The sequence below is a fragment of the Amycolatopsis albispora genome (assembly GCF_003312875.1).
Taxonomy (GTDB): domain Bacteria; phylum Actinomycetota; class Actinomycetes; order Mycobacteriales; family Pseudonocardiaceae; genus Amycolatopsis; species Amycolatopsis albispora.
Genome location: NZ_CP015163.1, coordinates 4,573,655 through 4,629,520, shown reverse-complemented (window position 1 = coordinate 4,629,520; position 55,866 = coordinate 4,573,655). Strand labels below are relative to the sequence as shown.

The window sequence follows — 55,866 nt, the reverse complement described above, 5'->3', positions numbered from 1 at the left end:
ACGTGTGTTACGCGGACCTGCCGCCGGAAGCACAGGAGGCGCACCGGCTGCTCAGCCTGCACCCCGGCGCGCGGTTCGGGCTCCCGGCCGCGGCGGCGCTGTTCGGCCGTGACGAGGACACCTCGCTCCGCAGGCTGGAGTCGCTGGTGACGGCCAATCTGCTCACCCGCGTCGACGAAGGCCGGTACGAGCAGCACAGCCTGCTGCGGGACCACGCCAAGGGCCTCACCGCGGACGACCACGACACGGAGTGGCGGCAGGCGCTGGAGAACGTGGTCGGGTACTACCTGGAGTTCGCGGTGGCCCGCGCCCGTTCGCTGAGTGATCGGCTGCGGTTCGGCGAGTCCTTCGATCGGGTGGCCGCGGCTTACACGGGTCCCGGAGCGTGGCAAGCGGCGGTGGCCGATCTGGAGCTGGAGCAGGCCAATCTGCTTCGCGCGGTCGAGCTGGCCGAGGAGACCGAGCTCGACTCGCTGTGCTGGCAGCTGTGTGAGGCTTTGTCGACCTATCTCTACCAACTGGAACTGCACGGTAAGAGCCTGGAAGTCTGCGATGTCGGCCTGGGCGCCGCGGAGCGCGTCAAGGATGCGACCGGCGACGCGCGGCCGTTGCTGATGCTGCGGTTGCAGCGAGGCATGTCCTACTTCGGCTTGGTGGAAAACGAGCGGGCGGAGGCAGAGTTCGAGGCCGCCGCCGCGCTGGCCGCCGAGCTGCCCGGGGACGAAGTTGTGGTGTTCACCCGGGCCAAGGCGGTGCAGTGGCAGTCCTTTGTGGACCAACGGCTCGGCAGGAACGAGGCGGCGGTCACGCGGATTCTCCAGGCACGCGAACTGATTCTGGTCCCGGATTTCCCGGAAGCGCACCGCGCCAGGGAGCTGGCGCTGATCGGCCTCAACGGCGTGACGATGCTTGCGCGCGCCGGACGGCACGCCGAAGCGAGTGAGGTGGGCCGTCAGGCCATCGAGTTCTTCGCCGACGGGCCAGAGCTGCACAACCGGGTGAAGGCGACGGCCAACTTCGGCGAGGCGTTGACGCTGGCCGGTGAGGAACAGTTCGCGGAAGCGGAGCGGCTGCTGCGGGAATCCCTTGGCCAGGAACGGGAATTGGGGCTCAAGTCCTGGGAGGCGCACACCGCCCAGGTCCTCGCCGGTCTGCTGGAACGCACCGGCCGCGCGGAGGAGGCTCGGGGCCATCGGGCGCGGGCCAGGGAGCTGGCGTCAGGGCAGTCGGCGGACGACGACTGACTCCACCGGCACGGTCCTGGTACCGGTGGTGATCACGAACCGCGGCGGCAACGTGCCGAGGTCACCGCGGGTCGCGAGCCAGGTGTGCACGGCCGCGGCGGCCAGGGCCGGGGAATCGGTGTGCAGCGCCACTTGCCAGCTGTCGCGGACCAGGATCCGGCCGTCACCCGGCGCGGCGGTGGCCAGCACCGTTGCGGTGGGGTGGCGCCGGCGTGCCTCGGCGAGGTCGGTGCCTTCGATGAGCACCGCGGTCGCCTTGGTCACCAGGTCGGGTTGGGCGTGGTCCTCGTGCACCACCAGGCAAGCGGTGTCCAGCAGTGCTTCGGTCGCGCTGGTCCCGGTGATCTCGGCCGGGTAGCGGACGGCGTGGACGGTGTCGCCGATGGTGCACACCACGTGGTCCGCGGTGGCGTTCTGTCGCGATTGGACGGTGAGGGCGCCTGGTGGGATCGGTGGCACGAGGGCCGCGGACGTCGGCTCGTCCAGGTTGAGGTGGCGGTAGAACAAGGTCCTCAGGCGAGCGGCTGACTCGCCGGGGCAGGACGTCAGCGCCGAGCCGACGGGCTCCGCGTCGGCCGGAGGAGCCGCCAGTGCTCGGGTGATCTGCTGGTGCAGCGGGGAATGCCGGTGCAGGCGTCCGGCCGTGTCGCCGAGCACCCCGGCCGCGGAGCCGGGGACGACGTCGGCGTCCGGGAACGCGGCGAGCAGGACCTTGGTGCCGATCCCGGCGCCGTAGCAGGTGGTGGCGCCGTGGTCGCCCAGGACCAGGTCGGCGGCGATGAGCGTGGCCTGCCAGCCCTCGGTCGGCGGGACCACGATCAGGCCGGCCCGGATGCAGTCGGCCAGCCAGGTGTGGACCTGCCAGGGGCCGTGGCCGTGCCAGATGTTCGGGTGGAGAACGGCGCAGACCCGGTGGGTCTCGGCGTCCAGGCCGGCGAGGGTCTCGCGGAACAACGACGGCCAGGTGCCGAGCAGCGATCGGGTGGACCAGGTGCTGGTGATGGTGATCAGCTTCTGGCCGGGGCTGACGCCCAGCGCCGCGCGGTAGCTCTCACGCAGGTGCGCGCTGCGCAACATCCGGTCGAAGCACGGATCCCCGGCGACGACCGCGGTGGGCACGGCGGCGGGGGCGCTGGCCTGGAGCAGCGGCAACTGGTCTTCGTGGGAGAGGACCAGCGAATCCGCGATGGGACGGCCGTCGTAGAGCAGCCACTCGGGACCGAAGCCGAACGGGTTCCGGGTTCCGGGTTCCGGGTTCCGGGTTCCGGGTTCCGGGTTCCGGGTTCCGGGTTCCGGGTTCCGGGTTCCGGGTTCCGGGTTCCGGGTTCCGGGCTCCGGGCTCCGGGCTCCGGGCTCCGGGCTCCGGGCGAATATTTAGCATAGCCAGCGCCGTGCGGCAAGATCACGATCGGGGCATCCAGCTCGGTGAGCCCGCCGAAGTTGGCCGCGATCGCCAGGTCGAACCGGGTGTCGATGGCCTGGTGCCACGGGATCGTGACCACGCCCAGCTCGTCGAGGAACCGGTGCAGCCCGTGCCGGAAGGGGTCCGAGCCGTTCCAGCTGAACACCACCTGGATCCGGGGATCCGAGTCGAACACCGTCACGACGTCGAGCAGCCTCAGCAGCGAGGTGACGTGGTGCGCGACGACGAGGACCAGCCGCTGCGGCTCGACGGTGTTCCAGTGCCGCGCCTGCAGGCCGATCGGGACTTTGACCGGGGGCACGGTGGACACGGATCTCCCTGCTGGACGAGGTGGCGCGGTGGTGCCCAGCAACCGTAACCGACCATCGGGATCGGGTAGCTCGAGCCACGGGGCGACGTGGCTCACGAAACGGCGGACCGCGTCGACGTGGTCGTGCGCGTGCACCGCGCGGTGGAACCCACGCCGGCGCATCCGGGCCCGCTCCGCCGGGTCGAGAGCCAGCGCCCGGCGGAGTGCGTCGCCGAGCCGCGCGGGAGAGCTCGGCGGGCACAGGAACCCGGTGACGCCGTCGGTGACCTGCTCGGCCAGCCCGCCCGCGGTGGTGGTGATCACCGGCGCGGCACCGGCCGCGAACGCTTCCAGCGGGATCCGGCCGAACGGCTCCACCCGGGACGGCACGACCACGCCGCGCAGCCCCGGGTGCCCGAGCAGGTCGGCGACCTGCGGGCGGAACCTGGACAGCAGCGTCACCGGGAGGTCCAGCTCGCGCAACCGGGCGACGAGCGCCTGCTGGTAGCCGGTGGTCTCGGGGGACTCGTCGCTCGCCGCCAGCACCAGCGGCGGAACCGGGGAGCCGTCGGCGCGGAGCAGGGCGAGTGCGTCGAGCAGGTCGTCGAAACCCTTGTAGGGCTGGGCTCTTCCCATGGACAGCAGGAACTCCGGCGGCAAGCCCGGGAACGCCGATGGGCGCCGCTGGTACCGGGGCCACTCGCGGTGGGACAGGCCGTCCCGCAACGACACCATGGCGCTCCGGGGCACGCCGTAGTCGGCGCGCAGGTGAGCGTCCATGTAGCCGGAAATGGCGCCGATGCGCGTTCCGTCGGTTTGCAGCGCATTTCGTTCCCAGCGGATCCGGGCGTGGTCCCACGGGGTGTGCAGCAGCCCGCTCGACCGCGGCACGAGCACCGTGCGCTCCCGGACCGCGGGCGGCAGTTCGGCTGCCAGGCCGAGGAACGGGACGTCGAAGGCGATCACCAGCAACGAACCGGCCGAAGGCAGCTCGCGGATGCGCTGCGCGGTGTGCACGGCGAGCCGGCGGAAATTGGCCAGGCCACCCCAGCGGTCGCGGCCGCCGGTGCCGTTGTCGACGGGCAGCACCTTGGCGTTCACCCGGCTCAGCAACCGCCGCGCCGAGGCGTGCCACTCGGGGTGCCGCTCGTGGGATCGCTCGCTGAGCCAGACCGGGAGCACGACCAGCCGCACGCCCGGCGGCAGGAGCGTGATGAGCGCGTCCAGAAAGCCGCGATTGGCGTAACCGGCGCCGGTGCCGCAACCGTAGAACCCGTCGTGCACAGCCACCACGACGGTGGGCTGCCCGCTCTCGACCGGCCGGTTCGGCCGAAAGCCACGCCGATTCACGACCTTGCCACGGACAGGCGAAGTACTCGATGGCGGGCTCCCCGTTCCACTGAGCCCACTTCCGTCAGGTGGGAGTTTCGAGCGGCTCGTCTTCTTCCGGCGCCGTGCTCAGCTGGTCTCGGACGTAGGTCCAGATCACCGCGAACATCGCCGCGACCGGGACGGCCAGCAGGCTGCCGGTGATGCCCGCGAGGCTGCCGCCCAGCGTCACCGCCAGCAGCACCACCCCGGCGTGGAGGCCGAGCCCGCGGCTCTGCAGCATGGGCTGGAAGACGTTGCCCTCCAGCTGCTGCACCAGGATGATGATGCCCAGCACGATCAGCGCCTCGACCCAGCCGTTGAACACCAGCGCGATGAGCACCGCCACCGCACCGGCGAACAGCGCGCCGATGATCGGCACGAACGCCGCGACGAAGGTCAGCACCGCCAGCGGCAGCACCAGCGGCACCCCGACGATCCACAGGCCGAGCCCGATGAACACCGCGTCGAGCAGGCCGACGAAGGCCTGTGACCGCACGAACGAGCCGAGCGTGCCCCAGCACCGCTCCGCCACCACCGGCACGTCGGTGGCGAGGCGCCCCGGCAGCTGACGGCCCAGCCACGGCAGGAAACGCGGCCCGTCCTTGAGGAAGAAGAACATCAGGAACACCGACAGCACCGCGGTGACCAGGCCGTTGGCCACGGTGCCGACACCGGTGGCGGTCGCGGTGAGAATGCTGCCGACGCTGTCCTGGATCCGGGTGACCGCGGTGTCCAGCGCGCCGCTGATCTGGGCCTCGCCGATGTTCAGCGGCGGCCCGGCCGCCCACTGCCGCAGCTGCTGGATGCCGTCGACCACCCCGTCGGCCAGCGCGCCGGACTGGCTCGCCACCGGGAGCACGATGAGCAGCACGATCCCGGCGACGAGCAGCAGGAACAACACGGTCACCGCCGCCGCGGCCAGTGCGGCCGGCCAGCGGCGGCGGCGCAGGAACCGGGCGATCGGCCAGGTGAGCGTGGTGATCAGCAGCGCGATCACCACCGGCCAGACCACCGCCCACATCCGGCCGAGCAGCCACAGCACCACCCCGGTCAGCGCCAGCACCACCAGCACCTGCAGGGAGATCCGCGCCGACGTGCGCAGCGCGGCGCGGGTCTTCACGGCATCCAGCGACACACGCATGGGGCACACCCTAGACAACCGGGCCCGCCGCCGCTGGCCGTCAGCCTGTGGGCACCCGGTCCTGGACCGGTGGCGCGCTGGCTGCTTCCTCGATGCCGAACCGCCGGTGGATCCGCCGCAGCGCGGGCGGTGCCCACCAGTTGGCCCGCCCGGCCAGCCGCATCAGCGCGGGCAGCAGCACCCCCCGGATCAGCGTGGCGTCGACCAGCACCGCCACCGCCATGCCGAGGCCGATCATCTTGAGATAGACCACACCGCCGGTGGTGTAGACCGCGAAGGACGCCGCGAGCACCGCGGCCGCCGCGGTGACCAGCGGTGCGCTGCGCTGGAGCCCGATCGGGACGGCGGCCGTGCTGTCGCCGGTGCGCAGGAACTCCTCGCGGATGCGGGACACGATGAACACCTCGTAGTCCATGGACAGCCCGTAGACCACGCAGAACATCAGCATCGGCATGCTGGACTCCAGCGTTCCGGTGGCGGTGAAGCCGAGCGCACCGGCCAGGTTGCCGTCCTGGAACACCCAGACCAGCACACCGAACATCAGCCCGATGCTGAGCAGGTTCAGCACGGTCGCCTTCAGCGGCAGCAGCACGCTGCCGGTGAGCAGGAACAACACGGCGAAGGTGAGCAGCAGGATCACCGCCAGCACCAACGGGATCCGCTCGGTCATGCTCGACCGCCAGTCCGTCATCTCGGCGGGGCTGCCGCCGACGAGCACTTCGGCGGGTGCGGGCACCGCCCGTACGTCGGCGACCCAGGCGGGCACGTCCCCTTCGAGGGTGGACTGCGTCGGGATCGCGGTGAGGTAGGTGCCGCCGTCACGGGTGAAGCGCTCGTTCGCACCGCCCGGAATGGACTGTCCATTCTGGAATGATCCGGCGGCCGAATCGACCTGGGCGACGCCGGGCACCTCGGAAACCCGGCGGGCGTAGTCGGCGAACGCGCCCGGCTCGGCGGCCGGGGCGACCAGGTACAGCGCGTCCGACTCCTCCTGGCCGAAGTTCTGCCGCACCTGTTCCGCGGTGATCCGGCTCGACGCTTCCGCGGGCAGGATCCGCGCGTCAGGCAGGCCGAACCGCAGGCCGAGCACGGGGGCCGCGACCAGCACGACGAGCAGCAGGGCCGCCCCGCCGGTGAGCACGGGCCGCCGCATCACCGCGCTGGAGAGCCGGAACCAGAAGGTGCCGGTTTGCGCCGGCGTGCGCCGGGCCGCGCGGTGGCCGAGGGTGGCCAGCGCGGCGGGCAGGATGACCAGCGCGCCGATCAACGCGGTGAGCACCACGAACGCCCCGGCATAACCGAAGGAACGCAGGAACGACAAGGGGAACAGCAACAGAGCGAGCAGCGAGGCGGCCACGGTGATCCCGCTGAACAACACCGTCCGCCCGGCCGTGCGGACCGCGGTGACCACGGCGTCGCCCACCTCCGCGCCGCGGCCGAGTTCCTCGCGGAACCGCGCGATGACGAACAGGCAGTAGTCGACGCCGAGGGCCAGACCCATGACGAGCGCGATGTTCGCGGCGAAGGTGGACACGTCGGTGAAGGCCGCGACGCCGCGCAACAGGCTGAGCGTGCCGACGATGGCGAACACGCCGATGCCGAGGGTGAGGAAGGCGAGCGTGATCCGGCGGTACAGCAGCATCAGCAGCACGAGCACCAGCGGGATGACGATGATCTCGGCCCGCAGGAAGTCCGTGCGGGCCTGCGCGCCGATCTCGCGGAAGACCACGTCCTGGCCGCCCGCCTCGATGCGGAACCCGGCGGTCTCCCCGCTGAACTGGGCGGCGAGTTCGCCGACGCGGGCGCGCGCTTCGTTGACCTCGCCCGGCACCCGGGCGAGCACCAGCGCCTGCCGGGAGTCGTTGCCGCGCAACGCCGGGCTGTCGCCGCGGCTCCAGTAGGACCCGGCTTCGGCGACGCCGATCTGCGCGGCGAGCACGTCGGTGAACCGGGTGCCCTCGGCTCGTGCGGCGGGGTCGTCGACCGTGCCCTGCTTCGCGGTGAGCAGGAAGACGAGGTTGGGCGTACCGGTGTGGAACTGCTGGTCGAGGATCTCGGCGGCGCGGTCGGATTCGGAGCCTGGCGCGTCGATCCTGGACAGGGAGAGCGCGCTGAGCGCGCCGGCGCCGAGCACGGCGGTGACCACCGTGAGCAGGGCGGCGGCGAGGAGCACCCAGCGGCGCCGTCGGACGGCGAACCGGCCGAGGCGCTCGAGTGCGGGTTGTCGGGGCACGGCGGGACCTCCGGTGGAGGGAACGGGTTAGGGTAGAAACACGAGTGAGCGCTCGCCTTTGAAATTACGAGCGTTTGCTCGTGTTTGTCAACCGCGTCCGGTGAGGAGAGGTGTGCCCGCACAACAAGGCCCGCGCCGCCAGGCGCGTGGGCAACGACGGATGGAGCAGCTCACCGACGCCGCGGCCGAGGTGTTCGCCGAGACCGGCTACGCGAAGGCGACCACCAACGCCATCGCGGCGCGGGCCGGGGTGTCGCCGGGCACCCTGTACCAGTTCTTCGCGAACAAGGAGGCGCTGGCCGAGGCGCTCGCCGAGCGGTACCAGGAGCAACTGCGGTCCGCGCACGAAAAGGCCTTCGACCCGGCGGCGGCCGGACTGCCGCTGCCGGAACTGGTGGAGCGGATGACCGCGCCGATGATCGAGGTGAACCTGGCCAACCCCGGGTTCAAGGCGCTGTTCACCGGCGTCGACCTGCCCGAACGGCTCACCGCCCCGACGCGGGCACTGCACGAGGCGGTGGTCGGCCGGATCGCCGAGGTCATCCGGACGCGCCGGCCGGAACTACCGGCCGACCGCGTGCGGACGGTCGCCGTGGTGTCCACCCAGATCTTCGGCGCGCTGCTGGGGACCGTGGTCGGAGCCCCGGCGGCGGAACGCTCGCGATGGGTCACGGAGCTGAACCGGGCTTTGGTCGGATACCTGGCCCCGGTACTGGATTGACCGGCACGCGGCCCGGTGCGGCCGAGGCGTCACGAATGTGGCTTTGGCTCGCTCGGCTCCGGCGTAGACTTCGGGGTGCCGGAGCTGATCGGGTACTCGCCACCGGCAGGCAACCACGGGATGACGCTGATGGCCACCACCGATGCGATGCGAAGAACCGACCAACTGGCCGTCTGGAAAGATCTGGTCGAAGCGCTCGAAAAGGTCGATGCGGCGTGGGAAGCCACCCGGGCGGCCGGGGCGGGGACCGGCGCTTCCTCCTTGCTGCCCGGCGATGTGGCGGTGGCCATGGTCAAAGCGTGCCGCCGGGCGACCGTGGCGGTCGTGGGGGTGACCGACACGCTCGTCGAGCAGTACGACAGCGGTGAGACTTTCCAGGAAATCGCCTCGGTGTTGCGGCAGGCGGCAGCCAAATGGCCGGCGACTTGACCTACGCACGAAGCTTCGGCAACGGCGGTGTTTCCCGGATCGCGCTTTCCAGTGAATCGTAAACGGCCACGAATTCATCCCAGCCGGTGAGGTGAATCGACCGCAGGATCGCTTTTTTCCTGGCCACCAGTCGCAGTTGGCTGGGGGCGCCCCACTGCCGCCAGCCGGTCATCATGGCGGCGACGGCGGGCACTCCCAGGAAATCGGCCTCGGTCAGGTCGAGGATCAGCAGTGCCGGGCGCTGCCGCAGCTCACGTGCCATGAGTGCGACCAGGTGCGGGGCGGTGCGCAGGTCGAGGTCGCCGGTCACCGTGAGCACCGGAGCCCGGTGGCTCGACTTCACCGCCACTGCGAAGGTCTTCAGCTCGCCGACCCCGAAAGCTGACAGTTCGGCGGTGTTCGCGACAATCATGGCGGTCTGGCGGATTTTGCTGGTCACGTCGTCTCCCGGAGGCCGGTCCGCGTGGCGCCGGGGGCCGGGGCGATTGCCCACATCCTACTACCAGTCGGTCTTTTCGGCTGGGCGAAGGTTTGCCACCCTGGCTCAGGTGACGCGGTCTTGGGCTGGCGTGCTTTCTTCGTCGGGCAGGTGGACGTCGGTGACGCTGATGTTGACCTCGACGACCTGCAGGCCGGTCATCTGCTCGATGGCGGTGATCACGTTGGCGCGGACCGCGTTGGCCAGGTCGGCGATGGCGTACCCGTAGTGGACGAGCACCTGTAGGTCCACGGCGGCCTGGGTGTCGCCGACCTCGACCGAGACCCCTTGTCCGGCGCTGGCCGCGGCACCGGGAATGCGTTCGCGGATGGCACCGAGAGCACGGGCGGTGCCGCCGCCGAGGGAGAACACGCCGGGAACTTCGTGCGCGGCGAGCCCGGCGATCTTCCGGACCACGGTGTCGGCGATGGTGGTGGCACCCTGGGCGGAGGCGAGCGCGCTGGCCCGGGCGCCTCCGGCCTCGCCGGACGGAGCGTGCACCGTTGAGGCGCTTGTCATTTTTTCTCCTTGGCTGGTGGGTGGTGCCGGATCCGGTCGATGAGCTGGCCGGCTTCGGCCGGGGTGATCAGGCCGCGCTGGACGGCGTCCAGGATCGCGGTGAGGGTGTTGAAGTGGGTTTCGGCGACCTGAGAGAAATCAGAGAAATCGGCGTCGAGCCGAAGATCCCGGTGGGCCATCAGGACCGCCCTCCGCGCCCCGGCACTCGGGCCCGCGCGTAGCAGCCGGGGCAGACCAGCGCGTCGGCGGCGGTGGCGACCATCGCGGACTCCGCGTATTCGAGGCAGAAATCGCAGGTATAGCTGGAGATCTCGGTGAGGCTGTGCAACTGGAGCCCGCCCGACGGCGGATACGAGGAGAGCACGGTCAAGGGCGGAAGCAGCTGTCGCACGCGATTTACCGCGAGCCCTTGGTGAGCGCCTTGCGTTTGACGAACCCGATGGCGGCCGTTCCGGCGAAGAACGCGACGCCGATGACGAGGAGCCAGATGAGGCCCTCGACGAAGGCGCCGACGACGATCAGCACGACACTGAGCGCCAGGACGAGCAGGATGGTTCCCAACATGTGGCACCTCACGAACCCGGTTGCGGTAAGCACTCCGGCCGGATTCGGCAGGCGCGAGGCGGGTTCGGCTTCCCCGGCTACCGGTGGATCACAGTCGGTGTCGCCGGGGGCTGGGGCGATACCCTCAGCATACGCCGGTTGCCCGCCGTTCGCGGCACGAGCACGCCGTGGTGGCACGTGCCCGCCACGGACTTCGGCGGCTAATCCCGCGGAGTCGTACCGCCGGACTCCGGTGGCGTGGCGGCGAGGCGGGCGTGCAGCCGTTCCCGGATTTCGTCCGGGGTGCAGGCCCGCCGCCGTCGTTCCTGGCGGGCGATCACCACGCCGGTCGCGGTCACTCCGACGAGCCCGGCCAGTCCCACTGTCTTCCACCAGCGCATCGGCCTAGCTTGAGTTTTAACGCCTGAGTGGTCGGCGGTGACCCCTGTTGATCATGAGTGAAGCCCTTGGGGGATCCTTCTTCTTGCGACAGAGGAAGATCGAGACCAAGGGCTTCAGTTGATCAGTGTGCATCACGCCCGTGACGCCGGTGCGTCCGGGGAGCTGTCGGTGTTCCGGCAGGAGTTCTACCGGTGCCTGACCCGGCGGGCGGACGCGTTGTTCGAGTTGGCCGACGCGGTGTTGTGCGCTGACGGGCCGGTGCGGTCGGTCGCGGAGTTATCGCTGGCCGGTGAGCATCGCCGTGGTCATGGCAGTGGCTATGCCGCGCTGGCGCGGGGTCGTGTCGAGGTCAACCGGCTGCGGACCGCGCTGACCAGCGTGTCGCTGCCGCGTGCCGCGGACGGGCGGCTGGTGCTGGCGGTGGATGTGACCTGCTGGCTGCGCCCGGAGGCGCACACGTGTCCGCAGCGGGTCCTGTGTCACACCTACGGCCGCGGCAAGGACCAGCACATGATGGTGCCCGGCTGGCCTTACTCCGTCGTCGTCGCGCTGGAAGCGGGACGGAGTTCGTGGACCGCGCCGCTGGACGCGGTCCGGCTCGCGCCCGGGGGACAACGCCGCGAGCGTGACCGCCCGGCAGATCCGGGGCGTGGTGGACCGCTTGACCGCAGCCGGGCACTGGCGGCCGGGAGACCCGCACATCCTGCTGGTCGCCGACGCCGGCTACGACGGTCCCCGCCTGGCCCATGTGCTGGCCGATCTTCCGATCACCGTGCTGGTGCGGATGCGCACCGATCGGGTGCTGCATCGCCCGGTCCCGCCGCAGCCGCCCGGCACGATGGGCAGGCCCCGCCGCCACGGTGACGAGTTCGCTTTCGGCGACCCGAACACCTGGGGCGAGCCTGATGTCGTCACCGACACCACGACCCGGCTCTATGGTCCCGCGCTGATCCGGGCCTGGGATCGGCTGCATCCACGGCTGACCCACCGCATCGCCTGGGCCGGCCACAACGGCGCCCTGCCGATCATCGAGGGCACCGTGATCCGGTTGCAGGTCCAGCGTCTGCCCTCCGGGGCGATCCCGAAACCTGTGTGGCTCTGGCACTCGGGCACCGGCCTGGACCAGGCCGAGGTCGATCTGGCCTGGCAGGCGTTCCTGCGCCGCTTCGACATCGAGCACACCTTCCGCATGCTCAAGCAAACCCTCGGCTGGACCACCCCGAAACTCTGCTCACCCGAGGCCGCCGACCGCTGGACCTGGCTGCTGATCACCGCCTACACCCAACTCCGCCTCACCCGCGACCTCACCGCCGACCTGCGCCGCCCCTGGGAGAAACCCCGACCAGCCCAGCGGCTCACCCCGGCCAGAGTCCGCCGAGGGTTTCGGAACCTGCGCCCACAACTCACCTGTCCCGCCGGTGTCCCGAAACCCTCACGGCCCGGCCCCGGACGCTCCGCCGGAACACCCAATCACCGACCCGCACCACGCCACGACGTCCACACCGTCACCAGCACGAACACCCGAAAACCCAAGCACAGCAAGAACACCAAAACGAGCACACCTCGACCACGACGAACAGGTTAAAACTCAAGCTAGGCTACTGCCGTGCCGGGGACCGCGCTCGATCTCGACGAAGCCGTGGCCGTGACGCGCACGGGCGACCTGTGGTTGTTCCGGGGGCGCTCAGTTGCACGACCTTCGCCGGGCTGTGCTGGTCTGGGCCGAGAAGTACCACCAGCAGGTCTGGCTGCGCCAGCTCGACCACCCGGTCGACCGGGAGATGGAGGACGCCGTGCTGCGGACGATCGCGCGGCTGGACGGCACCCCGTTCCCGTCGACCGCGCGCCTGGCGTCGCGCTGGCTCGGCGGCAGGCTGCCGTCCCGGAAGCGGGAGACCACCGCGCTCGAGACGGGCTACTGCGCCGAGATCGTCGCGGTGACCTACGAGGCCATGGGACTGCTGCCCCGGGGCCGCCGGCCGAACTGGTACGACGCGGGCCGGTTCTGGAGTGGCGACCACCTCGAACTGGCGGGCGGCGCCGCACTGGGCGACGAGCTCGCCGTGCGCCTTCCGGACTGACCGGCGCCCGGTTTCAGCGGGGACCGCTCGCCGGGGCCGCGGCCAGCACGACCGTGGGGGCGAGGTGGCGATCGGCCAGTGCGCGGGCCACGTCGCTGAGCCGGAGGTTGTTCCGCCGGGCGTAGCCACGCAGTGCCGTGAAGGCCGCGTCCATGCTCAACCGCCCGCTCACCGCGAGCACACCCTTGGCCTGCTCGATGATCACCCGGCTGTTCAACGCGGTCTGCAGCTGCTCGGACAGGACCTCGCCCTGGCGGACGGCCCGTTCGTGGAGGATGCCGATGGTGGCGGTGTCGGCCAGTCCCTGCGCCAGCGCGACATCGTCCGCGGACAGCGCTCCCGGTGTGTGCCCGAACAGGTTGAGCGCGCCGATCGTCTGCTTGCGCAGCCGCAGGGGCACCGCGTGCACCGAGGCGAATCCGTCCTTGGCCGCTTCGGCCGCGAACCGCGGCCAGCGCGCCGACTGGGCGGCGATGTCGGCGACCAGCACCGGCGTGCTGGTGGTGAAGCATTCGACGCACGGGCCCTCGTCGATGTCGAGCTGGAACAACTCGAGCAGGCGTGCCTGCTCGGTGGAGGAGGCGAGCACCTGCAGGCCGCCTCGCTCGTCGGCCAGCGTCAGCCCGGCCGCCGCGACGTCGAGCAGTTCCACGCACTGCTGCACCAGCGTGTGCAGCAGGTCGGCGACGTCGTAGTCGTTGACCAGCGTGTCCGCCAGCGCGACGAACGCCCGGACAACCTGTCGTTCACGGCCGGCCATGCCCACCATCTCCTGGTTCGTCAACAGCAGCTTCCATGGTGATGTTCACCGGAACTCCTCGTCCAGTCGCAGCCGTCCGGCCACGATGTCGCCCGCGACCTCGAGCAGGGAACGTCCGTGCCCGAACGCGTAGGCCCGCAACCGGGCCAGCGCGGCCGAAGCGGGCAGGTCCAGGTGCGCGATCAGCATCCCGGTGGCCTGGTGCACCTCCCGGTGCCGCATCCCCGCGCCGTCCATCCACCGCCCGTCGCCGTCGAGCCAGCGTTCGCCCCCACCGCTCAGCCCCGACAGGGCGAGCGCGGCGATGTCGGCCACCTGCAGCGCCGTCGCCAGCTCAGCGGTACCGAGGGAGCCCGGTGTCGAGCGGTAGGTGTCCAGCGTCGCCACCCGCACCGCCCCGATCTGCACGGGGAAGGTGAACAACGCGGCCACCGGGTACGCGGCGGCTTCGGCGGCGAACACCGGCCACGCCGCGGGCGAACCCGCGGCCAACTCCGGCACCAGCACCGGCCCGCCGGCGGCGGACGCCTCGAAACACGGCCCCTCGCCCAGGGAAAACTGCAGCTCGGCCAGCGCGGTGCTCACCGGGTCGCTGGCGTAGACGATCTCGCGGCGCCCGGCGTCGGCCATCACCGACACCGCCGCGCCGTCCACCGGCAGCAAGCGCACACACCCCCGGCACACCCGGCCGACAACGTCGACCCCTTCGCCGCCGCCCTCGCCCAGCGCGGCCAGCACACTCGTACGCAGAACCTCGACCTCAGCCACCGCCAGCCCACCACCGGCAAGCTTCCCGCATCCGGTCACCTCCAGGTCGGTGTTCGTGATCGCCACACCAACTCGGACCTGACCAGGCCCGGATCAGCACCGCGGCCGCGGTTGCGTGCACCGAGCCTACTCGCCCGGCAGTGGGACGGACGGCACCCGGAAGCGTGTGTTCGGTTACCCCGATTGCCCGGTGGCCCGCGGCCCGCCTGTGGCGAACCCGCGTGGCGCGGGTGTGTAGCCGGGGTTGAGCTTGCGGGCCAGGCGGTCGGGCTTGGGCCAGCGGACTTGGGTGGCCCAGCCGAGCTTCTCGAACACCCAGATCAGCCGGGCGGACATGTCGAGCTGGCCGCGGCGGACGCCGTGGCGGGCGCCGGTGGGGTCGGCGTGGTGGGAGTTGTGCCAGGACTCGCCCATGGACGCGATGGCCAGCGGCCAGAAGTTCGCGGACTTGTCGCGGGCGGCGTAGGGCCGGTCCCCGATCAGGTGGCACAGCGAGTTGACCGACCAGGTGACGTGGTGCAGCACGGCCACCCGGACCAGGCTCGCCCAGAAGAACGCGGTCAGCGCACCCCACCAGGACATCGTCACCAGCCCGCCGATCACCGCGGGGGCGAGCAGGGTGGCCACGGTCAGCGCCGGGAACCAGCGGTCGATCCGGACGATGTCGCGGTCGGCGAGCAGGTCCGGGGCGAAGCGTTCCGCGTTGGTCTTCTCCCGGTCGAACAGCCAGCCCATGTGGGCGTGCCAGAAGCCCTTGGCCAGCGCCGCGGCGGAAGTGCCGTAGCGCCAAGGGGAATGCGGGTCACCTTCGCGGTCGGCGTAGGCGTGATGGCGGCGGTGGTCGGCGACCCAGCCGATCACCGGGCCCTGCATGGCCATGCTGCCCGCCACCGCGAGCGCGATCCGCAGGCCGCGATTGGCCTTGAACGCGCCATGGGTGAAGTAGCGGTGGAAACCGATCGTCACCCCGAGCCCGGTCAGGAAGTAGAAGCCGACCGCCAGCGCGACGTCGAGCCAGCCAAGGCCCCACCCCCACGCGAAGGGCACCGCCGCGGCCAGCGCCAGCAACGGCACCACCGCGAACAGCTTGACCAGGAAGGTTTCGGTACGGGATTTCTCACCGGCGAGTATCGGCGCCGCGGCCTTGGGGGGCCGGACCGGCGGCCGGTCCAACGTATGTGTCATCTCAATCGCTTCTTTCCTTGACGTACCTGTCCGCCAGGGTCTGGGGCGATCAAGTTCCGGGTAACCCGCCGGCGGCGGCCTAAACCCGAGGCTGATGAGGGCCGCGCACACCGTGCGGCGAGCCACTGTGCCCGGTACAACGACGGAACCGCCGCAATGATTCCCATCCGCCCTGCGCCAGCGACTTATCGTCCGTGTATTGAAAATTGCATACGTGGTGGCAACACCGCACGGCCTTGACTGCCTGGCATGAGCGAACCAGCACCAGCCGCGGGCCTGCCGAGGGTGGGGATCACGGTCTACGGCTGCGGACGCGACGAAGCCGCCCTGTTCCGGAAGGTGGCGCCTCACTTCGGGGTGGTGCCGACCATCACCGACGAGGTGGTTTCCGAGGCGAACGCCGGACTGGCGTCGGGGAATCGGTGTGTCAGCGTCGGCCACAAGAGCCGGATTTCGAACGCCGCGCTGCGCGCGCTCAGCCAGGTCGGCGTGGCCTACCTCTCCACCAGGAGCATCGGGTTCAACCACCTCGACGTGGACTACGCGAACAGCGTCGGCATCACCGTCGGCAACGTTTCCTACTCGCCCGACAGCGTGGCCGACTACACGCTGATGTTGATGCTGATGGCGATCCGGGGCGCGAAGTCCACCATCTGCCGCGCGGAAGCCCACGACTACCGGCTCAACGAGGTGCGCGGGAAAGAACTGCGCGACCTCGTCGTCGGGGTGGTCGGCACGGGACGCATCGGCGCCGCCGTGATCGACCGGCTGCGTGGCTTCGGCTGCCAGACACTGGCCCACGACGACCGCCCGCAGACCTCCGCCGACTACGTTCCCCTCGACGACCTCCTGGTGCAGAGCGACATCGTCACCCTCCACGTGCCGCTCACCACGGCCACGCACCACCTGCTGAACCGCGAGCGCATCGAGCGGATGAAGCTCGGCTCGTTCATCGTCAACACCGCGCGCGGCCCCCTCATCGACACCGAGGCACTGGTCGACGCACTGGAAAGCGGCCACCTGGGCGGCGCCGCGCTGGACGTACTCGAAGGCGAAGAAGGCGTATTCTACGCCGACCGCCGGGAAAAGCCCATCGACAGCAAGCTGCTGCTGCGGCTGCAGGAAATGCCGAACGTGATCATCACTCCGCACACGGCCTACTACACGGACCACGCCCTGCGTGACACCGTCGAGAACGGCCTGCTCAACTGCCTGGAATTCGAAAGCGGGAATCAGCATGGCTAGGCTTCAAGTCGGAATCCTCTTCGGCGGCGCTTCCGAGGAGCACCCCGTTTCCGTCAAATCCGCGCGGGAGGTGGCGAAACACCTCGACCTCGGCAAATACGAACCGTACTGGATCGGGATCACCAGGAGCGGCGCCTGGAAGCTTTGCGAGGGCCCGAGCGCGGACTGGGAGAACGGCGACACCCAGCCGGTCGTGCTGTCGCCGGACAGCGGTTTCCGCGGGCTGCTCGTGCTGGACCACGGCAAGTACGAGGCGATCGGCGTCGATCTCGTGCTGCCGGTGCTGCACGGCAAGCTCGGTGAGGACGGCGCGATCCAGGGGCTGCTGGAACTGTCCGGCATTCCCTACGCGGGTTGTGACGTGCCGAGTTCGGCTGTCTGCATGGACAAATCGCTGGCTTACGTGGTGGCCCGCGACGCGGGGATTCCCACGCCGAAGTTCTGGATCGTCACACCGGGGCAGGCCATTGATCCCGGCGAACTCAATTACCCGGTTTTTGTGAAACCGGCCCGTTCGGGTTCGTCCTTCGGGGTCACCAAGGTGGCCAGCCCCGAAGAACTGTCGAGCGCGGTGAAAACCGCGCGTGAATTCGATTCGAAGGTGCTGATCGAAGCGGCGGTCGAGGGCAGCGAGGTCGGTTGCGCCATCCTGGGTTACGGCCCGGACCTGACCGCGGGCGAAGTGGACCAGATCACCCTGTCCCACGGATTCTTCCAGATCCACCAGGAGAGCAATCCCGAAAGCGGCTCGGAGAACTCGACGATCGTGGTGCCCGCGGACATTCCGGCCGAGACCCGCGCCCGCGTCCAGGAAACCGCGAAGGCCATCTACCGCGCGCTCGGCTGTGGTGGGCTGGCGCGGGTGGACATGTTCCTCACCGAAGCGGGCGAGGTGATCCTCAACGAGGTCAACACCCTGCCCGGCTTGACCTCCTACAGCCGCTATCCGCGAATGATGGCCGCCGCCGGCCTGCCGATGGCCGCGCTGCTCGACCGGATCGTTTCGCTGACCCTGGCGGGAAACCGGTGATGAACCCCGATTTTGTGTTCGTGGACGAACTCGTCCCCGGAATTCGCTGGGACGCCAAGTACGCCACCTGGGACAACTTCACCGGAAAGCCGGTGGACGGCTACGACGCCAATCGCATCGTCGGCACCAGGGAACTGTGCGCGGCACTGGAAAAGGTGCGGGAAAGCGCCGCCGCGCTCGGGTTCGGCCTGCTGCTCTGGGACGGCTACCGCCCGCAGCGCGCGGTGGACAGCTTCCTGCGGTGGTCGAAGGAACCCGAGGACGGCCGGACCAAGCAGCGGCACTACCCCAACATCGACCGGTCCAGCATGTTCGAGCGCGGATATGTGGCCGCGAAGTCCGGCCACAGCCGGGGCAGCACGGTCGACCTGACCCTGTTCCACCTGGCCACCGGCGAACTCGTGGCGATGGGCGGTGACCACGACCTGATGGACCCGATCTCCCACCACCACGCGGACGGGGTCACGCTCACCGAAGCGAGGAACCGGCGGCAGCTGCGCACCCTCATGGAGGAAGCCGGTTTTGCCGGGTACGACACCGAATGGTGGCACTACACGCTGCGGCACGAGCCGTATCCGGACACCTATTTCGACTTCCCCATCAGCAGCGTGGAAACCCTGCTCGTCCATGGTTGAGATCCGTCCGGCACGGGCCGACGACGGCCCGCGGCTCACCGGGCTGCTGGCCCAGCTCGGCTATCCGAGCGAACTCGACGTGGTGACCAGCAGGCTGGCGCTCGTGCTGAACTCGGCCGCGCACGGCGTGCTGGTCGCGGCGGGCTCCCGCATCGACGGCTGCATCACCGTCGAACGGCGGCTGGCGCTGCTGGAGGACGAACGCGTGGAGATCACCGGCCTGGTGGTCGATTCGGCGAGCCGCCGGGTCGGCCTCGGCCGCGCGCTGGTGCGGGCGGCCGAGCAGTGGGCGGTGCGGCACGGCGTGCACACCATGGTGGTGCGCTCGAACGTCGTGCGGCCCGAAGCCCATCCGTTCTACGAAGACATCGGCTTCCGTCGGAAGGCGACTTCGCACGTGTACGGCAAGGAGGTCTAGCGCGTGTCGGCACCACGCGTGGTGGTCGCCGGTGGGCATTCGGCCGGGCACATCGAGCCGGCGATGAACTTCGCCGACGCGGTGCGCCGGCTGGAGCCCACGGCCGAGATCACCGCACTCGGCACCGTTCGCGGCCTGGACACCACGCTCGTCCCGGCCCGCGGTTACCCGCTCGAACTCATTCCGCCGGTGCCGCTGCCGCGCGAGCTGAACCGCGCGCTGCTCCGGACGCCGGTCCGGCTGCGCGAGTCGGTGCGCGCGGCCGGGGCGGTGCTCGACCGCGTGCGGGCCGACGTGGTGGTGGGTTTCGGCGGTTACGTGGCCGGGCCCGCCTATCTCGCCGCCCGGCGCCGGGGTGTGCCGATCGTCGTGCACGAGGCGAATGCCCTGCCCGGCGTGGCCAACCGGATGGCGGCCAGGATGACCCGGCACGTGTTCACCGCCGGTGCCAGGCTGCCGCACGCCACCGCCATCGGCATTCCGCTGCGCCGGGCGATCACCGGGCTCGACCGGGCCGGGCTGCGTGATGAAGCCCGGCGGCGGTTCGGCCTGCGGCCCGAGGGACCGGTGCTGCTGGTCACCGGCGGTTCGCAGGGCGCGCGGACGATCAACACCGCGGTCTCCGGCGCGGCCGCGGCGTTGCGGGCGGCCGGTGTGCAGGTCCTGCACATCACCGGGCCGCAGCACCAGGTCGAGGTGCCGGACGGCGACCCGCCCTACGTGGTGGTGTCCTATGTGGACGAGATGCGGTACGCCTACGCCGCGGCCGACTTCGTGGTGTGCCGCTCGGGTGCGATGACCTGCGCCGAACTGGCCGCGGTCGGGCTACCGGCCGCCTATGTTCCGCTGCCGGCGCGCGGCGGGGAGCAGCGGTTGAACGCCGAGCCGGTCGTCGCGGCCGGTGGGGCGTTCCTCGTCGACGACGCCGACTTCGACTCGACGTGGGTCGAGGCGAGGATCATCCCGGTGCTCACCGATCACGAGCGGCTCGCGGCCATGTCGGCCAAGGCGACGGCGGCTGGTGCGCCCGACGCGGACGTGGTCCTCGCCCGGCACGTGCTCACGCTGGTACGGCGGGCAGTCGCACCGTGACGCGCAACCCGCCCTCCGCGCGCGGAGTGAGGGTGAGGACTCCGTCGTGGGCGCGCGCGATGCTCTTGACGATGGCCAGGCCCAAGCCGACCCCGGCGTGATCGGTGCGCACGCGCCGGGAACCGCGCTGGAACGGTTCGGTGAGCGTCGAGATCAGCTGCGGGGTGAGCTTCTCACCGGTGTTCTCGACGGTGAGCACCACGGACTGGGGACGGACGCTGGTGGTGACCCAGACGCTGCCGTTTTCCGGCAGGTTGTGGGCGATGGCGTTGTGCACCAGGTTCGTGGTCATCTGCTGCAGCAGCGCGGGCGACCCGGCGGTGGACGCCTTGTCACCGGAGGTCTCGAGCGTGACGCCGCGCTTTTCGGCGAGGGGGAGCAGCGTTTCGGCGGCTTCTTCGGCGATCAGCGACAGGTCGACGTGCTCCTTGGTGAACGACCGCTGATCCGCGCGGGTGAGCAGGAGCAGCGCCTCGGTCAGCTCGATCGCCCTGGCGTTGACGGTGTGCAGGCGCTCGACCAGTTCGCCGGTGTCGCGGCTGGTGTCGTTGCGGGCCACGTCGAGCAGGGTCTGCGTGACCGCCAGCGGGGTGCGCAGCTCGTGGGAGGCGTTGGCGGCGAACCGCTGCTGCTCGGCGACCTGCGCTTCGAGCCGCGCGAGCATGGTGTCGAAGGCGTCGGCGAGTTCGCGGAACTCGTCCCGGCGGCCGTCCATTTCGATCCGGTGGGACAGCGAGCCCTTCTCCGCGCGCCGGGTGGCTTCGGTGATGCGGGCCAGCGGGGCGAGCATGCGCCCGGCCAGTATCCAGCCGCCGACCAGGCCGAACAGCAGCAGGAACCCGGCGGCGAGCGCGGCCTTCGGCGCGAACGCGCGCCAGAGGTCGTACCGGCCGGGATTGCTGGGCACCATCCGGCCGGGCATCCGGAAGGTGGTTTCGGGGACGTACCGCAGCAGGAACAACCACACCACCACGAGCAGCAGGGCACCGGCGACCATGAGGAACCCGGCGTAGCTGAGGGTGAGCTTGAAGCGGACGCTCAGCCCGGGGGGCCTATCCACGGCCGGACCCGTCACCGTCGGTGTCGATGCGGTAGCCGACACCGGGCACGGTGGCGATCAGCCAGGGTTCGCCGAGGCGCTTGCGCAGTGCCGAGACGGTGATGCGGACGGCGTTGGTGAAGGGGTCGGCGTTCTCGTCCCACGCCCGCTCCAGCAGCTCTTCGGCGCTGACCACCCCGCCGTCGGCGGCGACGAGCACTTCGAGCACGGCGAACTGCTTCCTGGTGAGCGCGACGTACCGTCCGTCGCGGTAGACCTCGCGGCGGAACGGGTCCAGGCGCAGCCCGGCGACCTCGCGCACGGGCGGCCGGTGGTGGGCGCGCCGCCGGTCGAGCGCTCGCAGCCGCAGCACGAGTTCCCGCAGGTCGAAGGGCTTGGTCAGGTAGTCGTCGGCACCGAGACCGAAGCCGGAGGCCTTGTCGTCGAGCCGGTCGGCCGCGGTGAGCATGAGGATCGGCATGCCGGTGCCGGAGGCGACGATGTGCTCGGCGATCTCGTCCCCGGACGGGCCGGGGATGTCGCGGTCGAGCACGGCGATGTCGTAGGAGTTCACGCCCAGCAACTCGAGCGCGGTGTCGCCGTCACCGGCGATGTCGGCGGCGATCGCCTCCAGCCGCAGGCCGTCGCGAACGGCTTCCGCCAGATAGGGCTCGTCTTCGACGATCAGCACACGCACGCTTTCGATCCTACGGGCGACGGCATATCGGCGGCATATCAAAATCCGGATACGCCCTGGTAATGGCCCGCTGTCTTCACTGGGCTCATGACCCTCCACGAACCAGTGCGAACAATGCTCCGGCGGATCCGCCGTGGTGGTGTGCTCGGGGTGGCCGACGGCGCCGTTCCGCGCGGCACGACCGTGTTCGACGACACAATTCCGGGCGTGGCGAATCTCGACCCGGCCTTCCTCGCCGCCCTGCGCAGGGCCGCGGCGGACGCCGCGCTCGACGGCGTCGAGTTCCACGTCAACAGCGGCTGGCGGTCGCCGGAATACCAGGAAAAGCTGCTGCGTGACGCCGTTTTCAAATACGGGTCGGAAAAGGAAGCGGCCCGGTGGGTGGCCACCCCCGAAACCTCTCCGCACGTGTCGGGGAACGCGATCGACATCGGGCCCGCCGAAGCGAAGGCGTGGTTGTCCGAGCACGGCGCCGAATACGGGCTCTGCCAGATTTACCGCAACGAACCGTGGCACTACGAACTGCGCCCGGAAGCGGTCGAGCACGGCTGCCCGCCGATGTACCCGGACCCCTCGCACGACCCGCGGCTGCGGCGGCACGACTGCGCGTAAAGATCAACGGTGCGTTGGGCTGCGGACACCTGGCGGTCACCTCGCCGCGATTGGGTCCCTGCCATGCGCAGAACCGCACTCGTGTTCCTGGCGGCCATTGCCGCACTGGTCCTCGCCTCGCCCGTGTCGGCGGCCCCCGGCCGTCCCGGCGGGCTCGTCGCGCTCACCGAGCAGGCGTCCCGGCGGATCCTCGTGCTGCCCGCCGACCAGGAGGCCTGGCGCACCAGGGCGTACACCTGGTCGTGGGCGCCGGCCGCGGCCAACGGCCTCGGTGACCTCGCCGCCGCGTTCGTCTCACCGGACGAGGCGAAGCTGACCGAGCGAGCCGGGCAGCAGTACCTGATGACCACCGCGTCGGGCGGTTTCGCCGGGGTGATCCCGTATCCGCAGGGCACCGGCGCCTACTGGGCCGCCAACGTCGGCGGCCCGAGCAATCCGCACAGCATCGAGCTGCTGCCCGACGGCAACGTCGCGGTGGCCGCGAGCACCGGCGGCTGGCTGCGCGTCTACACCGCTTCGCAGGGCGCCCGCTCCACCACCTACGCCGAATATCCGCTGGTCGGCGGGCACGGCGTGGTCTGGGACCACGAGCGGCAGGTGTTGTGGGCGCTGGGCACGCACGAGCTGGTCGCGCTGCGCGTCGGCGGCACGCCCGCCGCGCCGGTGCTCACCGCCGAGCAGGTCTTCCACCTGCCCAGCGAAGGCGGTCACGATCTGCAGCCCGTGCCCGGCTCCGGCGACCAGCTGTGGGTGACCACCGAGACGGAGGTGCTGCGCTTCAGCAAGTCCCGCGGCACCTTCTCGACGCGTTACCCGGGTGCGGCCGCGATCAACGGGCACAACGTCAAGAGCGTCACCACGAACGCGCGGACCGGCCAGGTGCTCACGGCCACCCCGCAGGCGGACCACATCTGCACCTGGTGCACGGACACCGTGGACCTCGACCTGCCCCGCGGTGAGCTGACCCTGCGCGGCGCGTGGATCTACAAGGCCCGGTGGTGGCAGCCGCAGCACTGACCGCGGTTTCATCGCGATTTCATCGGCCGTCCCTAACCTGAGCCGGCGAGAGCCGGCCAGGAAGGGATCCGAGAGCGTGGCGCACGACGCGGGCAGTGTGCTGTCCGTCGACCTGGGCACGTCCAACACCGTGGCGGTGCTGCACCTGCCCGGCTGGTCACCGCGACTGGTCGAGGTGGACGGTGCTTCGGCGATGCCGTCGGCGGTGTTCGCCGCGGCGGACGGCAGGCTGGTCGCCGGGCGTGAGGCGGTCCGGCTGGCGAGGACGGCACCCGCGCGGTACGAGCCGAATCCCAAGCGCCGCATCGACGAGGGGCAGTTGCTGCTCGGTGACGCCGTGGTGCCGGTGGCGGCCGCGCTCGGCGCGGTGCTCGGCAAGGTGGCCGCCGAGGTGAGCCGCCAGCTCGGCGGAACACTGCCGGGCCAGGTCCGGCTCACCCATCCCGCCAAGTGGGGCGCGGTGCGCTGCGAGGTGCTGCTGGAGGCCGCGCGGCTGGCCGGGTTCCACACCGACGTCCGGCTGATCCCCGAGCCGGTGGCGGCGGCCGCGCACTTCGTGTCGGCGACCGGCCGGGTGCTGGCGCCGGGCCAGGCGCTGGCGGTCTACGACCTGGGCGCGGGCACCTTCGACGTGGCGGTGGTCGGCGCGGGACCGCAGGGGCTGAGCGTGCTGGCCGAGTCCGGGCTGCCCGACGTCGGCGGGCTGGACATCGACCAGGCGCTGCTCGACCACCTCGGCGGTCAGGTCGCCGGGCGGGACGAGGCGGCGTGGCAGCGGCTGCTCACCCCGCGCTCGGCCGAGGACCGGCGTGCCGCGCTCGTGTTGCGCGAGGACGTCCGGGTGGCCAAGGAGGTGCTGTCCGAGCACCCGCAGACCGAGGTGGCGTTGCCGGAGCCGTTCGGATCCGAGCTGGTCACGCGGGCCGAGCTGGAGTCGCTGATCCGGCCGGGCCTGCGGCGCACCGTCGAGCTGCTGGGCACGACCACCCGCGGTGCCGGGGCGGAGGTCGGCTGGCTGACGGCGGTGTACCTGGTCGGCGGATCGAGCCGGATCCCGCTGGTGGCCACGCTGATGGCCGAGGAACTGGGCATCGTGCCGACCGCGCTCGACCAACCGGAGACCGCCGTCGCGCTCGGCGCGCACCAGGTGGGCCTCGCCGCGCTCGCCCCGGTCACCCAGCCGGTCGAGCAGGCCGCGCCACCGCGGGTGGTGCCGTATCCGCCCGTCCAGCCTGTTCAACCGGTCCAGCCAGGTAAAGGCACCTTCCGGCGCCGGATCGCCGTCCTCAGTGCACTGTCCATTGTGGTGATAGCGGCGGTGGTCGCAGTGCTCGTGCTGAAGCCGTGGCAGGCCACCTCCACGGCGTTACCCTCGTCCACTGTGGAGGGTCCCAACGGCAAGGGTGGTTTCCACTGGTCGCTGACCAGTGAGGAGGCGGGCTTCTCCGAGGGCCTGTGGGCCACCCCCGAGCACGTGGTGTTCGGGCACTGGAAGGGCCTGACCGCCTACGACGTCAAGTCCGGCAAGGAACTCTGGTCCTGGCAAGTGCCGGAGGGCAACTACCTGTGCAACATGAGCCAGACCGTCGCGGGGCTGATCGGCGCGTTCACCTACGGGCCGAAGGGCGTGCAGGGCGAGGAGCAGTGCCGCAACCTCCAGACCATCTCGGTGCGCACGGGTGAACTCAACTGGGCGAAGCCGGTTTCACTGGCGGCGGAGGGGTACGGCGGCTGGCTGGGCAAGCTCGGTGGCGCGTCACTGTCCATCAGCGACACCGTGGTCACCGCGGCCTACGCGGGCCCCAAGTCCCAGGCCGAGCACAGCACGGACCTGATCTGGGTGGACACCGAGACCGGCGAGCGCCTGGGGCAGACCGACGCCGGTACCGAGCCCGTGTACCTCGGCTGCCGCCTGACCGGCCACGCGCAGGCGCAACGGGACAGCGTGGTCGCCATCGCCATGTGCACCGACAGCGCGCCGAAGCTGCTCACCTGGCGGAAGAACGGCGGCGGCTGGGGCTTGAGCGAGACGCTGGACGGCTGCGGTGAGATCTCCAACCTCACCAGCAGCGCGTTCATGCACCCCGGCCGCGACGGCCAGCTGCTGATCGGGTGCTTCACGGCGTCGACCCTGCAACGCGTCTACCACGTTGTCTCCGACGGCCTCTCGGCCACTTCGATCGACCTCAACGGGAAGGCCGTCTCGGCGATCGGGGACGGCGAGAGCACCGGGCGCCCGCCCGAGAACGTGCTGCTGGACAACCGCGACGTCTACCTCCCGAGGGGCGACCGCGACACCAGCAACGGCGTGGTGGTGACCACCACCGGGCGGTCATGGGAGTACACCGTGCGCGACGCCACCGACGTGCGGTTGATGGCCGCCCACAATGAGGCCGTGACGTTGCTGGTGGTCCAGCCGGGCCCGGCCGCGCTCTACACCGTGACGGGGCCGAACCAGGTGCGGGAGGCGCCCAAGCTGCCGTCGGAAGTGGCCGACAAGCTGCCCGGCGCGAAGCAGACGGTGCGGGTCGGCGACCACCTGGTCTGCGCGTTCAGCGGTCTCGAACCTGGCTCCCCGGTCATCGGGGTGGTTCCGCTGGCGGGGTGACCTCGGTGACGTTTTCGAGCAGGGCGTGGAGGCGTTGCAGAACGCGTATCTGCGCCGGGTTGTAGAGTTCCGCCACCGCGTGGGCCATGGTGTTCTTGGCCAGTTCCACCCCCTGCGGTGAATCCGCCATCGGATCCTTCGACCACGGGTGCTTCTCCTGGATTTCCAGGACCGCGGGCACCATCCGCTCGGCGAGTCGCTCGATCGTGTCGTCGTCGGCGTCCGCGGGCAGGGCCTCGAACTCGTCGTCGGTCTCGTCGGGGGTGGCGAGCATCTGCCGGAACTCCCGCATGCCGTGCTCGCTGAAGATGGTCGAGTAGACCAGGAGCAAGGACTCCTGCGTGGCGGAGAGCTTGCGGGACAGGGGCGCGAAGCCGGACGGTACGTGCATCGGCGCGCGGTGACGCAGGATGACGGCCAGCTCCGCGCGCACCCGGTTGAGCCGCTCGACCGTCGCCGCCAGCTCGGCGTCGAGCACGCGGATCGCCTCGTCCGGGTCGTCGTCGGCCCGGCCCATCGCGGCGATCTGCGCAAGCGGCAGGCCCAGCTCGCTCAGCCGCTTGATCTGCATCAGCCGGACCAGGTGCGCGACCTTGTACTGCTTGTACCCGTTCGCGGCCCGCTCCGGCACGTCCAGCAGGCCGATCTCGTGGTAGTGCCGGATGGCCTTCACCGTCGAGCCCGCGAGATCGGCGAGTTGCCGGGTGCTCCACGGCATGCGCCACCTCCCTTGTCCGCGACCCACTCCACACCCTGCCCCAGGGGCACGGTCAAGCGCTTGACCGTGCCCCTGGGGCACGCCCTGTACTGCGTCCGGACGAGGGGAGAACCATGGTCAAGCAGTTCAAGCGGCGGTGGCAACTCGGCCGGGTCCGGCCGGGTGACGGGAGCGCGCTCGCCGAATACCGCCTGTGGCAGCTGTTCGCGCGTTCGCTGTTCTTCATCCAGCTCCCGGACCCGGTGGGGGACAGCCACGCCTTCGCGGTCGACGTCCGCTACGTCGCCGACGCGAAAACCAGGAGCCAGCACGAGAACGGCGTCGGGAAGAGTCCCGTCGCGTTGTACCGCGACGGTGTCCAGGTCTACCGCGCGAACCTGCCGGCGACCTTTCCGGTGCCCGGCGGCGTCATCGAGGTGGCCACCAGTGCGTTCGGGCTGAAGCGCATGCACTTCGTTTCCGACGACGGCCGCGAACACGCACTGCACCCGCACCGTCGCTCGCAGGAAGGGCTGCGCGCGCGGTTCGGCAGGCGGTTTCCGCGCACCAGCGCGGTCGTCGGCGTGGTGTCCGTGGTGATCCTGCTGGCGGCGCTCGCCGTCAGCCTGCTCCAGGGCGCCGAAGCGATCAGCAAGATCCCGGCGGTCGCCGCGAACTTCGGCGTGTTCACCTCGCCGATCCACCTGCCCACCTGGGCGAAGATCACCATGGGCGCGGCCGGGGCGCTCGCCGCGGTCGAACGCGCGCTGCGGCTGCGGTACAACCGGCTGATCGACGTTGTCTCCTGAGCGTTGTCGGTTCTGTCCAAGACCGCGGCACTCGCCTGTGATTAGGGTGTACGCAGTACTTGGGTAGTCGCGATCATGGGGTAGGAGCACGGTTTTGACGCGTGAACTGGTTTACACGGGATTCATGTCGCTGGACGGCGTGGTGGACTCGCCGGGCGGCAAGGCCGAGGGCCACCGCAGCGGTGGCTGGGTGATGGGCACGGAGTTCGTGCCGGAGGCGTACTCGCTCAAGGCCGAGGAACTCGAAGAGACCACGGCGCTGATGTTCGGCCGCCGCAGCTACGAGGCCTTCGCGCCGATCTGGCCTGGGTCGGAGGACCACGCCGGGTACAAGGACCTCCCGAAGTACGTGGTTTCGTCCACATTGGAGAAGGACGCGCTGGTCGACGGCTGGGGGGAGATCACCGTCCTGCGGTCGGCCGAGGACGTCGCGGAGCTGAAGCGGTCCGAAGGCGGCCCGATCTTCATCCACGGCAGCGCGGAACTCGCGCGGCGGCTGGCGGACGCCGACCTGATCGACCGCTACCACCTGCTGGTCTTCCCGGTGTTGCTGGCCGCGGGCAAGAGCGTGTTCAGCCGGGCGGACCGGGACCAGCAGAACCTGAAGCTGCGGGATTCGGCCGCCTATTCAAACGGCGTGGTCAAGCTGGTCTACGACGTCGTGCGCTGAGTCGAGGGCGAGCGCGCCGCCCTCGCCGTCGCGCAGCTGCTGGGCGGTGCGTCCGACGTACCGCCGCAGCGCGCGGGCGAGGTGCGGCTCGTCGTAGTAGCCGAACCGCCCGACGACGTCGGCCGCCGTCGCGCCCGAGGACAGCAGGACCGCGGCCGAGCGAACGCGTTCGATCTGCCGGACGGCACCCTGGGTGAGGCCGGTGGCCGTCCGGAAGCGACGCTCGAGCGTGCGCTCCGAGACGGGTGGCCGGTGACCGCGGAGGACCTCGGTGACCAGCGGATCGCGGACCACCACCCCGCTGCGGACGAGCCGGGCCACGAGCGCCTCGGCGTCGTCGGGGCCGGGCATCTCCCAGTGCGCGCCGTCGAGCCAGAACTTCCGGCCGGTCACGTCGGGCAGCACGATCCCGCCGTCGACCACGGCGGGCGTGGCGACCGCACGCAACGAGGTGCCGACGGCGAACTGGATGCCCACCCAGCTCGCGTCCTCGGGCACGGGCGCGGTCCCGGCCCGGGTTTCCGGCCCGGTGACCGCCGCGTAGGTCTGGCCCCGCTGGCGCCAGAACGCCAGCCCCCAGGTTTCGGAGGCGACCGAGGTCATCTCCGAGACCTGCTCGCTGCGGCAGGTCCACACGGTGTCGACCCACGCCGAGTCCGACGCGCGTGTCTCGAACCGCAGTCCCATGCCCGAAGTTTCACACACGTGTCGAACGGGCGTGGGCGCGTTCGTCGCCTTGGTGAGAGAACCCACCGAGACGAGGAGCGTGACCACCATGGCCGCGGAGAACGTGAGCGCCACCCTGACCATCGGCGTGCCCGCCACCAGCGTGTTCGACGTGCTGGCCGATCCGGCCGCGCACGCGGCGATCGACGGCACCGGGTGGGTGCAGGAACCCGTCGACCGGGCGCCGCTGACCGAGGTGGGACAGCTGTTCCGGATGGACATGCACCATTCGCGGCACCCCGACGGCGACTACCAGGTGGTCAACAAGGTCGCGGTGATCGACGCGCCGCGCACCATCGGCTGGCTGACCGGGTACCGCAAGGACAACGGGGAGCTGGAGTTCGGCGGCTGGATCTGGCGGTACGACCTGGCGCCCGGCCCGGACGGGACCGAGGTGACGCTCACCTACGACTGGTCGGCGACGCCGCCGTCCGTCCGCGAGCGCATCCAGTTCCCGCCGTTCGGGCCGGACCACCTGATCAACTCACTGCACCACCTGGCTGAACTCGCCGGCCGGACAGGAAGTTCGACGGCAGGTACGGCGACTCCACCTCGACGGGCAGCCCGGCCGAGCGCGCCAGCACCGCGACAGCGAGCGGCGCGAAGGCGATGAACCCCTCCGGATCGTCGGCGAGGTCCGGCGCGGCGGTCCAGTACTTCCGGTGCTGTTCCAGCGCACGCGCCAGTGACGCGTTGAACTTCGCCGAGTCGCGGCGGAGCAGGTGGTGGAACATCTCGACCGGTGGATAGGACAGCTGGGCCAGCGCGCGCGGCGGGGCGACGCGCGCGGTGTCCGGGTCCGTGCCGTCCAGCGCGGCGGCGAGCAGGGCGGGCGGGATCTCCTGGCCGGTGAGGAAGTTCCGCACGGTCCGCACCCAGGGCTGGACGTAGGTGTCGTGCACGGCGCCCGAAGCACGCAGCGTCTCCTCGTCGATCGCGCAGAGCCGCTGGACGAGTTCGTCCTCCCGGTTGACGATCGCGAGCCAGACCGCGGACAGCCAGGCACCCGCGTTCGCGTACGAGACGGGGCCGGTTGCCTTGAAGCGCAAGGGCTTCGTCACCACGGCTTCGAGTTCGCCGGAACCGGCGGCCGCGCTGAAGACGGCCGTCGCGGCTTGGGCGGCGGTCCGGAGATCCGTCCAGGTCCGTGCCTCGGCGGCGGCCGGATCCAGCACGGATCCGTACCGGGTGAGCGTCAACGCGCGGCCGAGGACGTTCTTCAGTGCGGCCGCGTCCTTTTCGACGTAGTCGACGTAGAAGCCCATCTGCGAAGCGAGCACGTCGACCTGCTTCTGGGCGAGTTCGCGGTCCGCTGGATGCCTTGGCACGGTTGTCACGCGGGCTGAGGTTACCCGGCTTCGGCGGGGGCCGAGCCGCTTTCGGCGAGCCAGTGTCGCCAGGCTTCGGTGCGGTCCAGCGGATCGGGGCCGTAGTGGTGGTCGCTGACCGCGATCGGCATGCCGAGCGGTGAGCGTTCGTGGAACCGGATGAGCGCGTCGGCGGTGCGCAGCCCGATGAAGTTGCCGGTCAGGTAGTCCACCTCGCCGGACAGTCGTGACCCGCCGGGCAGGTCGATCTCCACCGGTGCGCCGAGTTGTGGTGAGCCGAGCCGCTCGCGCAACCGGTCCCAGCCGCCAGCCGCGGGTGCTTCGGCTTCCGCGTAGGTCGCCGGTGCGCCGCGGAAGTGCCGCAGGTACTGGGCGAGGGTGAACAGGTACATGTCCCAGCCGCCGCTGGTCATGCCCTCGTACTCGTCGCTCCAGTCGTCGCCGAGGACTCCACTGTGGACGAACCGGAGCACGCTCGCGCCACCCGCCCGGGCCTCGACCAGGTACTCGAAGGCCTGCGTGGTGCCGTCTTCCGCGGCCGGGGTGCGGATGGCCAGCTCGCGCGGAGGGTCCCACCGGACGACCTGCGGGTCGTCCGGATCGATCTCCATCGGCATGAACCACGCCGCCGCACCGGGGCCGGTGGCGATGGCCGTCCAGACCTCCTCTGGCGAGGCGGGCAGCTCGATCTCCTTGGGCAGTTCGAACTCACGCGACACCCGTGGAGGGTCGCACCGAATAGTCTTCTGGTCAAGACAGCATTTATTGTCGGCAAGCGTCGAACGCTGCCCCGATGTCGGTGAAGGCGTTGGCCGCGTCCTCGAGCAGGCCGTTGTCGCCGTTGCGGAGGCCGCGTGCCCGGGTCAGCGCGGCGGCGGCCCACCGGTTGTGCGTGGCGTGCTGTTCCGCCCGGCGCAGGTAGGCGTCGGCGTCGGGACGGCCGAGGACCACGGCGATCTCGGCGGCGACGCCCGCGGCGTAACCGTCGAACCGGCCCGGCGCGAACTCACCACCCGCCTCCGCGAGCAGCGGGGACAGGTCGTCGCTCCCGTTGTGCAGCGCGACCCGTGCTCGCACGAAGGCGTCCAACGGCGCGAGGTTCGGCGAGGCGGACAACGCGGGCACCCCGGCGGCGCTGGCGGCGCGCCGCCGCCAGGTGGCCATCGCCTCGGCGTCGCCGGTGAGACCGGCGGCCAGCGCGGCGCCCAGCAGCGGAACACCGAGCGTGCTGTTGTTCTGCTGCCGGAAGGACAACGCGCCATCCCACAGCTTTTCGGCTCGTGCCAGCGCTTCGGGGAAGCGCCCGGCCAGCGCGAGCGGCGTGAGCACGCTGCCGGAACCCCAGCAGGTGTGCCGGGACAGCGTCGGATCGGTTTCGGCGCGCTCGCCGATCCGCACGGCATCCGCGATGGCGCCGGTTGCCAGCGCGTACGCCACCGCGGCGCGGAACGTGTCCACCACCTCCAGCGCGGCCTGCGGAACCGTGCGGTCGAACGTGTCGACCAACTCCAGGCGCCGCAGGGTGATCCGGTACGCGTGCCCGGGATCGCGGGCACCCGCGGCGGCGGTGCATTCGGCGTCCAGCGCGGCGCTGAGCAGCAGCGGATCACCGAACGCCGTCGCGGCGCGGACGGCGGCCTCGGCCGCGGGCCGGGTGACCGACTGCGGGGCCGGGCCGGACAGCCAGGCGCGAGCGATCGCCACCTGCGTCTCCGCCTGGGCGGAACCGGTTGCGAGGGCTTCGGCCAGCAGTGCGGTCAGCTCCTCGTGGGGGACCGGCCGCGCGACAAATCCCGCGCCGCGGAACCTCGTCGCGAGCACCACCGCGCTCGCCAGGCAGCCCGCCTTGGCCGTGGGGTGGTCGCCGGTCAGCCGGGCCGCTTCGAGCAGGAGGTCGTAGTGGTCGCGGGCGCCGCCGGTGAGCACGTGCGCGGCCGTGCCTGCCTGGTCGAGCGCGGTCGCGGCGGCGGTGGCCGTGGGGGCCAGGCGGGCCGCCGCCCGCCAGTGCTCGCTCGCTTCGGCGAGGAAACCGCGGGCGTAGGTCAGCCGGGCCAGGTCGGAGAGCAGTTCGTACGACCCGGCGGCTGCTCGCAGATCACCCGCGACCAGGTCGAAGTCGGCTCGCCAGTCGCCGTCGAGCCGCCCGACCAGGTCGTGTGCGCGTTGTGCGGCCCAGGCCAGGTAGCGCGTCGCCACGTCTTCGGCGTCCGGTGAGCCGTCGAGCTGCTCGCGGGCGAACTGGCGAACCCCGTCGGGCAGGCTCCACCCGAGGTCGGCCAGCGACTTGTCCACCAACCGGCCGAGCAGATCGGCCACCGCGCCGAGCGAAAGGCCGGGGCACAGCGCGGCGGCCGCGTTGAGGTCGAACCGGTCGGCGAACCGCGACACCCGCGTCAGCAGCAGGCGTTCCTCCTCGGTCAGCAGCCGGTAGCTCCACTCGACCACCGCACGCAGCGAGCGGTGACGCCGGTCGCCGCGTCCGGCCGAAAGCAGCCGCAGCGGATCGTCGGCGAGCCCGGCCAGCAACCCGGGCACGCCGAGCGAGGCGACCCGGGCGGCGGCCAGCTCGATCTGCAACGGCGAGCCGCTCAGCTTGCGGCACAGCTCGGCCAGCTCGGCGGGGTCGGCTTCGAACGCCGGATCGACCGCCCGCGCCCGATCGGTGAACAAGGCGACCGCTTCCTCGGCGTCACGCAGCGGTCCCAGCTGCAGCACGGTCTCACCCGGCACGCCGAGGCGTTCGCGGCTGGTCGCCAGCACGCTCAGGCGGGGATTCGCCTCCGCCAGGTCCGCGAGGAGGTCGGCGACGTCGTCCACCACGTGCTCGCAGTTGTCCAGCACGAGCAGCGCCCGGCCACGCAGCCGGTCAGCGACCACGTCCGCCAGGCGTTGCTGCGGCGCGGGCTCAACGCCGAGCGCGGCGGCGACCGTCTCGACGACGTAGCCGGGACGCGCGGGCACCAGCTTCACGAAGGCGGCACCGCCGGGGAAAGCGGACGCCGCGCGAGCGGTGACCGCGGTGGCCAAGCGGGTTTTCCCGGCACCGCCGGGGCCCAGCACGGTGGTCACCGGGGCTTCGGTCACCAGGCGGGCGGCGGTGTCCAGCTCGACGCCGCGGCCGACGAAGCTCGTCGCGGGCGCGGGCAAGCCGGGCACGGTGCCGCCGGAGGCGTAACCGGCGGCACGTTGGACCAGTTCGCGGCGATCGCGGGCGTCGAGCTTGCGCAGCAACGAGGACACGTGGCTCTCCACGGTCCGCACCGACACGAAGAGCCGCTCGGCGATCTCGGCGTTGGTCAGCCGGTCGGCCACCGCGAGCAGCACTTCGCGCTCACGCGGAGAGATCGACATGGGCACAGTCTGCCCGAACGGGTGTCCGTGCTCGATCTCCGTGGCCGGTTCCGTGGTCAGCACGGATGCCCGGGCCGCGGTGCCGGCCGCAGGATGGTGCCCATCACCACAACAGCGGGAACGGAGCACGGAAATGCTGGTCATCGCCAAGGAGGACGACCTCCGCATCGGCAGCGGGCGCACCGCGAGGTTCGAGGGGGAGGCCTACGGGTCCGGCATCTCGTTCTTCCACGTGCACAACACCGAGGGGCAGGGGCCGGGCGTCCACGTGCACCCGTACTCGGAGACCTGGGTGGTGCTCGCGGGCAGCGCGCTCATCCGCAGCGCCGACGGCGAGGCGACGGTCACCGAGGGTGATGTGGTGGTGGTCAGCGCCGGTACCCCGCACGCGTTCCGCGCGGTCGGGCCGGAGCCGCTGAAGATGATGTGCATCCACGCCTCACCCCGCATCCAGCAGGAATTCCTCGACGACGCCGAAGCCGGCGCGACCTTCCGGAGGTTCTGATGTCCTTCCAGGCTTATCTCGACGCGATCGAGGACAAGACCGGGCTGACGCCGCGTGAGTTCCTCGCGCTGGCGGCCGAGCGCGGGTTCGACGATCCGGGCACCAAGGCGGGGGTGATCGTCGACTGGCTCAAGCAGGACCACGGCCTCGGCCGCGGGCACGCGATGGCACTGGTGCACGTGATCAAGAAAGGCCCGAAGATCAGCGCGAAGCACGTCGGAAGCAGCGGCCCACACCGCGACGAATCCGACACCCTCTGGCTGGACGGAAAACGAAACCGCCCCTGACCCGAGCCTCGTGCAATGAATGTGGCTTTCATAGCGGCTGGCGCAAGGAAAGCCACATTCATTGCACGCCGCCGCCGCTACGGTGTGATGATGCGTCTGCTCTTCTCCGCGGGTGCCGGGTACAGCCACATCGCGCCGCTGCTGCCGCTTGCCACGGCGGCACGCGATCTGGGCCACGCAACGGTTTTTGTCACCGGCCCCGGCGCGGTCGGCCACCTGGAGGCTGCGGGCCTGCACGGTGTCGCGGTGGGCGCGGCGGCGGCCGGTCCCCAGCCGTGGGGCCGGTATTCGCCCGCCGAACTCGCCGTGATGTCCGCCGAGGAAAAGCTGGCCTTCGTGGTCACCGTGATGGCGGAAGCGGGCGCGGGCGGAAGGCTCGACGACATGCTGGCGTTCTTCCGCGACTGGCGGCCGGAACTGGTGGTCGCGGCCAGCGGGGAGTTCGCCGCGGTGGCCGCCGCGGTGGTGACCGGCGTGCCGTTCGCCGTGCACGCGATCGGCCCGCCGAAGTCCGCCGCGGTGATGGCGGGCGGCTGGGCGGTGGTCGACGAACTGGTGCGCCGCTTCGAGCCGGGCGGCTTGCCCAGTCGCGACAACGTGCCGTACCTCGACATCTGGCCCGGCGGACTGCGCCCGGCAGGAGTCGAATGGGACCTGCCGAATCGCTGGCCCGTGCGTCCCGACGGAATGCTCCCGGTCGAGGGGGAGCGGCCATACCCCGCGCCGGTTGTCTACGTCACCGCGGGCACGGCGCACAACACCAAGCCGGGCGTGCTCGAAGCCATGATCGGAGGGGTGCGCGACGCCGGGGTGGACGTTGTCGCCACCATCGGCCGCGACGGCGACCTCGACCGCTTCGGCACCCAGCCCGGCCACGTCCGGATCACGCACTTCCTGCCGCAGGAACGGGTGCTGCCGCACGCCGAAGTGGTGGTCTGCCACGCGGGCGCGGGCACCGTTCTCGGCGCGCTCGCGCACGGCAAGCCCCTCGTGCTCACTCCGCTGGCCACCGACCAGTTCGACACGGCGGCCCAGGTCGCCGACGCGGGTGCCGGGGTGGTCGCCGAACCGTCACCGGACGCGGTTCGAGCCGCTCTTGGCCGGGTGCGAAGAAATCCGGCCTATCGAGCGGCGGCGGGCGTACTGGCGGCCGAGATCGCCGCGATGCCGCCGCCGGTGGCGGTGCTCGAGCGGTTAACCGGTGGCGATGGCCTCGGCCAGCAGTGAAAGCGCCTCGGCGCGTGCGCCGGTCAAGCCGGGTTCGGTGGTTTGCGTGGCGGCCTGGAGCACGGGTTGCCGCGGCATCGGGGACGGGATGTCGTCCAGGAGTTCCGGGCCCCACGAGCCGCCGACGATGACGCGGTCCGGATCGCAGATGGCGGCCAGCGCGGCGATCACCCCGCCGACCGCCTGGCCCAGGACGCGCCGGGTGTCCGCGTCGGCGCAGCGCTCCAGCAGCCGCTCGACGTCGATCGCGGTCGAGCCGGGCTGCCGCAGCTCGAGCTGGGCGAACAGGTCGATGAACCGCACGGCTTCCCCGGACGGCCCGGTGGTCAGCAAGTAGGCGACTTCGCCGGCCAGCCCGGTGCTCCCGCGCCGGACCTCACCGTCGCTGACGACGGCCGCGCCGAGACCTTCCCCAAGGTGCAGGTAGGCAAAATCCGGCCCGGCGTGGTCCCGTTCCGCCTTGGCGGCCCAGTTCACGTCGTTGTCGACGAGTACCCGGCCGACCACGTACGGCGCCAGTATCGTCACCGGGTCCAGGTCGCCGACCAGGAACGGCGCGTCGGGCAGGTGCACCAGCCTGCCGGTGGCGCGGTCGACCGGATCGGCCGCGCTGACCACGGCCAGCCGCACCGGCCTGGTGAGGGCCACCTCGGTGGCGGCGTCCCGGAGCGCGGCGGCCACCTGTGACTGCCGCGCAGGTCTGCCGAGTTCCTGGTGGTCTCGCACGACCGTGGTGCCGTAGACGTCGACGCCCTCGGCGACCACGCCCTCCGGCGCGATGCTGACCGCCATCGCCGAGCCGATGTTGACCGACAGCGCGTAGTACGAGCCGACCCGGCCCCGCCCACGGCCGCCGGGGGTGTGCTCACCGGTGTCCACCACCAGCCCGCGTTCGGCCAGCCGCCGCACGCTTTCCCCCGCGGTGGGCTTGGAAATGCCGATGTCGGCGGCCAACTCGGCACGCGTCAGCCGGCGGTGGCGGATCAGTGCCCGGAGCACCTGCTCGTCGGTCACCGCGCGCACCAGCGCCAGCGACGGTTTGGCGGGGTCCACGCGCCCATTCTAGTAAAGGGCCTTGCCTGGAAACCGCGGCAGGGGTAGCGTGTCTTCAAGTAAGGAACCCTTCCTTGAAAGAGGTGCCGTGGTGACCGGACTGCCGCACTGGGAGCAGCCGCCCGCCGAGCTGCCTGCCGCGATCCGCGAGATCAAAGCCGCCCTGCGGGCCAGCATCGCCGCGTCCGGACGCGGCGTCGAAGAGGTTTTTGCCGTGGTGGAGGCCAAGATCGGCGAAGAGGTGGCGGAAATCGACGCCGCCAAGGCGCGCGGTGAACAGGTCTGGCCGGTCATCGACTACGCCGACATCGCCGCGGGCACCGTGCCCGCCGCCGAGCTGGCCAAGCTGCGGCGGCGCGGTTGCCTGGTCGTGCGCGGGCATTTCGACCGCGAGCAGGCGCTGACCTGGGACCGCGAGATCGTCGACTACGTGGAGGGCAACGGGTTCTTCGAGAACTACCGCGGCCCCGGCGACGACTTCTTCGGCAGCGTCGGCTCCAAGCCCGAGATCTACCCGATCTACTGGTCACCTCCGCAGATGCAGGCCAGGCAGAGCGAGCGGATGGCGCGGGTGCAGGCCTTCCTCAACGGCCAGTGGAAGCACGAGTCCGACGGCGTGCGCTGGTTCGAGCCGGGCCGCGATTCGCTGTACCCGGACCGGATCCGCCGGCGGCCCGAGGGTGCCGACTCCGGCGGCCTCGGCACGCACCTCGATCCCGGCACGCTCGACCTCTGGATGACCGAGTCGTACCAGCGGGCGTTCCGCCACCTGTTCGACGGCAGCGTCGAGTCGTACGACCCGTGGGACGCCGCGCACCGCACCGCCGGGCCGCAGTACCCCGGCAGCACCATGTGCTCGGCCTTCCGCACCTTCCAGGGCTGGACCGCGCTGTCCGACATGGACCACGACCAGGGCGTGCTGCACACCGTGCCGATCCCGGGCGCGATGGCCTACCTGATGCTGCGCCCGCTGCTGCCGGACGTGCCCGAAGACGACATGTGCGGCGTCACCGTTAACCAGGTCTTCCCGGCGAACGAGCGGTGGCACCCGCTGCTGATGCGGGCGCTGACCGGTATTCCCGACGTGCGTGCCGGGGATTCGGTCTGGTGGCACTGCGACCTGATCCACAGCGTCGCGCCGGTGACCAACCAGCGTGGCTGGGGCAACGTCATGTACATCCCCGCCGCGCCGTGGTGCCCGCGCAACGAGACCTACGCCGCCGCCGTCCGCGAAGCCTTCCGCACCGGGGCCAGCCCCAGCGATTTCCCCGGCGAGCACTACGAACGCGACTGGCCCGACCGGTTCCGGCCGGAGGACCTGAACGAGATCGGGAGGCGCGGCCTTGGTCTCACGTCAGTGCGTTGATCCCGGTGAGATCGCGGCCGATCAGCAGCTTCTGCACCTGGCTGGTGCCTTCGTACAGGGTCAGCACCCGCGCGTCACGGAGGTACTTGCCCACCGGGAACTCGTCGATGAACCCGTACCCGCCGAAGACCTGGAGGCAGTTGTTGCTGACGCGCACCGCGGTCTCGCTCGCGTGGTACTTCGCGATGGACGCGTCGGTCGCGTAGTCCTTGGGCGACACCCCGGCGTCCGCGATCCGCGCCACGTGGTGGGTGAGCAGCCGGGACGCACGTACGTCCACAGTGGAATTCGCGAGCAGTTCCTGCACCAGTTGGAAGGACGCGATCGGCCGGCCGAACTGGGTGCGTTCGGTGGAGTAGCGCACGGCCGCGTCCACCGCGGCCTGCGCCAGCCCGACCGCGCCCGCGGCCACCGAGACCCGGCCGCGGGACAGCGCGCCGAGCGCGATGCCCAGCCCGCGGTCCACCTCGCCCAGCCGCGCGGAGTCGGGCACGCGCACGGAGTCGAAGCTCAGCTCCGCGGTGGCCTGACCGCGGAGGCCGAGCTTGCCGTGGATCTCCCTGATCGACAGGCCGGGCGAGTCGGTGGGCACCAGGAACGCGGTGAGCCCGCGCTCGCTGGTGCGGGCGAAGGTCAGCGCCACCTGCGCCCAGGTGCCGTTGGTGATGAACATCTTGCCGCCGTCGAGCAGCCAGTCACCGCCGTCGCGGGTGGCGCGGGTGCTGACCGACGCCGCGTCGGAGCCGGTGCCGGGCTCGGTGAGCGCGAAGCAGCCGAGCGCGTCCCCGCTGACCAGCCGGGGCAGCCACTGCGCGCGCTGCTCGTCCGTGCCGTGCGTGACGATGGTTTTGGTGACCAGCCCGAGCGACACCGACACGATCCCGCGCACCGCGGAGTCACCGCGCCCGAGTTCCTCGGTCACCAGCACGTAGGACAGCATGTCCGCGTCCACCCCGCCGTAGGACTCCGGCACCATCAGGCCGAGGAAACCCAGTTCCCCCAGGCGTTTCACGATGCCGCGATCGACCTGCTCGGCGCGGTCCCACTCCCGTGCGTTCGGCACGATCTCCTCGTCGACGAAGCGTGCGGCCATGGCGCGGATGTCGCGCTGCGTCTCGGTCAGGCCGAACTCCGGTGAAATCATGGTGTGCCCTTCTCCAGCGGGTAGGCGGGTGCGGTCAGCGGCAGGCCCAGCTCGGCGCGTTCGCGCAGCCAGCGCGTCGGCCGGTAACGCGGGTCGCCGGTGTGCTCGTGCAGTCGTTCCTGGAGGTCCAGCAGCCTGCCGACGCCGATGCGGTCACCCCAGGCGAGCGGACCGGCCGGGTAACCGAGCGCGGTGGTGACGGCCAGGTCGATGTCGTCGGGCGTGGCCAGCGCCCGTTCCGCGATCGACGCGGCGACGGAGACGATCGACGCGAGCAGGCGTTGCGCGACCGAGCCGGGCGTGTCACGCACCACCGACACCGCGTCCGCGTGCACGGCGAGCGCCCCGGTGGCGGCCCGGACCGCGGCCGGGTCCGACGCGGGGGTCACCGCCAGCACGCGGCGACGGGTGTTCAGCGACAGCGGGTCCACGCCGAAAGTGCGCTCGGCGGGCAGCCCGTGCTCGGCGATGGCCGCGGACACCGTGGTGCCCCAGGTCGGCACGAGCATCACGGCTTCGGGATGATTCGGCGTCTCCGGCAGGGCCGCGCGCAGGGCGTCGGCGTCCGGCCCGGATCCGGCTATCCACAGTGGACACTCGGCGGCGGCGATCGGTGCCTCGGCGGGCGGTTCGGCGCTGTGGTCGTAGAACCCGCGTCCGCTCTTGCGGCCGAGCAGCCCGGCGGCCACCCGGTTCGGCGTGAGAAAGGACGGCCGCAGCCGGTCGGCATACCGGAACCCGGTCCAGATCGACTCCATCACCGCGGCCGTCACGTCGAGGCCGGTCAGGTCCATCAGCTCGAACGGGCCCATCCGCAGGCCGAGCACGTCGCGCGCGATCCGGTCGAGCACCACCGGCTCCGCGACCGCGTCCTCCAGCAACGCGAACGCCTCGGTGACCAGCCCGCGGCCCGCGTGGTTGACCAGGAAGCCGGGGGTGTCGGCGACCACCACCGCGCGGTGGCCGGACGCGCGCACCAGCTCGGCCAGCGTGCCGGGAATGTCGGCGCGGGTCGCCGCACCCGGCACCACCTCGACGATCTTCATCAACGGCACCGGGTTGAAGAAGTGCAGCCCGGCCAGCCTCGACGGATCGGCCAGCTTCGCGGCGATCCGGGTGACCGGGATCGAGGAGGTGTTCGTGGCGAAGATCGTGCTGGGCGGCAGCACCTTTTCCAGCGCGGTGAACAGCTCCGCCTTGGTGTCCAGGTCCTCGCGGACGGCCTCGATCACCAGGTCCACCTGGTCGCCCTGGTCGCCGGGAGCCGACACCGAGTCCAGCGGCACCAGCCTGCCGCGCACCGCCTCCGCCTCGGCGGCCGTCATGCGTCCCTTGGTGACCGCGCGGTCGAGCAGCTGCCCGACGAACTCGACGGCCTCACCGACCGCCTCGGGCCTGGCGTCGGCGAGTTCGGCGATGTGCCCGGCGGTCGCCGCCCACTGCGCGATGCCGCGGCCCATCACGCCGGTGCCGATGATCCTGATCCGCATGCTCGCTCCTCAGCGCAGGTAAACCCGCTCCGGGTCGACTTCTTCGCGCAGCCGCCGGAGTTCGGCCTCGCCCGGGGGTTCGATGGTGGTCAGGTCGTCCGCGACGTCCAGGTCCCAGCCGGTGGCCGCGCGCACCTGGTCGGCCGAAACGCCGGGGTGGACGGCGACCAGCCGGAGCGGCTCGCCCGCCCCGGCACGCGCGAGAATGCCGAGTTCGGTGATCACCCGGGTGACGCCGGCGCCCAGCGGCCGGATGCCGTCGGCCAGCGCGCGGTCCGGGCCGGGGGAGGTGCAGAAGTCCAGCTGGTCCACAAAGGACCTTCGATCGTGACGGCGCATCACCACGAAGACCTCGCCGGAGTTGGCCATCACCTCCATCGCGCCGCCGGGTCCGGGCAGGCGCACCGCGGGCTTGGCCCAGTCGCCGATCACCGACGAGTTCAGGTTGCCCCACCGGTCGATCTGCGCGGCGCCGAGGAAACCCACGTCGATGTGCCCGCCCTGCAGCACGTTGCCGAACAACGCGGGCATCGGCAACACCGCTTCGGCGCCGGTGATCAGCACGGCGTCGGCGATCGTTTCCGGCAGGTGCGAGGGGTGCGCGCCGCAGACCCCGGACTCGTAGACGATCTCCAGGTCCGGCGCGACGGTGAGGTGGGCGAGCGACGCGGCCAGCGTGGGCAGGCCGATCCCGGCGAAAACCGTGTGCTTCCCGGCCAACTCCCGGGAGGCGACCACCGAGAGCAGCTCGGAGGAGGTCGTGTCCATCGTGTGTTCTCCCGTCACCGTCGCCGCCCGTAGTTCACCGGCAGGCTGAGCGCTTCGTCAACGGCCAGCTCCGCCCAGTACCGCTCACCCAGCTTCGCCACGTACTCGGCGTGGTCGCGGGTGCCGAGCACCCACTCCGCCAGCCAGTCGCGCAGGCGCGCCGGATCCGCGCTGATCGCCGACCAGCCGCGGTAGAACTGGTTGTCCCGGTCGTAGTAGCCCTGCGCGAAGGACGGGTGGGCGCCACGCGGGCAGGCCACCACGGCGTCGACCGCGTGCGCCGGGATGAGCGTGCGGTTGGGGTCGCGGCGGATCACCTCGTCGTCGACGACCTCCTCGACCACCACGACGGCCTTCTTCGCCGCGTACACGGCTTCGGCCTGGATGCCGGTCAGACCCCAGACCTGCGTGTTCCCGGCGCGGTCCGCGCGCTGGGCGTGCACGATCGCCACGTCGGGGTGGATCGGCGGCACCACGTACACCTGGTCGTCCTCGTCGTAGGGCGAGCGCACCTTGCGGATGCCGGGATTGACCGACGGCAGGTCGCTGCCCGCGTACGAGCGCAGCGGGTAGAACGGCAGCCGCTGCGCGCCCGCGAGGTAGCGGCAGATCATGCCGTAGTGGCTGTACTCCTCGAACTCCAGCGGTTCGGGGTCGGCGCGTTCGATTCGCCGCCGCAGTTCGCCGAGCGAGCCCGCCGAGGAGTTGCCGACGAACGAGGACACCAGCTTGCGCACGCAGCCGCCCGCCAGCATCTGGTCCACGACGATGTCCGCGGTCATCCGGACCACGGTCAGGCCGCGGCGGCCCTGCCGGATGATCTCGTGCCCCGCCGCCGTCGGGATGAGGTGCGTGAACCCTTCGAGCGAGACGGTGTCGCCGTCGTGCACGAAGGCGGCGACGGCGTCGGCCATCGTGGTGGTCTTGTCGGTCACCGCCCCACCGTGCCAGGCGGCATTGAGCAGAGTCCAATACCGAATTAACCTCAGATTGAGACTCAGCTCGGATCAATGGGAGTGCGGCATGGAACTTCGTCATCTGAACGCCTTCCTGGCGGTGGCCGAGGAACTGCACTTCGGCCGCGCGGCGAAGCGGCTGCAGATGGCGCAGCCGCCGCTGAGCCAGCAGATCCGCCAGCTCGAACGGGAACTCGGCGTCGAGCTGTTCGAGCGCAACACGCGGTCGGTGCGCCTGACCAGCGCGGGGGAGTCCTTTCTCGGGCCGGTCCGGACCGTGCTCGACGACCTCGACCTGGCCACGCGCGCGGCGAAGGCGGCCGGACGCGGTGAGTTCGGCCGGGTCACCGTCGGCTTCGCCGGCGCGTCGAGCCACGAGTCGCTGCCGCTGCTGACCAGGGCGGTCCGGGCCGCGCACCCCGGGCTCGAACTGGTGATGCGCGGGCAGACCTACGCCAACGTGGCGCTCGACCGGGTGGCCGACGGCTCGCTCGACCTCGGTTTTGTGCGCCTCCCGGTGACCCAGCCCGGGGTGCGGGCCAGGGTGATCGACGAGGAGGAACTGATCTGCGCGCTGCCCTCGGACCACCGGCTGGCCAGGCGGCGGCGCATCCCGATCGAGGAACTGGCCTCCGAGGTGTTCGTCAGCTTTCCCGCGAACGCCGGGTCCACCGTGCGCGAAGCCACCGTCCGTGCCTGCGCCGAGGGCGGGTTCACCCCGAAGGTGGTCCAGGAGGCGCCGGATTCGTACACCATCCTGGCGCTGGTGGCCGCGGGTGTGGGCGTGACGCTGACCCTGACCTCGTGCCAGCACATCCAGCAGACCGGCCTGGTGTACCGGCGGCTCGCCGGGAAGGGGATGAGGTTGCAGGCCGCGCTGGCCTGGCGCGCCGACAACCCGTCCGCCGCGCTGCGGACCGTGCTCGCGGTCGCCGAGGAGGCGCTGCCCACGCCTCGCGTGGATTGAGACGTATGGGCTATCACTGCCTAGCCCATTCGGTATTGGACGTGTCTCGGTGGTGGCTGGCATCGTTCCGGCCAGCACGGGGACGTGGGCGCCGGGGGTCGCCGTTCCCCTGGGACAACGGCGATCCAAGGAGACGGCATGGGTGCGGCGACCGAGCGCGGGGCGAACGCCACCGCGAAGCGCGCGGGCATCGGGGCGTTCATCGGCTCGACCATCGAATGGTTCGACTTCTACATCTACGGCACCGCGTCCGCGCTGGTGTTCGACAAGGTCTTCTTCCCCGAGCTCGACGGGGCGCTGGGCACGCTGGTCGCGTTCGCCACCTTCTGGGTCGGGTTCCTCGCCCGGCCGCTCGGCGGCATCATCTTCGGGCACATCGGCGACCGGGTCGGGCGCAAGAAGACGCTTGTTTTCACACTGCTGCTGATGGGCATCTCGACCACGCTGATCGGCGTGCTGCCCGGGTACGCCACGATCGGCGTGGCCGCGCCCATCCTGCTGGTGCTCATCCGGATGGTGCAGGGCATCGGCCTCGGCGGGGAATGGGGCGGGTCGGTGCTGATCGCCTCCGAGCACGCGCCCAAGGGCAAGTCGATCCTGTACGGCGCGTTCGCGCAGCAGGGCTCGCCGGTGGGCAACACGCTGAGCACGGTCAGCTTTCTCGCCATCAGCCAGCTGCCGGACGAGGCGTTCGTCAGCTGGGGCTGGCGGATCCCGTTCCTGGCCTCGGCGTTGCTGGTGGTGGTCGGGCTGTTCATCCGCCTGAAGGTCACCGAATCGCCGGCCATGGCCGGGCTGATCGAGGCCAAGAAGGTGGCGAAGCTGCCGCTGACCGAGGTGGTCCGCAACCACCCGATGCTGATCGTGCTCGGCATCGGCGCCTGCACCATCGGGCTGTCGGCCACCTACTTCAAGTCGACCTTCGCGCTGTCCTGGGCGACGGCGGACATCGGCTTCACGCGCAGCTCGTTCCTGACCATCATCCTGGTCGCCAACGTCACGCAGATCCTGGTGCAGCCGTGGGGCGCGGTGATCGCCACGAAGATGAGCAGCTGGCGGCGCGCGGTCTGCGTGATGCTGCTGCCCGAGCTGGTGCTGATGCCGCTGATGTTCCTGCTGATCGGTTCGGGTGACTACACCGCCGCGATGATCGGCGTGGTGGTCGCGACGGTGCCGCACTGCCTCTACTACGCGGCGCTCGCGGGCATGCTGGCGAGCCGGTTCCCCGCGCAGGTGCGGTACACCGGGATCTCGCTGTGCTACCAGCTGTGCGGCACGCTGCTCGGGGGCACCACGCCGATCGTGGGCCAGTTCCTGCTGAACCTCACCGGCTCGATCACCGCGGTGATCGTTTTCGCGGTGTTCCAGGTGCTGTTGACGCTGGGGTGCATGCTGGCCCTGCTGAAGCGCCCCAGCTACGACGACCGCTCCGGCGAACCCACCGCCACCCCGGTCGCCGCCCACGCCTAGACCTGTCCGGTGTCACGAATGAAGCTTCTATGTCAAGTGAGGTCGGTGGTGAGTGCTCGGTAGATGGTGTTGGCGAGGTGGCGTTTGAGGGCGCGGAGGGCGGCTTTGGTGGTGGCGTGGGGGTGGTGTTTGGTCCAGTTGTCGCGGTAGGTGCGGGCGGGTGGGTGGTGGGTGAGTTGGGTGATGGCGATGCGGTGGAGGCAGGTGTTGAGTTGGCGGTTGCCGCCGCGGTTGAGGCGGTAGTGGGGTTTGTTGGCTGTCCAGGTGGGGATGGGTGCGGTGCCGGTGTGCATGGCGTAGGCGGCGGGTGAGCGGAAGCGGGTGATGCCGGCGGTTTCGCCGATGATTTTCGCGGCGAGGACGGTGCTGACGCCGGTGATGGCCAGCAGGGTGGGGGCCAGGGGCTGGACTCGGGTGCGGAGTTGGTGTTCGAGCTGGGTGATCTGCTGGGTCAGGGTGGTGATCTCGGTGAGCAGGTCCAGGGCGAGGTCGCGGCGGACGCTGGCGGGCAGGGTGGACAGGGCGGTGGTGAGGGTGTGCTGGGCGCGGGGCCCGGTCAGGCGGGGGTGGGTCTGGTCCAGGGCGGGGTCGAGGTCGTGCAGGTGCCAGCGCAGTTGGTTGATGCTGGCGGTGCGGCGGTTGACCAGGTGTTCGCGCCGGTCGGAGAGCAGGCGCAGGTCCAGGGCGGTCTGGTCCAGGTGTGCGGTGGGCAGGTCGGGTTCGCGCAGGGCGGCGCGGGCGATGGCCAGGGCGTCGATCGGGTCGGATTTGCCGCGGGTGCGGGCGCTGGCGCGGCAGGCGGCCATCAGTTTGGGTGGGACCCAGACCACGGTGGCGCCGGTGCCGATCAGGGTGCGGACCAGTCGCCCGGCCACGCCGCGGCCGTCTTCGACCGCCCAGCGCGGCCCGGTGCCGAACTGGGTGGCCCAGGACCGCAGCCGCAGCAGCCCGTCGGGGTCGGCGGTCACGGTTTTCTGCCCCAGGCGGCGGCCGGTCTGATCGACCGCGACCGCGGTGTGGCTGGACTTGTGCGGATCGATGCCAATGACCACCATGGACACCGCGTGTGTTCCTTCCCTAGCCGGAGAACATGCGTCTTTTCCGGGCCGGGCTGGTCGGACACACCTCAGTCGAGGTTGATGGCGTATGCCCACGCTTCTATCAAGTCAGGCCAGCCAGGCCCGGACCTTGATCACGCTGGACAATTCGTTCGCAAGCCAGCAACGGCAGTGGCTTTCAGAGTCACCACGCGATCAAGACCGGACCCTAACCGCCCACCACGAGCGGCCACACCAACCCTGACACTGAGTGGCTTTCGAGACGTTTGGCGTCTCGAAAGCCACATTCGTGACATGGCCTCCCGGTCAGGAGGCGGTTTCGGCGGCGGCCGCCCGTCCCGCTTCCCGCCCCGAGAACAGGCACCCGCCCAGGAAGGTGCCTTCCAGCGCCCGGTACCCGTGCACCCCGCCACCGCCGAACCCGGCGACCTCACCCGCCGCGTACCACCCCTTGATCGGCTGTCCCGCCGCGTTCAGCACCCGCCCGGCGAGATCGGTCTGCAGGCCGCCGAGCGTCTTGCGGGTCAGGATGTTCATCCGGATCGCGATCAGCGGCCCCGCCGCCGGATCGAGGATCCGGTGCAGCGGCACGGTTCTGGCCAGGCTGTCGCCGACGTAGTCGAGCGAGTTCCGGATGCCCATGATCTGGCTGTCCTTGGTGTACCCGTTGTCCACCTGCAGGTCCCGCGCGGTGATCTGCCGCCGCAGCGGCTCCAGCTCGATCAGGTTGTCGCCGGTCAGCTGGTTCATGCCGGCCACCAGGTCCGGCAGGTTGTTCGAGATGACGAAGTCCTCGCCCTTGTCCATGAACGCCTTCACCGGCGGCGGCGTGTCGTTGAGCAGGCGGCTCGCCAGGTAACCGAGCAGGTCCTTGCGCGTCAGCTCCGGGTTCTGCTCGGAACCCGACAGCACGAACTCCTTGTCGATGATCCGCTTGTTGAGCAGGAACCACGAGTAGTCGTGGCCGGAGCGCATGATCAGCTCCAGCGTGCCGAGCGTGTCGTAGCTGGGCACGCCGGGATTCGGGAACCGGCGGCCGGTGGCGTCGAACCACATCGACGACGGCGCGGCCAGCACGCGGATGCCGTGCTCCGGCCAGATCGGGCTGTGGTTCGCCATGCCCTCGGTGTAGTGCCACATGCGGTCGCGGTTGACCAGCCGCGCCCCGGCCATCTCGCTGATGGCGAGCATGCGCCCGTCCACGTGCGCGGGCACGCCGGTGATCATGCGCGACGGTGGTTCGCCCAGCCGGGCGGGCCAGTTCCGGCGGACCAGGTCCTGGTTGCCGCCGATCCCGCCGGAGGTCACCACCACGATCGGCGCGGACAGCTCGAACTCGCCGATCTTGGTGCGTGAACTGGGCGTGCCGCGGGCCGCGCTGCTCGGCTCCAGCAGGCTGCCGCGCACGCCGGTGACCGCGCCGTTGGTGGTGATCAACGCGTCGACCTGGTGCCGGAACTTGAAGGTGACGCTGCCCTTCGCGGCGGCCTCGCGCACCTTCTTCTCGAACGGCTCCATCACGCCCGGCCCGGTGCCGAGGGTGAGGTGGAAGCGCGGCACCGAGTTGCCGGGGCCGTCGGCGAGCTGGCCACCGCGCTCGGCCCAGCCGACGATCGGCACCCAGCGCACGCCCAGCCCGTACAGCCACTTGCGCTTCTCGTCGGCGGCGAACTGCAGGTAGGCCTCGGCCCACTTCGCCGCCCAGTAGTCCTCGCCGAGCGGGTCGGTCACCCCGCGGTCGAACCCGGCGTTGTTGAACCAGTCGGCCCGCGCCAGCTCCAGCGAGTCCTTGATCCCGGCGGTCCGCTGCTCGGGGGAGTTGACGAAGAACAGGCCGCCCAGCGACCAGAACGCCTGGCCGCCGAGGCTGGCCTCCGGTTCCTGGTCGAGGAGCAGGACCCGCCTGCCCGCCGCGGCCAGCTCCGAAGTCGCCACCAGCCCGGCCAGGCCGGAGCCGACCACGATCGCGTCGGCGTCCGCTCTGGGCGTGCCGGCGGCGAAGGCGGCCGAACCGAAGCCGAGGCTGCTCAGTGCCGTGCCCGCGGCGAGCGCACCACCTCTGGTCAGTACTCCGCGGCGGCTGACGTTCCGGTTGTGCGGCGAACTCATCGTCGGGTCCTCCATCGGCACTGTTACCGTCCAGTAGGGACAGGGAAGCAGCCCGTGCGCGGCGAAGATAGGCTCTCGCCGCCAAACTTGGCCGCCGCCGCTGTGGCCCGTCCACAACGGCTCGCGGAGGTGTCGCGTGGACGAGCGGACGAGCGCCATCGTGGTGGGGGTGGTGCGTGCGCTGGCGACCGATCCGGAGGTGGTCGCCAGGGTGGTCGACGCCGCCCGCGAGAACTCACCCGAGGTGGCGCGGCTGCCGGTCGCGGAGAACCGCAGGCACATCGCCACCCTGCTGCTCGAAGCCGTCGCCCACCTCGAACGCGGGGACGAGCACGAGTCCGGCGACTTCTCGGCCGCCTTCGCGCTCGGCGCCGATCGCGCGGCGCAGGGCGTGCCGATCGTCGACCTGCTGCGCGGGGTGCACGCCGGCCGCGCCGAGGTGACCCGAGCCGGGGTGGAGTTCGCCCGCTCGATGGGGGTCGACGACGCCACGATCCTGGAGTTCATCGTCGATCTGGACCACTACGTCGGCGCGATCCAGCGGCACATCGTCAGCGGTTACCACACCGCCGAACTCGAACTTTCCCGTACCGCACGGGATTTCAGCACGCAGGTGCTGCGCAGGCTGCTGCTGTCCGGTGAACGCCTGCCGGTCCCGGAGGAACTCGGCCGGGCCGGGCTGCACCCGGACCGGCCGTACCACTGCGTGGTTTCCGCGGTCACCGATCCGCGCGACGCCCGGTCGCTGGAACAGCGCCTCGCCCCCTTCGGCGGTGTTTTCGGCTTCACCGAAGGACAATTGACCGGCGTCGCGCTCAACTACCCGGTACTGCCCGAAGCCGCGCCCCTGGTGGTGGTGTCACCGGCCAGGCCGCTGCTGGCGTTGCGCGACACCTACCCGTTGTGCGCCGAAGCCCTCGCCGTCGCTTCCCGGCGAGGGCTGTGCGGCGTGCGGCCGCTGGTCGGCCTGGCCGCCGAAACCGCGCTGGCCGCCCACCCGGCACTGGCGGCCACGCTCGTCGGCGAACTGCTGGCCGCGCTCGATCCCGGCAACGAGTTCCACCAGGAGATGGCCGGCACGGCGGTCGCCTTCCTCGACCACGGCTGCGTGATCAACGCGACGGCGAAGGCACTGCACATCCACGCCAACACCGTCCGGTACCGCCTCGACCGCCTGCGCGACCTCACGGGCATCGACGTCAACGACCGCTCGCACCCCTACGTGGTGACCGCCGTGCAGACCTGGTGGGCCCTGCGGACCTGGCTCCAGCGCGCCGGTTCGTGATCAGTGCCCGAGGCCCTGGGCGAAACCGCCGTCCACGGCCAGTTCGACGTTCGTGGTGAAGGTCGCGTCCTCGGCCAGGAACAACGCGGCCTTGGCGACCTCCTCGACGGTGCCGTTGCGGCGCAACGGGGTCGACTCGTCACCCTGCCGTTCGAACTCCCGGCGTTCCTCTTCGGACAGACCAGCCACGCCCATGGTCGGGGTCTTGATGTAACCGGGGGCCACGCTGTTCACGCGGATCTTCTTGGGCAGCAACTCCACCGCCAGCACGTGCGCGAACGCGCGCATCGCCTCCTTCGACGCCGAGTACGCGCTCAGCCCGGGGAACACCACGTCGTTGGCGACCGTGGTGAACACCACCGAGCCGCCCTCGTTGAGCAGCGGGGCGAGCCGCTGCACGGTGAAGAACGCGCCCTTGGTGTTGACCGCGAAATGCCGGTCCCACGCCTCTTCGGTCACCTCGGCGAGTTCGGCGAACTGCGCCATGCCGTGGTTGACGAAGAGGTGGTCGACGCTGCCGAGCCGCTCACGCACCACGTCCCCGAGCGCGGCGATGTCCGCCATGTTGCCCGCGTCGGACCGCACGACGTGTGCCTGCTCGCCCTTGAGCGCCGTCCGTGCCTGCTCCAGGTTCCGCTCGTCGCGTCCGGTGAGCACCACCTCGGCGCCGCGGTCGAGCAGCGCGCGCACGATCGCCAGCCCCATGCCGTGCGTACCCCCGGTGACCACTGCCTTCTTCATGATCTTCCCTTCGTTCGTAACCGATGACCCGACGGTGCCCGGGGGTGCTGGCGGTCCGCTTTCGATCTTCTTGCGGCTACCGTGGCGGACATGCGTTTCGGGGTGCTGGGGCCGCTCGCGGTGTGGACACCGGACGGGGACGCCGTGGTGGTGCCCGAGGCGAGGGTCCGCGCGCTGCTGGCCCGTCTGCTGGTCGCGCCGGGCCGCGTGGTGTCGGCCGACCGGCTGGTCGACGACCTGTGGGGCAACGCGCTCCCGGCCAATCCCGCCGGCGCGCTGCAGACCCTGGTCTCGCGCCTGCGCCGGGCGATCGGCACCGGCCTGGTGGTGCATCGGCCGCCCGGGTACCTGCTGGACGTGCCGCCGGAGGCGGTGGACAGCGGCCGGTTCGCCGAACTCGCGCGCCGCGCGCCGGACCCCGCCGCGCTCGGGGAGGCGCTCGGCCTGTGGCGGGGTGAGGCGTTCGCCGGGTTCGCCGACGAACCGTTCGCCCGTGCCGCGGCCGCGGCGCTGGAAGAGCAGCGGCTCACCGTCTGGGAGGACTACGCCGAAGCGAGGCTGCGACTGGGGGAGCACGCGGCGCTCGCCGACGACCTGCGGGAACTCGTCGATGAGCACCCGTTGCGTGAACGGCTCCGCGCCGCGCACCTGGCCGCGTTGCACGGTGCGGGCCGGACGACCGAAGCGCTCGACGGCTACCGCCGGTTGCGGCGGCTCCTGCGTGACGAACTCGGCCTTGAACCGGGGGCCGAACTCGCCGCGCTGCACGAGCGCATGCTGCGTGGGGAAGTCCCCGCGCGGGCCGAGCCGGTGGTGCCACTGCCGACTCCGGCCAACGCGCTGATCGGCCGGGACGAGGCGGTCGCCGAGGTGCGCGCGCTGCTCAGCTCGCACCGCCTCGTGACGCTGACCGGACCGGGTGGTGTCGGCAAGACCCGGCTCGCGCTCGAAGTCGCGCGCGATGGTGGTGAAGCGTGCCTGGTCGAGTTCGCCGGGTTGCCCCGGGAGTCCGAAGTGGACGATCTGGTGGACACGATCGCTGCCGCGCTGGGCAGCCAGAACGGGGGAGAACGGCTCGCGGAGGTGTTGCGGGGCCGTCGCTTGCTGCTGGTGCTGGACAACTGCGAGCACGTGGTCGAACCACTCGCCGCGTTGCTGTCCGGCGTGCTGCGCGCGCCCGGCGTGCGGGTGCTGGCCACCAGCCGGGAGCCGATCGGCGTCTCCGGGGAACGGCTGTGGGAGGTGCTGCCGCTCGATGAGGCGGGTGCCGTGCGGTTGTTCGCCGCGCGGGCGGCGGCCGTCTCACCGGGATTCGTCGTTTCCGAGGACAACGCGGATGCTGTCGCCAGGATCTGCCGTCGGGTCGATGGCATCCCGCTCGCCATCGAACTGGCCGCGGCCCGCGTGCGCGTGCTGGGCCCGGTCGAACTCGCCGAACGCCTTGACGACCGGTTCGCCCTGCTGACCGGCGGCCCGCGGGACGCACCGGCCCGCCAGCGCACGTTGCGCGCGATGCTCGACTGGAGCTGGGAACTGCTGACCGGAGCCGAACAGGCCGTGTTGCGCAGGCTCTCGATTTTTGCCGACGGCTGCTCGCTCGACGCGGCCGAGGCGCTGTGCTCCGGCGATGGGGTGCGGCCTTCCGAGGTGCTCGACCTGCTGGCGCGGCTGGTCGACCGGTCGCTGGTGGTGGTCACGCACACCGCCGACGGCCCGCGGTACGGGCTGCTGGAGACGGTGTCCGCCTACGGTGAGCGCCAGTTCGGTGCCGGCGAACGCGCACGCCTCGCCCACGCGCATGCCGCCCACTTCACCGCGTTCGCCGAGGAAGCGGCCCGGCACCTGTGCGGCCCGGACCAGCAGCGCTGGTTGCGGCGCCTCGACGCGGAAACCGGCAACCTGCGCCGGGCACTCGCCGATCCGCGTTTCGCTTCGCGGTTGGCCCGTTCCCTGGCGTGGTACTGGTTCCTGCGCGGACGGCTCACCGAAGCACGGCGTGCCACCGTCGATCCCGCCTGGCAGGCCGGTTTCCGGTTGCTCACCGGCGAACCGGTCGACGGCGGCACGCTGCCCGGCCTGCGCGACAACCTGGCCGAGCCGCGTGAGCGCGCCATGGCGGGCTGGTTTCTCGGTTATGCCGCAACAAGATTCGGCGAACTGACGGACGGCGAGGCGCTCATCCGCACGGCGTTGGCGGAGTTCGAAGACCTCGGTGACAACTGGGGTGTCGCGGCCGCGCTGAGCGTGCGGGCCGTGCACCGCTACGTCCGTGGTGACCTCGCGGGGTCGGCCGCGGACGCCGAGCGGAGCCGCGCGTTGTTCGGCGAAACCGGCGACCGCTGGGGCCGGGTGCAGGCCAACGCGGCGCTCGGACGGCTCGCCGAGATCGCGGGTGACTACCGCGCGGCGGCGGCCTGGCACCGCGAAGGAGCCGAACTGGCCGAAGAACTCGCGCTGTGGCCGGAGGTGTCGATGCGCTGGTCCGAACTGGGCCGGATCGCGCTGCTCGAAGGGGATCACGACGCGGCCGACGCCCTGCACGAACGCGCGCGGGCGGTGGCCGTGGACCACGCCGACCCGGCGGGCCGGGAATTCGCCGAAGTCGGGCTCGCGTTGTCCGCACGCCGCCGTGGCCGGTTCGCCGAGGCCGAGGCTCTGCTGCGGCCGTGGCTGGACTGGAACCGCCGGTTCGAAGCGGACAACGGCGCCGCGCTGATCCTCGCCGAACTCGGTTTCGCCGCCGAGCAACGCGGTGACGCCGAAGCCGCGCTCGACCTGCACGGTCAAGGGCTCGGTGCGGCACGCCGCACCGGTGATCCGCGGGCCGTCGCGCTGGCGTTGGAGGGGTTGGCCGGTGCCCGGGTCGCGCTCGGCCAGCCGGGACGCGCGCGGGGACTGCTCGGTGCGGCGGCCCGGTTGCGGGCCTCGGCGGGCGCGCCGCTGCCGCCGGGCGAACGCGGCGACGTCGACCGCATCACCGCGGCGATTGGGCGGAGATTTACCGACCATCGGCCGTAGTAAGGCATTCACTCACGGTGGTAGTTGTCTCCAGGTCCGGTCCCTCGACCCACAAAGGAGAGACCATGCTTCGCCGTTCCGTGCAGGTTTTCGCCGCCACGATGGCGCTTTCGGTCCCGCTGCTCGCCGGTCCGGCCGCGCTGGCCGAGGAGGCGCCCGCTGTCACCATCACCTACGACGACAGCCAAGCCACCGAATACACCGAGGCCATCACCGCCGGGATCGCGGTCTGGAACGACCACGTGGACAACGTGCAGATCAACAAGGTCGAAGCCGGTCAGCGGGCTGACGTCTCGTTTGTCGCCGACCCCGGCTGGCCACGGGCGGAGCTGGGCCCGGCCATGCCGGGTGACGACCTGACCATCTGGTTCGGCAAGCAGGCCGTCGATGACGGCTACAACCTGACCCGCATCGCCTCCCACGAGTTCGGCCACAGCCTCGGCCTGCCCGACGCGAAGCCGGGGCCGTGCTCGAGCCTGATGTCGGGCAGCACGGGTGGCGTGGACTGCGACAACGCCGTGCCGAACGCCGAGGAGATCGCGGCGGTCGAGGAGAACTACGCCGGTGGCTTCAAGCCGCGGCAGCAGCGGGAAGTGGTGGTCGTCGGCTGAGCGCCCGGCGGCGCGGCGCGGTCCAGGGGTCCGCGCCGCGCCCGCTCGACGTGGTTCGTACCCCCAGAACGAACCGCGGTGGCGCCTATGTCGGTCAACATAGAATCAGACGGCGGGCATATGCGCTAGCCTGTGGCGCGGAGAGCCAGGTCACGAGGAGAACGATGCCGACCCGCCGCGCGGAGACCAGTCAGGAGAGCCGCCGGCTGCTGATCGAGGCGGCCGCGTCCGCGTTCGCCGACCGGGGTTACCGGCAGACCACGGTGGCCGACATCGCCGACCGCGCCGGGATCAGCCGCGGGTCGATCCCGTGGCACTTCGGTAATAAAGAGGGGCTGCTGCTCGCGGTGGTCGAGCACGCCTTCGACCTGGTCGCGCGCAACACCGCGGAGCCGCGGCGCCCCGGCCCGGACGGCCTGCGGGACCTCGCGGCGCAGGGCGCCGCCTTCGTCCGGATGCCGACGACGAAGCTGATGGTGAGCCTGCTCGCGGACGCGATGAACGAGGACTCACCGGTGCACGATCGCTATGTCGACCTGCACGCGGCCATGCGTTCGTATGTGGCGGCGTGGGCCGCGCAACCGTACGAAGGCCACCGCCTCCCGGACGGCGTAACCCCGGAGGATGTCGGCGTGGTGGTACTGGGCGCGATCATGGGCATCCACCAGCAATGGCGGCTGGCACCTGGGCACGTGGACCTGGAACGCGCCTTCGACACGCTGCAACGCGTGCTACTGGCCGCGCTGGAAGCCCCCGCTTCGTAGGCGGCGCCGCCGGTGGTGTCACGAATGTGGCTTTCGAGACGTTTGGCGTCTCGAATGTGGCTTTCGTGACAGTGCCACCCCGCCCCGCGCTGGCGAGCCGCCTGCACGGCCGCCCCGACCCGCCCAGCACCTCGCGCCCCGTGTTCCCGCGCGCTGGCGAGCCCGGGTGACACCCGCCGCCTCCCTGTCACGCCACCCCGACACGAATGTGGCTTTCGGAGCGCCGCCCGGACACGAATGTGGCTTTCGGGGCGAAATCCGCCCCCAAAGCCACATTCGTGTCCGAGGCGCCGCACTCACCCTGCTCCGGCGGCGCGCCATCGGCTGGCCGCTCGCCCCCGCGGCTCGCGCCGCGCCCAGCCCGCGCGCCGCGCCAGCTCGCGCGCCTCGCCCAGCTCGCGCGCCGCGCCAGCTCGCGCGCCGCGCCAGCTCGCGCGCCTCGCCCAGCTCGCACGCCGCGCCTCGGCCGCCGCCGCACTCGGCCGCTGCCGCACTCGGCCCCGCCGCGCGTGCCCTGCGGCTCGAGCCTCGGCCGGGCCGCGCGTGCCCGCCGCTTGTGCCCCCGCCTCGCCGCCGGGCGCGCCTCGCCTCCGGGCCGCGTGCCTCGTGGCTTGCGTCTCGGCCGGGCCGCTGCCCGTGCCTCGCCGTCGGGCCGGTTGCGCCGCGTCGTCCCGGCGCCACCCTGTGCGAAAGCGCGCGATCAGTCCCAGCGCCACAGGGAAGGGGGGCGCCCGCCCTTCGGCAGGGCCGCCGCGTGTTCTGCGGTTCGGCGCAGGCCGGGGACCCGTTCCATCGTCCGTCCCAGGTTGGCCGGGTAGGGCCGGTCGCCGGTCAGCGCCTCGGTGGCGTCCAGCGCCTGCGCCGTGGTGAAGCCGTTCCCCATCAACCCTGCGGTGAATTCCACGTGCCGCCACAGCAGGTCCGCCAGCAGCGGCGCGCAGTCCGCGACGATCCGGTTGTGGTCGAAAGCCAGCGGCGGCACCTCGTCCAGCGTGCACCACCGCACCCCCTCACCGGCGGAGTTCGCCGTCGCCCACAGGGCGATGGACAGCGTCGGGCCGCGCGGGTCGCGCGAAGGCTCGTCGAAGGTCCTCAGCTGCCCGATCCCGGTCAGCGCGGCCGACGGCAGCCCGAGCTTGCCGACCACCGCCCGCGTCCCCGCCTCCCGCAGCCGCTCCCCGAGCCCGAGCAGCACCCCGGGCAGCGCCAACTCACCCCGGAACGGCTCGGCGGCACGCGGCGCCACCCCCAGCAGCACGGTCCGCGCCCCCGGGTCGAACCGCAAAACCAGCACATCCACGGACACCGGCGTCGACTCGATCACCCGCAGATTGTGACCGGCGCCCGGTAGTCGGCGCGGTCCGGCCCGTACCCGGCGAGCGCGACCGGCCGCCGCGCGCCGAACCACGCCAGCGGATCGTCCAGGTCGACCGCGGGCGAGCCGGGTTCGAGGACCACGCGCGGGCCGTCCGCGTCGAGATGGGTC

Annotated in this window: 54 protein-coding genes and 2 pseudogenes (2 of these 56 only partly in view); 26 read left to right on the top strand and 30 right to left on the bottom strand. The window is 71.1% G+C overall.

What is annotated here, in order from left to right; genetic code table 11:
• Positions 1-1,244 carry the 3' portion of an ATP-binding protein gene (locus tag A4R43_RS21725; protein ID WP_162788540.1) on the top strand. It extends 766 nt beyond the left edge of the window, so 1,244 of the gene's 2,010 nt are visible here — the last part of the coding sequence; its start codon lies off the left edge, out of view; it ends in the stop codon at positions 1,242-1,244.
• Here the strand turns inward: A4R43_RS21725 and A4R43_RS43395 are convergent.
• The 4 genes from A4R43_RS43395 to A4R43_RS21705 all read right to left on the bottom strand — a co-directional run bounded on the left by A4R43_RS43395 (position 1,218) and on the right by A4R43_RS21705 (position 7,701).
• The gene (locus A4R43_RS43395) at positions 1,218-2,321 is read right to left on the bottom strand and encodes a hypothetical protein (RefSeq protein ID WP_205215061.1); all 1,104 of its coding nucleotides are present in this window, start codon (positions 2,319-2,321) and stop codon (positions 1,218-1,220) included. The two genes, A4R43_RS21725 and A4R43_RS43395, sit on opposite strands and share 27 nt — an antisense overlap.
• Complete coding sequence (locus tag A4R43_RS21715; protein WP_162788539.1) at positions 2,252-4,249, bottom strand: glycosyltransferase family 4 protein; 1,998 nt, start codon at positions 4,247-4,249, stop codon at positions 2,252-2,254. The genes A4R43_RS43395 and A4R43_RS21715 overlap by 70 nt, the downstream gene beginning before the upstream one ends.
• Positions 4,250-4,370: 121 nt before the next feature.
• The gene (locus tag A4R43_RS21710) at positions 4,371-5,468 is read right to left on the bottom strand and encodes an AI-2E family transporter (RefSeq protein ID WP_113694014.1); all 1,098 of its coding nucleotides are present in this window, start codon (positions 5,466-5,468) and stop codon (positions 4,371-4,373) included.
• Between the two features lie 40 nt (positions 5,469-5,508).
• Positions 5,509-7,701: an MMPL family transporter gene (locus tag A4R43_RS21705; RefSeq protein WP_113694013.1), complete on the bottom strand. Its 2,193-nt coding sequence runs from the start codon at positions 7,699-7,701 to the stop codon at positions 5,509-5,511.
• Between the two features lie 112 nt (positions 7,702-7,813).
• Here A4R43_RS21705 and A4R43_RS21700 point away from each other — a divergent pair, with 112 nt between their 5' ends.
• Together A4R43_RS21700 and A4R43_RS21695 are read left to right on the top strand one after the other, a co-directional pair.
• Positions 7,814-8,422 carry a TetR/AcrR family transcriptional regulator gene (locus tag A4R43_RS21700; RefSeq protein ID WP_236808181.1) on the top strand — a complete coding sequence of 203 codons (609 nt, stop codon included), beginning with the start codon at positions 7,814-7,816 and terminating at the stop codon, positions 8,420-8,422.
• Positions 8,423-8,497: 75 nt separating this feature from the next.
• Positions 8,498-8,851 carry a hypothetical protein gene (locus A4R43_RS21695; protein WP_113694011.1) on the top strand — a complete coding sequence of 118 codons (354 nt, stop codon included), beginning with the start codon at positions 8,498-8,500 and terminating at the stop codon, positions 8,849-8,851.
• A gap of 1 nt (position 8,852) precedes the next feature.
• Here the strand turns inward: A4R43_RS21695 and A4R43_RS21690 are convergent, their stop codons facing one another.
• From A4R43_RS21690 to A4R43_RS21670, 6 genes are all read right to left on the bottom strand, one after another.
• Positions 8,853-9,290 carry an STAS domain-containing protein gene (locus A4R43_RS21690; RefSeq protein ID WP_113694010.1) on the bottom strand — a complete coding sequence of 146 codons (438 nt, stop codon included), beginning with the start codon at positions 9,288-9,290 and terminating at the stop codon, positions 8,853-8,855.
• Positions 9,291-9,395: 105 nt separating this feature from the next.
• Complete coding sequence (locus A4R43_RS21685; protein WP_113694009.1) at positions 9,396-9,848, bottom strand: Asp23/Gls24 family envelope stress response protein; 453 nt, start codon at positions 9,846-9,848, stop codon at positions 9,396-9,398.
• A complete protein-coding gene (locus tag A4R43_RS21680) occupies positions 9,845-10,027 on the bottom strand; it encodes a hypothetical protein (RefSeq protein ID WP_113694008.1) in 183 nt (60 codons plus the stop codon). Before A4R43_RS21680 ends, A4R43_RS21685 begins: the two co-directional genes overlap by 4 nt.
• Positions 10,027-10,239, bottom strand: coding sequence for a hypothetical protein (locus A4R43_RS21675; protein ID WP_113694007.1), 213 nt, complete (start codon positions 10,237-10,239; stop codon positions 10,027-10,029). The genes A4R43_RS21680 and A4R43_RS21675 overlap by 1 nt, the downstream gene beginning before the upstream one ends.
• Positions 10,240-10,244: 5 nt before the next feature.
• Positions 10,245-10,412 carry a hypothetical protein gene (locus tag A4R43_RS43390; RefSeq protein ID WP_236808180.1) on the bottom strand — a complete coding sequence of 56 codons (168 nt, stop codon included), beginning with the start codon at positions 10,410-10,412 and terminating at the stop codon, positions 10,245-10,247.
• Positions 10,413-10,612: 200 nt separating this feature from the next.
• Positions 10,613-10,792 carry a hypothetical protein gene (locus tag A4R43_RS21670; RefSeq protein ID WP_113694006.1) on the bottom strand — a complete coding sequence of 60 codons (180 nt, stop codon included), beginning with the start codon at positions 10,790-10,792 and terminating at the stop codon, positions 10,613-10,615.
• 127 nt (positions 10,793-10,919) lie between these two features.
• Between A4R43_RS21670 and A4R43_RS44055 the strand changes: the two are divergent.
• The 3 genes and pseudogenes from A4R43_RS44055 to A4R43_RS21660 form a co-directional block, all read left to right on the top strand.
• A pseudogene (locus tag A4R43_RS44055) lies at positions 10,920-11,360 on the top strand (transposase); the annotation flags it as partial.
• Positions 11,361-11,418: 58 nt separating this feature from the next.
• Complete coding sequence (locus A4R43_RS21665; RefSeq protein WP_236808179.1) at positions 11,419-12,378, top strand: transposase; 960 nt, start codon at positions 11,419-11,421, stop codon at positions 12,376-12,378.
• A 103-nt stretch (positions 12,379-12,481) separates the two neighbouring features.
• Entirely contained in the window at positions 12,482-12,874 is a 393-nt protein-coding gene (locus A4R43_RS21660; RefSeq protein ID WP_236808178.1) for a hypothetical protein, read from the top strand.
• A 13-nt stretch (positions 12,875-12,887) separates the two neighbouring features.
• On the opposite strand, the gene A4R43_RS21655 is transcribed toward A4R43_RS21660, so the two are convergent.
• The 3 genes from A4R43_RS21655 to A4R43_RS21645 all read right to left on the bottom strand — a co-directional run bounded on the left by A4R43_RS21655 (position 12,888) and on the right by A4R43_RS21645 (position 15,587).
• Positions 12,888-13,634 (bottom strand): GAF and ANTAR domain-containing protein, encoded by a 747-nt coding sequence (locus A4R43_RS21655; protein WP_113697788.1) that lies wholly within the window; start codon positions 13,632-13,634, stop codon positions 12,888-12,890.
• A gap of 45 nt (positions 13,635-13,679) precedes the next feature.
• Positions 13,680-14,468 carry a GAF domain-containing protein gene (locus tag A4R43_RS21650; protein ID WP_236808177.1) on the bottom strand — a complete coding sequence of 263 codons (789 nt, stop codon included), beginning with the start codon at positions 14,466-14,468 and terminating at the stop codon, positions 13,680-13,682.
• 108 nt (positions 14,469-14,576) lie between these two features.
• Positions 14,577-15,587 (bottom strand): acyl-CoA desaturase, encoded by a 1,011-nt coding sequence (locus A4R43_RS21645; protein WP_113694005.1) that lies wholly within the window; start codon positions 15,585-15,587, stop codon positions 14,577-14,579.
• Between the two features lie 249 nt (positions 15,588-15,836).
• On the opposite strand from A4R43_RS21645, the gene A4R43_RS21640 reads away from it, so the two are divergent.
• From A4R43_RS21640 to A4R43_RS21620, 5 genes are read left to right on the top strand one after another with little or no spacing between them, the layout of a single operon-like run.
• On the top strand, positions 15,837-16,832 hold the full coding sequence (locus tag A4R43_RS21640; protein WP_113694004.1) for a D-isomer specific 2-hydroxyacid dehydrogenase family protein: 996 nt from the start codon (positions 15,837-15,839) through the stop codon (positions 16,830-16,832).
• Entirely contained in the window at positions 16,825-17,862 is a 1,038-nt protein-coding gene (vanA, locus tag A4R43_RS21635) for a D-alanine--(R)-lactate ligase (RefSeq protein ID WP_113694003.1), read from the top strand. Before A4R43_RS21640 ends, vanA begins: the two co-directional genes overlap by 8 nt.
• On the top strand, positions 17,862-18,497 hold the full coding sequence (gene vanX / locus A4R43_RS21630) for a D-Ala-D-Ala dipeptidase VanX (RefSeq protein WP_113694002.1): 636 nt from the start codon (positions 17,862-17,864) through the stop codon (positions 18,495-18,497). The genes vanA and vanX overlap by 1 nt, the downstream gene beginning before the upstream one ends.
• A complete protein-coding gene (locus tag A4R43_RS21625; RefSeq protein WP_113694001.1) occupies positions 18,490-18,915 on the top strand; it encodes a GNAT family N-acetyltransferase in 426 nt (141 codons plus the stop codon). The genes vanX and A4R43_RS21625 overlap by 8 nt, the downstream gene beginning before the upstream one ends.
• A gap of 3 nt (positions 18,916-18,918) precedes the next feature.
• The gene (locus A4R43_RS21620) at positions 18,919-20,007 is read left to right on the top strand and encodes a UDP-N-acetylglucosamine--N-acetylmuramyl-(pentapeptide) pyrophosphoryl-undecaprenol N-acetylglucosamine transferase (protein ID WP_113694000.1); all 1,089 of its coding nucleotides are present in this window, start codon (positions 18,919-18,921) and stop codon (positions 20,005-20,007) included.
• Here the strand turns inward: A4R43_RS21620 and A4R43_RS21615 are convergent.
• On the bottom strand, positions 19,976-21,067 hold the full coding sequence (locus A4R43_RS21615) for a sensor histidine kinase (RefSeq protein WP_113697786.1): 1,092 nt from the start codon (positions 21,065-21,067) through the stop codon (positions 19,976-19,978). The two genes, A4R43_RS21620 and A4R43_RS21615, sit on opposite strands and share 32 nt — an antisense overlap.
• Positions 21,060-21,743, bottom strand: coding sequence for a response regulator transcription factor (locus tag A4R43_RS21610; protein WP_113693999.1), 684 nt, complete (start codon positions 21,741-21,743; stop codon positions 21,060-21,062). Before A4R43_RS21610 ends, A4R43_RS21615 begins: the two co-directional genes overlap by 8 nt.
• Positions 21,744-21,830: 87 nt before the next feature.
• Between A4R43_RS21610 and A4R43_RS21605 the strand changes: the two genes are divergently transcribed.
• From A4R43_RS21605 to A4R43_RS44050, 3 genes and pseudogenes are all read left to right on the top strand, one after another.
• Positions 21,831-22,355, top strand: coding sequence for a M15 family metallopeptidase (locus A4R43_RS21605; protein ID WP_113693998.1), 525 nt, complete (start codon positions 21,831-21,833; stop codon positions 22,353-22,355).
• A 63-nt stretch (positions 22,356-22,418) separates the two neighbouring features.
• Positions 22,419-23,372: a DUF6528 family protein gene (locus tag A4R43_RS21600; protein WP_113693997.1), complete on the top strand. Its 954-nt coding sequence runs from the start codon at positions 22,419-22,421 to the stop codon at positions 23,370-23,372.
• 76 nt (positions 23,373-23,448) lie between these two features.
• Positions 23,449-24,621: pseudogene (locus A4R43_RS44050) on the top strand (Hsp70 family protein); the annotation flags it as partial.
• A 1,330-nt stretch (positions 24,622-25,951) separates the two neighbouring features.
• On the opposite strand, the gene A4R43_RS21590 reads toward A4R43_RS44050, so the two are convergent.
• Positions 25,952-26,698, bottom strand: coding sequence for a MerR family transcriptional regulator (locus A4R43_RS21590; RefSeq protein WP_113693996.1), 747 nt, complete (start codon positions 26,696-26,698; stop codon positions 25,952-25,954).
• Between the two features lie 113 nt (positions 26,699-26,811).
• On the opposite strand from A4R43_RS21590, the gene A4R43_RS21585 reads away from it, so the two are divergent.
• Together A4R43_RS21585 and A4R43_RS21580 are read left to right on the top strand one after the other, a co-directional pair.
• A complete protein-coding gene (locus A4R43_RS21585; RefSeq protein ID WP_113693995.1) occupies positions 26,812-27,486 on the top strand; it encodes a hypothetical protein in 675 nt (224 codons plus the stop codon).
• Between the two features lie 124 nt (positions 27,487-27,610).
• Positions 27,611-28,156 (top strand): dihydrofolate reductase family protein, encoded by a 546-nt coding sequence (locus A4R43_RS21580; RefSeq protein ID WP_205215518.1) that lies wholly within the window; start codon positions 27,611-27,613, stop codon positions 28,154-28,156.
• Here A4R43_RS21580 and A4R43_RS21575 read toward each other — a convergent pair.
• The 4 genes from A4R43_RS21575 to A4R43_RS21555 form a co-directional block, all read right to left on the bottom strand.
• The gene (locus A4R43_RS21575; RefSeq protein ID WP_113693993.1) at positions 28,115-28,843 is read right to left on the bottom strand and encodes a helix-turn-helix domain-containing protein; all 729 of its coding nucleotides are present in this window, start codon (positions 28,841-28,843) and stop codon (positions 28,115-28,117) included. The two genes, A4R43_RS21580 and A4R43_RS21575, sit on opposite strands and share 42 nt — an antisense overlap.
• A gap of 518 nt (positions 28,844-29,361) precedes the next feature.
• Positions 29,362-30,219, bottom strand: coding sequence for an immunity 49 family protein (locus A4R43_RS21565; RefSeq protein ID WP_113693992.1), 858 nt, complete (start codon positions 30,217-30,219; stop codon positions 29,362-29,364).
• Between the two features lie 11 nt (positions 30,220-30,230).
• A complete protein-coding gene (locus A4R43_RS21560) occupies positions 30,231-30,929 on the bottom strand; it encodes an SRPBCC family protein (RefSeq protein WP_113693991.1) in 699 nt (232 codons plus the stop codon).
• A gap of 43 nt (positions 30,930-30,972) precedes the next feature.
• Positions 30,973-33,561 (bottom strand): ATP-binding protein, encoded by a 2,589-nt coding sequence (locus A4R43_RS21555; RefSeq protein WP_162788538.1) that lies wholly within the window; start codon positions 33,559-33,561, stop codon positions 30,973-30,975.
• A 133-nt stretch (positions 33,562-33,694) separates the two neighbouring features.
• Here A4R43_RS21555 and A4R43_RS21550 point away from each other — a divergent pair, with 133 nt between their 5' ends.
• From A4R43_RS21550 to A4R43_RS21540, 3 genes are all read left to right on the top strand, one after another.
• Entirely contained in the window at positions 33,695-34,066 is a 372-nt protein-coding gene (locus A4R43_RS21550; RefSeq protein WP_113697785.1) for a cupin domain-containing protein, read from the top strand.
• Positions 34,066-34,353: a DUF4287 domain-containing protein gene (locus A4R43_RS21545; RefSeq protein WP_113693989.1), complete on the top strand. Its 288-nt coding sequence runs from the start codon at positions 34,066-34,068 to the stop codon at positions 34,351-34,353. The genes A4R43_RS21550 and A4R43_RS21545 overlap by 1 nt, the downstream gene beginning before the upstream one ends.
• 87 nt (positions 34,354-34,440) lie before the next feature.
• The gene (locus A4R43_RS21540) at positions 34,441-35,580 is read left to right on the top strand and encodes a glycosyltransferase (protein WP_236808174.1); all 1,140 of its coding nucleotides are present in this window, start codon (positions 34,441-34,443) and stop codon (positions 35,578-35,580) included.
• Here the strand turns inward: A4R43_RS21540 and A4R43_RS21535 are convergent.
• A complete protein-coding gene (locus A4R43_RS21535) occupies positions 35,548-36,633 on the bottom strand; it encodes an ROK family transcriptional regulator (RefSeq protein WP_113693988.1) in 1,086 nt (361 codons plus the stop codon). The two genes, A4R43_RS21540 and A4R43_RS21535, sit on opposite strands and share 33 nt — an antisense overlap.
• 91 nt (positions 36,634-36,724) lie before the next feature.
• Between A4R43_RS21535 and A4R43_RS21530 the strand changes: the two genes are divergently transcribed.
• Positions 36,725-37,999, top strand: coding sequence for a DUF1479 domain-containing protein (locus A4R43_RS21530; protein WP_113697783.1), 1,275 nt, complete (start codon positions 36,725-36,727; stop codon positions 37,997-37,999).
• Here the strand turns inward: A4R43_RS21530 and A4R43_RS21525 are convergent.
• The 4 genes from A4R43_RS21525 to A4R43_RS21510 are packed head-to-tail and all read right to left on the bottom strand — an operon-like array spanning position 37,983 to position 42,315.
• Positions 37,983-39,143, bottom strand: coding sequence for an acyl-CoA dehydrogenase family protein (locus A4R43_RS21525; protein WP_113693987.1), 1,161 nt, complete (start codon positions 39,141-39,143; stop codon positions 37,983-37,985). The genes A4R43_RS21530 and A4R43_RS21525 overlap by 17 nt on opposite strands.
• Entirely contained in the window at positions 39,140-40,633 is a 1,494-nt protein-coding gene (locus A4R43_RS21520; protein WP_113693986.1) for a 3-hydroxyacyl-CoA dehydrogenase, read from the bottom strand. Before A4R43_RS21520 ends, A4R43_RS21525 begins: the two co-directional genes overlap by 4 nt.
• 9 nt (positions 40,634-40,642) lie before the next feature.
• A complete protein-coding gene (locus tag A4R43_RS21515; protein WP_113693985.1) occupies positions 40,643-41,401 on the bottom strand; it encodes a CoA-transferase subunit beta in 759 nt (252 codons plus the stop codon).
• A gap of 14 nt (positions 41,402-41,415) precedes the next feature.
• Positions 41,416-42,315 (bottom strand): CoA transferase subunit A, encoded by a 900-nt coding sequence (locus A4R43_RS21510; RefSeq protein WP_113697782.1) that lies wholly within the window; start codon positions 42,313-42,315, stop codon positions 41,416-41,418.
• Positions 42,316-42,424: 109 nt separating this feature from the next.
• On the opposite strand from A4R43_RS21510, the gene A4R43_RS21505 reads away from it, so the two are divergent.
• On the top strand, positions 42,425-43,324 hold the full coding sequence (locus tag A4R43_RS21505) for a LysR substrate-binding domain-containing protein (protein WP_113693984.1): 900 nt from the start codon (positions 42,425-42,427) through the stop codon (positions 43,322-43,324).
• A 138-nt stretch (positions 43,325-43,462) separates the two neighbouring features.
• Positions 43,463-44,794, top strand: coding sequence for an MFS transporter (locus A4R43_RS21500; RefSeq protein ID WP_113693983.1), 1,332 nt, complete (start codon positions 43,463-43,465; stop codon positions 44,792-44,794).
• 32 nt (positions 44,795-44,826) lie between these two features.
• Here the strand turns inward: A4R43_RS21500 and A4R43_RS21495 are convergent, their stop codons facing one another.
• Entirely contained in the window at positions 44,827-45,849 is a 1,023-nt protein-coding gene (locus tag A4R43_RS21495) for an IS110 family RNA-guided transposase (RefSeq protein ID WP_113693096.1), read from the bottom strand.
• A 309-nt stretch (positions 45,850-46,158) separates the two neighbouring features.
• Positions 46,159-47,961 (bottom strand): FAD-binding dehydrogenase, encoded by a 1,803-nt coding sequence (locus tag A4R43_RS21490; protein WP_205215057.1) that lies wholly within the window; start codon positions 47,959-47,961, stop codon positions 46,159-46,161.
• Positions 47,962-48,097: 136 nt separating this feature from the next.
• Between A4R43_RS21490 and A4R43_RS21485 the strand changes: the two genes are divergently transcribed.
• Positions 48,098-49,246, top strand: coding sequence for a helix-turn-helix domain-containing protein (locus tag A4R43_RS21485; RefSeq protein WP_113693981.1), 1,149 nt, complete (start codon positions 48,098-48,100; stop codon positions 49,244-49,246).
• Here the strand turns inward: A4R43_RS21485 and A4R43_RS21480 are convergent, their stop codons facing one another.
• The gene (locus tag A4R43_RS21480) at positions 49,247-49,987 is read right to left on the bottom strand and encodes an SDR family oxidoreductase (protein ID WP_113693980.1); all 741 of its coding nucleotides are present in this window, start codon (positions 49,985-49,987) and stop codon (positions 49,247-49,249) included.
• Positions 49,988-50,077: 90 nt separating this feature from the next.
• Here A4R43_RS21480 and A4R43_RS21475 point away from each other — a divergent pair, with 90 nt between their 5' ends.
• The 3 genes from A4R43_RS21475 (at position 50,078) to A4R43_RS21465 (ending at position 54,380) form a co-directional block, all read left to right on the top strand.
• Positions 50,078-53,005, top strand: a complete 2,928-nt coding sequence (locus A4R43_RS21475; RefSeq protein ID WP_113693979.1) for an AfsR/SARP family transcriptional regulator — start codon at positions 50,078-50,080, stop codon at positions 53,003-53,005.
• A 65-nt stretch (positions 53,006-53,070) separates the two neighbouring features.
• Positions 53,071-53,616 carry a snapalysin family zinc-dependent metalloprotease gene (locus A4R43_RS21470; protein ID WP_113693978.1) on the top strand — a complete coding sequence of 182 codons (546 nt, stop codon included), beginning with the start codon at positions 53,071-53,073 and terminating at the stop codon, positions 53,614-53,616.
• A gap of 164 nt (positions 53,617-53,780) precedes the next feature.
• Positions 53,781-54,380 (top strand): TetR/AcrR family transcriptional regulator, encoded by a 600-nt coding sequence (locus A4R43_RS21465; RefSeq protein ID WP_113693977.1) that lies wholly within the window; start codon positions 53,781-53,783, stop codon positions 54,378-54,380.
• Positions 54,381-55,080: 700 nt separating this feature from the next.
• On the opposite strand, the gene A4R43_RS21460 is transcribed toward A4R43_RS21465, so the two are convergent.
• Both A4R43_RS21460 and A4R43_RS21455 read right to left on the bottom strand, forming a co-directional pair.
• Positions 55,081-55,704 carry an NUDIX hydrolase gene (locus tag A4R43_RS21460; RefSeq protein ID WP_113693976.1) on the bottom strand — a complete coding sequence of 208 codons (624 nt, stop codon included), beginning with the start codon at positions 55,702-55,704 and terminating at the stop codon, positions 55,081-55,083.
• Positions 55,701-55,866 carry the 3' end of an adenylosuccinate synthetase gene (locus A4R43_RS21455; RefSeq protein ID WP_113693975.1) on the bottom strand. The gene runs 1,010 nt beyond the window's last position, so only the last 166 of its 1,176 coding nucleotides appear in the window; its start codon lies beyond the right edge, outside the window — the gene reads right to left on this strand; the stop codon is at positions 55,701-55,703. Before A4R43_RS21455 ends, A4R43_RS21460 begins: the two co-directional genes overlap by 4 nt.

Bases quoted from the DNA above. Each gene is read 5' to 3' on its own strand.
- A4R43_RS21600 (WP_113693997.1), top strand. From the start codon at position 22,419: ATGCGCAGAACCGCACTCGTGTTCCTGGCGGCCATTGCCGCACTGGTC.
- A4R43_RS21605 (WP_113693998.1), top strand. From the start codon at position 21,831: ATGACCCTCCACGAACCAGTGCGAACAATGCTCCGGCGGATCCGCCGT.
- vanA (WP_113694003.1), top strand. From the start codon at position 16,825: ATGGCTAGGCTTCAAGTCGGAATCCTCTTCGGCGGCGCTTCCGAGGAG.
- A4R43_RS21710 (WP_113694014.1), bottom strand. From the start codon at position 5,468: ATGCGTGTGTCGCTGGATGCCGTGAAGACCCGCGCCGCGCTGCGCACG.
- A4R43_RS21495 (WP_113693096.1), bottom strand. From the start codon at position 45,849: ATGGTGGTCATTGGCATCGATCCGCACAAGTCCAGCCACACCGCGGTC.
- A4R43_RS21645 (WP_113694005.1), bottom strand. From the start codon at position 15,587: ATGACACATACGTTGGACCGGCCGCCGGTCCGGCCCCCCAAGGCCGCG.
- A4R43_RS21580 (WP_205215518.1), top strand. From the start codon at position 27,611: ATGTCGCTGGACGGCGTGGTGGACTCGCCGGGCGGCAAGGCCGAGGGC.
- A4R43_RS21550 (WP_113697785.1), top strand. From the start codon at position 33,695: ATGCTGGTCATCGCCAAGGAGGACGACCTCCGCATCGGCAGCGGGCGC.
- A4R43_RS21640 (WP_113694004.1), top strand. From the start codon at position 15,837: ATGAGCGAACCAGCACCAGCCGCGGGCCTGCCGAGGGTGGGGATCACG.
- vanX (WP_113694002.1), top strand. From the start codon at position 17,862: ATGAACCCCGATTTTGTGTTCGTGGACGAACTCGTCCCCGGAATTCGC.
- A4R43_RS21475 (WP_113693979.1), top strand. From the start codon at position 50,078: ATGCGTTTCGGGGTGCTGGGGCCGCTCGCGGTGTGGACACCGGACGGG.
- A4R43_RS21520 (WP_113693986.1), bottom strand. From the start codon at position 40,633: ATGCGGATCAGGATCATCGGCACCGGCGTGATGGGCCGCGGCATCGCG.
- A4R43_RS21465 (WP_113693977.1), top strand. From the start codon at position 53,781: ATGCCGACCCGCCGCGCGGAGACCAGTCAGGAGAGCCGCCGGCTGCTG.
- A4R43_RS21500 (WP_113693983.1), top strand. From the start codon at position 43,463: ATGGGTGCGGCGACCGAGCGCGGGGCGAACGCCACCGCGAAGCGCGCG.
- A4R43_RS43390 (WP_236808180.1), bottom strand. From the start codon at position 10,412: ATGTTGGGAACCATCCTGCTCGTCCTGGCGCTCAGTGTCGTGCTGATC.
- A4R43_RS21585 (WP_113693995.1), top strand. From the start codon at position 26,812: ATGGTCAAGCAGTTCAAGCGGCGGTGGCAACTCGGCCGGGTCCGGCCG.
- A4R43_RS21540 (WP_236808174.1), top strand. From the start codon at position 34,441: ATGATGCGTCTGCTCTTCTCCGCGGGTGCCGGGTACAGCCACATCGCG.
- A4R43_RS21670 (WP_113694006.1), bottom strand. From the start codon at position 10,792: ATGCGCTGGTGGAAGACAGTGGGACTGGCCGGGCTCGTCGGAGTGACC.
- A4R43_RS21680 (WP_113694008.1), bottom strand. From the start codon at position 10,027: ATGGCCCACCGGGATCTTCGGCTCGACGCCGATTTCTCTGATTTCTCT.
- A4R43_RS21525 (WP_113693987.1), bottom strand. From the start codon at position 39,143: ATGATTTCACCGGAGTTCGGCCTGACCGAGACGCAGCGCGACATCCGC.
- A4R43_RS43395 (WP_205215061.1), bottom strand. From the start codon at position 2,321: ATGTTGCGCAGCGCGCACCTGCGTGAGAGCTACCGCGCGGCGCTGGGC.
- A4R43_RS21470 (WP_113693978.1), top strand. From the start codon at position 53,071: ATGCTTCGCCGTTCCGTGCAGGTTTTCGCCGCCACGATGGCGCTTTCG.
- A4R43_RS21575 (WP_113693993.1), bottom strand. From the start codon at position 28,843: ATGGGACTGCGGTTCGAGACACGCGCGTCGGACTCGGCGTGGGTCGAC.
- A4R43_RS21480 (WP_113693980.1), bottom strand. From the start codon at position 49,987: ATGAAGAAGGCAGTGGTCACCGGGGGTACGCACGGCATGGGGCTGGCG.
- A4R43_RS21555 (WP_162788538.1), bottom strand. From the start codon at position 33,561: ATGTCGATCTCTCCGCGTGAGCGCGAAGTGCTGCTCGCGGTGGCCGAC.
- A4R43_RS21655 (WP_113697788.1), bottom strand. From the start codon at position 13,634: ATGGCCGGCCGTGAACGACAGGTTGTCCGGGCGTTCGTCGCGCTGGCG.
- A4R43_RS21515 (WP_113693985.1), bottom strand. From the start codon at position 41,401: ATGGACACGACCTCCTCCGAGCTGCTCTCGGTGGTCGCCTCCCGGGAG.
- A4R43_RS21490 (WP_205215057.1), bottom strand. From the start codon at position 47,961: ATGAGTTCGCCGCACAACCGGAACGTCAGCCGCCGCGGAGTACTGACC.
- A4R43_RS21590 (WP_113693996.1), bottom strand. From the start codon at position 26,698: ATGCCGTGGAGCACCCGGCAACTCGCCGATCTCGCGGGCTCGACGGTG.
- A4R43_RS21545 (WP_113693989.1), top strand. From the start codon at position 34,066: ATGTCCTTCCAGGCTTATCTCGACGCGATCGAGGACAAGACCGGGCTG.
- A4R43_RS21685 (WP_113694009.1), bottom strand. From the start codon at position 9,848: ATGACAAGCGCCTCAACGGTGCACGCTCCGTCCGGCGAGGCCGGAGGC.
- A4R43_RS21625 (WP_113694001.1), top strand. From the start codon at position 18,490: ATGGTTGAGATCCGTCCGGCACGGGCCGACGACGGCCCGCGGCTCACC.
- A4R43_RS21505 (WP_113693984.1), top strand. From the start codon at position 42,425: ATGGAACTTCGTCATCTGAACGCCTTCCTGGCGGTGGCCGAGGAACTG.
- A4R43_RS21510 (WP_113697782.1), bottom strand. From the start codon at position 42,315: ATGGCCGACGCCGTCGCCGCCTTCGTGCACGACGGCGACACCGTCTCG.